At 47.7% G+C, this 57,671-nt stretch carries 49 protein-coding genes, 3 pseudogenes and 1 other annotated feature (2 of these 53 cut by a window edge); of the genes and pseudogenes, 23 read left to right on the plus strand and 29 right to left on the minus strand.

Going from position 1 to position 57,671, the window contains the following annotated elements:
• Positions 1 to 1,972, plus strand: partial view of an SO2930 family diheme c-type cytochrome gene (locus tag SOHN41_RS11930; RefSeq protein ID WP_083820776.1) — the 3' portion only. Its footprint begins 758 nt before the window's first position; 1,972 of the gene's 2,730 nt are visible here — the last part of the coding sequence; its start codon lies beyond the left edge, outside the window; it ends in the stop codon at positions 1,970 to 1,972.
• Positions 1,973 to 2,061: 89 nt separating this feature from the next.
• Complete coding sequence (locus SOHN41_RS11935) at positions 2,062 to 3,234, plus strand: SO2930 family diheme c-type cytochrome (RefSeq protein WP_007649260.1); 1,173 nt, start codon at positions 2,062 to 2,064, stop codon at positions 3,232 to 3,234.
• 6 nt (positions 3,235 to 3,240) lie between these two features.
• On the opposite strand, the gene SOHN41_RS11940 is transcribed toward SOHN41_RS11935, so the two are convergent.
• A complete protein-coding gene (locus SOHN41_RS11940; RefSeq protein WP_007649262.1) occupies positions 3,241 to 4,272 on the minus strand; it encodes an AraC family transcriptional regulator in 1,032 nt (343 codons plus the stop codon).
• Here SOHN41_RS11940 and SOHN41_RS20160 point away from each other — a divergent pair.
• Positions 4,271 to 4,408 (plus strand): hypothetical protein, encoded by a 138-nt coding sequence (locus tag SOHN41_RS20160; RefSeq protein ID WP_007649261.1) that lies wholly within the window; start codon positions 4,271 to 4,273, stop codon positions 4,406 to 4,408. The genes SOHN41_RS11940 and SOHN41_RS20160 overlap by 2 nt on opposite strands.
• Before the next feature lie 155 nt (positions 4,409 to 4,563).
• On the opposite strand, the gene sohB is transcribed toward SOHN41_RS20160, so the two are convergent.
• Positions 4,564 to 5,580, minus strand: a complete 1,017-nt coding sequence (gene sohB, locus SOHN41_RS11945) for a protease SohB (protein ID WP_037458979.1) — start codon at positions 5,578 to 5,580, stop codon at positions 4,564 to 4,566.
• A 123-nt stretch (positions 5,581 to 5,703) separates the two neighbouring features.
• Positions 5,704 to 8,187: a VolA/Pla-1 family phospholipase gene (locus tag SOHN41_RS11950; RefSeq protein WP_007649264.1), complete on the minus strand. Its 2,484-nt coding sequence runs from the start codon at positions 8,185 to 8,187 to the stop codon at positions 5,704 to 5,706.
• Positions 8,188 to 8,447: 260 nt separating this feature from the next.
• Between SOHN41_RS11950 and SOHN41_RS11955 the strand changes: the two genes are divergently transcribed.
• Positions 8,448 to 9,185 (plus strand): YciK family oxidoreductase, encoded by a 738-nt coding sequence (locus SOHN41_RS11955; protein ID WP_037458981.1) that lies wholly within the window; start codon positions 8,448 to 8,450, stop codon positions 9,183 to 9,185.
• A 47-nt stretch (positions 9,186 to 9,232) separates the two neighbouring features.
• Here SOHN41_RS11955 and SOHN41_RS11960 read toward each other — a convergent pair whose 3' ends face one another.
• The 6 genes from SOHN41_RS11960 to rnm all read right to left on the minus strand — a co-directional run bounded on the left by SOHN41_RS11960 (position 9,233) and on the right by rnm (position 14,188).
• Positions 9,233 to 10,192: a hypothetical protein gene (locus tag SOHN41_RS11960; RefSeq protein ID WP_007649267.1), complete on the minus strand. Its 960-nt coding sequence runs from the start codon at positions 10,190 to 10,192 to the stop codon at positions 9,233 to 9,235.
• A gap of 101 nt (positions 10,193 to 10,293) precedes the next feature.
• On the minus strand, positions 10,294 to 11,169 hold the full coding sequence (rluB, locus tag SOHN41_RS11965) for a 23S rRNA pseudouridine(2605) synthase RluB (RefSeq protein WP_007649268.1): 876 nt from the start codon (positions 11,167 to 11,169) through the stop codon (positions 10,294 to 10,296).
• Complete coding sequence (gene scpB / locus SOHN41_RS11970; RefSeq protein WP_007649269.1) at positions 11,162 to 11,758, minus strand: SMC-Scp complex subunit ScpB; 597 nt, start codon at positions 11,756 to 11,758, stop codon at positions 11,162 to 11,164. Before scpB ends, rluB begins: the two co-directional genes overlap by 8 nt.
• Positions 11,759 to 11,761: 3 nt before the next feature.
• The gene (locus SOHN41_RS11975) at positions 11,762 to 12,550 is read right to left on the minus strand and encodes a segregation and condensation protein A (protein ID WP_007649270.1); all 789 of its coding nucleotides are present in this window, start codon (positions 12,548 to 12,550) and stop codon (positions 11,762 to 11,764) included.
• 160 nt (positions 12,551 to 12,710) lie between these two features.
• Complete coding sequence (locus SOHN41_RS11980; protein ID WP_007649271.1) at positions 12,711 to 13,331, minus strand: L-threonylcarbamoyladenylate synthase; 621 nt, start codon at positions 13,329 to 13,331, stop codon at positions 12,711 to 12,713.
• Positions 13,328 to 14,188, minus strand: coding sequence for an RNase RNM (rnm, locus tag SOHN41_RS11985; protein ID WP_007649272.1), 861 nt, complete (start codon positions 14,186 to 14,188; stop codon positions 13,328 to 13,330). The genes SOHN41_RS11980 and rnm overlap by 4 nt, the downstream gene beginning before the upstream one ends.
• Positions 14,189 to 14,399: 211 nt before the next feature.
• Positions 14,400 to 14,507: a sequence feature (Trp leader region), on the plus strand.
• A gap of 98 nt (positions 14,508 to 14,605) precedes the next feature.
• On the opposite strand from rnm, the gene SOHN41_RS11990 reads away from it, so the two are divergent.
• The 8 genes and pseudogenes from SOHN41_RS11990 (at position 14,606) to SOHN41_RS12025 (ending at position 22,537) form a co-directional block, all read left to right on the plus strand.
• A complete protein-coding gene (locus tag SOHN41_RS11990) occupies positions 14,606 to 16,240 on the plus strand; it encodes an anthranilate synthase component 1 (RefSeq protein ID WP_037459002.1) in 1,635 nt (544 codons plus the stop codon).
• A 10-nt stretch (positions 16,241 to 16,250) separates the two neighbouring features.
• Positions 16,251 to 16,854: pseudogene (locus SOHN41_RS11995) on the plus strand (aminodeoxychorismate/anthranilate synthase component II).
• Entirely contained in the window at positions 16,851 to 17,918 is a 1,068-nt protein-coding gene (trpD, locus tag SOHN41_RS12000) for an anthranilate phosphoribosyltransferase (protein WP_007649282.1), read from the plus strand. Before SOHN41_RS11995 ends, trpD begins: the two are co-directional and overlap by 4 nt.
• A gap of 4 nt (positions 17,919 to 17,922) precedes the next feature.
• Complete coding sequence (gene trpCF / locus SOHN41_RS12005) at positions 17,923 to 19,410, plus strand: bifunctional indole-3-glycerol-phosphate synthase TrpC/phosphoribosylanthranilate isomerase TrpF (RefSeq protein WP_007649284.1); 1,488 nt, start codon at positions 17,923 to 17,925, stop codon at positions 19,408 to 19,410.
• Positions 19,411 to 19,602: 192 nt separating this feature from the next.
• Positions 19,603 to 20,793 carry a tryptophan synthase subunit beta gene (trpB, locus tag SOHN41_RS12010; RefSeq protein WP_007649285.1) on the plus strand — a complete coding sequence of 397 codons (1,191 nt, stop codon included), beginning with the start codon at positions 19,603 to 19,605 and terminating at the stop codon, positions 20,791 to 20,793.
• 5 nt (positions 20,794 to 20,798) lie between these two features.
• Positions 20,799 to 21,641: a tryptophan synthase subunit alpha gene (gene trpA / locus SOHN41_RS12015; RefSeq protein ID WP_007649287.1), complete on the plus strand. Its 843-nt coding sequence runs from the start codon at positions 20,799 to 20,801 to the stop codon at positions 21,639 to 21,641.
• Positions 21,642 to 21,711: 70 nt separating this feature from the next.
• On the plus strand, positions 21,712 to 22,143 hold the full coding sequence (locus SOHN41_RS12020) for a hypothetical protein (protein WP_007649296.1): 432 nt from the start codon (positions 21,712 to 21,714) through the stop codon (positions 22,141 to 22,143).
• 109 nt (positions 22,144 to 22,252) lie between these two features.
• Positions 22,253 to 22,537, plus strand: a complete 285-nt coding sequence (locus SOHN41_RS12025) for a DUF2798 domain-containing protein (protein WP_007649306.1) — start codon at positions 22,253 to 22,255, stop codon at positions 22,535 to 22,537.
• 412 nt (positions 22,538 to 22,949) lie between these two features.
• On the opposite strand, the gene SOHN41_RS20105 is transcribed toward SOHN41_RS12025, so the two are convergent.
• Entirely contained in the window at positions 22,950 to 23,165 is a 216-nt protein-coding gene (locus SOHN41_RS20105) for a hypothetical protein (RefSeq protein ID WP_139058376.1), read from the minus strand.
• Between the two features lie 18 nt (positions 23,166 to 23,183).
• Here SOHN41_RS20105 and SOHN41_RS12030 point away from each other — a divergent pair, with 18 nt between their 5' ends.
• The 9 genes and pseudogenes from SOHN41_RS12030 (at position 23,184) to xthA (ending at position 32,677) form a co-directional block, all read left to right on the plus strand.
• Positions 23,184 to 24,689, plus strand: coding sequence for a lysine N(6)-hydroxylase/L-ornithine N(5)-oxygenase family protein (locus tag SOHN41_RS12030; protein WP_007649308.1), 1,506 nt, complete (start codon positions 23,184 to 23,186; stop codon positions 24,687 to 24,689).
• Positions 24,689 to 25,357 carry a GNAT family N-acetyltransferase gene (locus SOHN41_RS12035; protein WP_007649309.1) on the plus strand — a complete coding sequence of 223 codons (669 nt, stop codon included), beginning with the start codon at positions 24,689 to 24,691 and terminating at the stop codon, positions 25,355 to 25,357. Before SOHN41_RS12030 ends, SOHN41_RS12035 begins: the two co-directional genes overlap by 1 nt.
• Positions 25,358 to 25,366: 9 nt before the next feature.
• Positions 25,367 to 27,298, plus strand: a complete 1,932-nt coding sequence (locus SOHN41_RS12040) for an IucA/IucC family protein (protein ID WP_007649310.1) — start codon at positions 25,367 to 25,369, stop codon at positions 27,296 to 27,298.
• A 75-nt stretch (positions 27,299 to 27,373) separates the two neighbouring features.
• Positions 27,374 to 29,599, plus strand: a complete 2,226-nt coding sequence (locus SOHN41_RS12045; RefSeq protein ID WP_007649311.1) for a TonB-dependent siderophore receptor — start codon at positions 27,374 to 27,376, stop codon at positions 29,597 to 29,599.
• Positions 29,600 to 29,740: 141 nt separating this feature from the next.
• Positions 29,741 to 30,637: an IucA/IucC family C-terminal-domain containing protein gene (locus SOHN41_RS12050; RefSeq protein ID WP_007649312.1), complete on the plus strand. Its 897-nt coding sequence runs from the start codon at positions 29,741 to 29,743 to the stop codon at positions 30,635 to 30,637.
• A gap of 10 nt (positions 30,638 to 30,647) precedes the next feature.
• Positions 30,648 to 30,809: a (2Fe-2S)-binding protein gene (locus SOHN41_RS20405; RefSeq protein ID WP_007649314.1), complete on the plus strand. Its 162-nt coding sequence runs from the start codon at positions 30,648 to 30,650 to the stop codon at positions 30,807 to 30,809.
• A gap of 212 nt (positions 30,810 to 31,021) precedes the next feature.
• Positions 31,022 to 31,566 (plus strand): annotated as a pseudogene (locus SOHN41_RS12055) (septation protein A).
• On the plus strand, positions 31,566 to 31,865 hold the full coding sequence (locus tag SOHN41_RS12060) for a YciI family protein (protein WP_007649321.1): 300 nt from the start codon (positions 31,566 to 31,568) through the stop codon (positions 31,863 to 31,865). Before SOHN41_RS12055 ends, SOHN41_RS12060 begins: the two are co-directional and overlap by 1 nt.
• Positions 31,865 to 32,677 (plus strand): exodeoxyribonuclease III, encoded by an 813-nt coding sequence (gene xthA, locus SOHN41_RS12065; RefSeq protein ID WP_007649322.1) that lies wholly within the window; start codon positions 31,865 to 31,867, stop codon positions 32,675 to 32,677. Before SOHN41_RS12060 ends, xthA begins: the two co-directional genes overlap by 1 nt.
• Positions 32,678 to 33,110: 433 nt before the next feature.
• Here the strand turns inward: xthA and SOHN41_RS12070 are convergent, their stop codons facing one another.
• The 13 genes and pseudogenes from SOHN41_RS12070 to SOHN41_RS12130 all read right to left on the minus strand — a co-directional run bounded on the left by SOHN41_RS12070 (position 33,111) and on the right by SOHN41_RS12130 (position 47,313).
• A complete protein-coding gene (locus SOHN41_RS12070; protein WP_007649323.1) occupies positions 33,111 to 33,860 on the minus strand; it encodes a hypothetical protein in 750 nt (249 codons plus the stop codon).
• A 111-nt stretch (positions 33,861 to 33,971) separates the two neighbouring features.
• Positions 33,972 to 34,757, minus strand: a complete 786-nt coding sequence (locus SOHN41_RS12075) for an SAM-dependent methyltransferase (protein ID WP_037459004.1) — start codon at positions 34,755 to 34,757, stop codon at positions 33,972 to 33,974.
• A gap of 283 nt (positions 34,758 to 35,040) precedes the next feature.
• Positions 35,041 to 35,217 (minus strand): annotated as a pseudogene (locus SOHN41_RS12080) (transposase); the annotation flags it as partial.
• A gap of 55 nt (positions 35,218 to 35,272) precedes the next feature.
• Positions 35,273 to 35,755 (minus strand): cupin domain-containing protein, encoded by a 483-nt coding sequence (locus SOHN41_RS12085; RefSeq protein WP_007649328.1) that lies wholly within the window; start codon positions 35,753 to 35,755, stop codon positions 35,273 to 35,275.
• 80 nt (positions 35,756 to 35,835) lie between these two features.
• Positions 35,836 to 36,858 carry a hypothetical protein gene (locus SOHN41_RS12090; RefSeq protein ID WP_007649331.1) on the minus strand — a complete coding sequence of 341 codons (1,023 nt, stop codon included), beginning with the start codon at positions 36,856 to 36,858 and terminating at the stop codon, positions 35,836 to 35,838.
• A gap of 761 nt (positions 36,859 to 37,619) precedes the next feature.
• Complete coding sequence (locus SOHN41_RS12095; protein WP_007649333.1) at positions 37,620 to 39,074, minus strand: methyl-accepting chemotaxis protein; 1,455 nt, start codon at positions 39,072 to 39,074, stop codon at positions 37,620 to 37,622.
• 104 nt (positions 39,075 to 39,178) lie between these two features.
• A complete protein-coding gene (locus SOHN41_RS12100; protein WP_007649335.1) occupies positions 39,179 to 39,670 on the minus strand; it encodes a DUF1097 domain-containing protein in 492 nt (163 codons plus the stop codon).
• Positions 39,671 to 39,879: 209 nt separating this feature from the next.
• On the minus strand, positions 39,880 to 42,126 hold the full coding sequence (locus SOHN41_RS12105; RefSeq protein WP_007649337.1) for a xanthine dehydrogenase family protein molybdopterin-binding subunit: 2,247 nt from the start codon (positions 42,124 to 42,126) through the stop codon (positions 39,880 to 39,882).
• A gap of 1 nt (position 42,127) precedes the next feature.
• The gene (locus SOHN41_RS12110; RefSeq protein WP_007649339.1) at positions 42,128 to 42,631 is read right to left on the minus strand and encodes a (2Fe-2S)-binding protein; all 504 of its coding nucleotides are present in this window, start codon (positions 42,629 to 42,631) and stop codon (positions 42,128 to 42,130) included.
• A 3-nt stretch (positions 42,632 to 42,634) separates the two neighbouring features.
• On the minus strand, positions 42,635 to 43,417 hold the full coding sequence (locus tag SOHN41_RS12115; RefSeq protein ID WP_007649341.1) for a nucleotidyltransferase family protein: 783 nt from the start codon (positions 43,415 to 43,417) through the stop codon (positions 42,635 to 42,637).
• Complete coding sequence (locus tag SOHN41_RS12120; RefSeq protein ID WP_007649343.1) at positions 43,417 to 44,433, minus strand: XdhC family protein; 1,017 nt, start codon at positions 44,431 to 44,433, stop codon at positions 43,417 to 43,419. Before SOHN41_RS12120 ends, SOHN41_RS12115 begins: the two co-directional genes overlap by 1 nt.
• Before the next feature lie 248 nt (positions 44,434 to 44,681).
• Positions 44,682 to 46,421 carry a methyl-accepting chemotaxis protein gene (locus SOHN41_RS12125; protein WP_007649345.1) on the minus strand — a complete coding sequence of 580 codons (1,740 nt, stop codon included), beginning with the start codon at positions 46,419 to 46,421 and terminating at the stop codon, positions 44,682 to 44,684.
• Positions 46,422 to 46,668: 247 nt separating this feature from the next.
• Positions 46,669 to 47,313, minus strand: a complete 645-nt coding sequence (locus SOHN41_RS12130) for an MBL fold metallo-hydrolase (RefSeq protein WP_007649348.1) — start codon at positions 47,311 to 47,313, stop codon at positions 46,669 to 46,671.
• 180 nt (positions 47,314 to 47,493) lie between these two features.
• Here SOHN41_RS12130 and SOHN41_RS12135 point away from each other — a divergent pair, with 180 nt between their 5' ends.
• Complete coding sequence (locus SOHN41_RS12135) at positions 47,494 to 48,783, plus strand: alpha/beta fold hydrolase (RefSeq protein WP_007649353.1); 1,290 nt, start codon at positions 47,494 to 47,496, stop codon at positions 48,781 to 48,783.
• Positions 48,784 to 48,987: 204 nt separating this feature from the next.
• Here SOHN41_RS12135 and SOHN41_RS12140 read toward each other — a convergent pair whose 3' ends face one another.
• A complete protein-coding gene (locus SOHN41_RS12140; RefSeq protein WP_007649355.1) occupies positions 48,988 to 51,105 on the minus strand; it encodes a DNA topoisomerase III in 2,118 nt (705 codons plus the stop codon).
• A 440-nt stretch (positions 51,106 to 51,545) separates the two neighbouring features.
• On the opposite strand from SOHN41_RS12140, the gene SOHN41_RS12150 reads away from it, so the two are divergent.
• Positions 51,546 to 53,039 carry an alanine/glycine:cation symporter family protein gene (locus tag SOHN41_RS12150; protein ID WP_007649358.1) on the plus strand — a complete coding sequence of 498 codons (1,494 nt, stop codon included), beginning with the start codon at positions 51,546 to 51,548 and terminating at the stop codon, positions 53,037 to 53,039.
• Positions 53,040 to 53,117: 78 nt separating this feature from the next.
• Here SOHN41_RS12150 and purF read toward each other — a convergent pair whose 3' ends face one another.
• From purF to truA, 5 genes are all read right to left on the minus strand, one after another.
• Entirely contained in the window at positions 53,118 to 54,632 is a 1,515-nt protein-coding gene (gene purF / locus SOHN41_RS12155) for an amidophosphoribosyltransferase (RefSeq protein ID WP_007649360.1), read from the minus strand.
• Positions 54,633 to 54,849: 217 nt separating this feature from the next.
• A complete protein-coding gene (locus tag SOHN41_RS12160) occupies positions 54,850 to 55,338 on the minus strand; it encodes a CvpA family protein (RefSeq protein ID WP_007649362.1) in 489 nt (162 codons plus the stop codon).
• A 114-nt stretch (positions 55,339 to 55,452) separates the two neighbouring features.
• On the minus strand, positions 55,453 to 56,220 hold the full coding sequence (gene dedD, locus SOHN41_RS12165) for a cell division protein DedD (protein WP_007649364.1): 768 nt from the start codon (positions 56,218 to 56,220) through the stop codon (positions 55,453 to 55,455).
• Positions 56,213 to 57,484 carry a bifunctional tetrahydrofolate synthase/dihydrofolate synthase gene (folC, locus tag SOHN41_RS12170; protein WP_007649366.1) on the minus strand — a complete coding sequence of 424 codons (1,272 nt, stop codon included), beginning with the start codon at positions 57,482 to 57,484 and terminating at the stop codon, positions 56,213 to 56,215. The genes dedD and folC overlap by 8 nt, the downstream gene beginning before the upstream one ends.
• 69 nt (positions 57,485 to 57,553) lie before the next feature.
• Positions 57,554 to 57,671, minus strand: the final stretch of a protein-coding gene (gene truA, locus SOHN41_RS12175; protein ID WP_007649368.1) for a tRNA pseudouridine(38-40) synthase TruA. The gene runs 668 nt beyond the window's last position; 118 of the gene's 786 nt are visible here — the last part of the coding sequence; its start codon lies beyond the right edge, outside the window — the gene reads right to left on this strand; the stop codon is at positions 57,554 to 57,556.

Raw genomic sequence — 57,671 nt, forward strand, 5'->3', positions numbered from 1 at the left:
CGTCGCGGGGATTGAGATTGAAAACTCCAAATACGCCGATGTGTATGACAACGAAGCCATGGGTAACACTGGAGGGATATTAATTTTTGATTTACCCATTAATAACCATAGATATGGCTCAAGTGTGCGAATATTCAATAACAAAGTGTATGACAATAACACGCCAAACTTTGCCAATGCCTCGGCAAACCCTGCTGGAGTGCATATAGTGCCACCGGGCACTGGGGTTATTGTCCTCTCCACCGCCGATGTGGAAATTTTCAATAATGAAATCACCCACCACGATACCTTAGGCGTGACCGTCAGCAGCTTCTTTATTGCGGAGCCTGACATGACCTCCTTTGTTGGAAACTATGGTCAGTCCGGTCAAGCCATTGAGGACGGTTGGCGCCCAGTGCCACGTAATATTTATCTCCATGATAACCTGATCACTGATTATGGCAGCAAGCCAAAAGGTTATTTAATTCAAGATATTATTCGCGCATATATTCTGACCCACGGCACTTTACCCGGCGTACTCTATGATGGTTTAGGAGAAATGCTGTCCAACAATGGCACCGCCGCCTATTTAGGCTTAAAGGAGACGCCCTTTGCCGAAGATGGTAGCGACAATGTTTGCGCCAGTGATAATGGTGATGTGTCCTACGGCAGGCTCTATGCAAACAGCAACACAGATATCAGTATCGCCGATGTGCAATATGAGAAGACCCAGAGCAACTTACTCAAGTGTTCACAGGTGAGTCTGCCCGTGCATACCGTTACCTTTGCAGGTCAAGTATTTGGCTGTGGTGTTGACGATAATACCGCTGGCTGCGATGGCGGCGTACTGGTCGGTGGCGGTGGCACTATCGGCGAGGGTGAAGGCGGTTTAATCGGTGATGGTGATCAAAGCCTTTGCCAAGCCACAGGCTCGAACGTCAGCTGGGATGCACTGCTAAAAGCCAACTGCCCTAAACTGTCGGACTACAATCTGTTTAATGATGCTAAAAATCCAACCGCAGGGCCTAATTCGGGCGGTGTCCCTTACGATCTTAACACTCAGCTCTTTACCGACTATGCCAGTAAGTACCGTTTTGTGTACCTACCCGCGGGTCAAAAAGCCACCTATTCTGAAAACGAGTCCTTCGATTTCCCAGTGGGTAGCGTCATTGTCAAAACCTTTGCCCTACCAAGCGACACCAGTAAACGAGGCATTAGCAACGAAAGCTTGATTGAAACTCGACTGCTGATCCATCGCCCAACGGGCTGGAGCGCCCTGCCCTATGTTTGGAATGCCGATAAAACCGATGCAACTTTGGCCAAAGCAGGGGCTATTAGCAATCAAAGTCTACTGCATAAAGGTGAAAGTTTGACCTTTAATTATACGGTTCCCAGCATGAACCAATGTAAGCAGTGTCACCAGTACAAGGCCGATGACAACACCAATGCCGTGTTTATGCCCATAGGTCCTAAGGCTCGCCACTTAAATCGCAATTACAGCTACCAAGATGGCACCATGAACCAGCTGCTGAAGTGGGAAAGCCTCGGTATTCTGCAAGGATTACCTAACCTCAGCCAAGTGCCACAGGTGCCCGCCTATCAGGATGGCGATGAAGCCACAGTTGCTAGCTTAAGTGATACCGCCCTGATGCAAACGGCTAAGGGCTACTTAGACATCAACTGCGCCCATTGCCACCGCCCCGAAGGGAATGCCTCTAACACAGGCCTTAAACTCGAGTACTGGCGTGGTTACAGCGATGATGCAGGCTTCTCCCACGGCACCTGTAAATCCCCCGTCGCCTATGGCGGTGGTAATCTAGGGTTCGATATAGTCCCGGGTAATGCAGACGAGTCAATTATGCACTTTAGAATGGCAAGTACGACGCCGGGCGATCGCATGCCTGAAATTGGCCGCAGCTTAGCCCATGGCGAAGGCGCGGCCCTGATCAGCGAATGGATCAAACGCTTACCTGCGGCGAGTTGCTCCCACTAACCCAAAGCACGTTTTAAAGCGCACGATGAAAGGCTGGCTATGCCAGCCTTTTTACATAGCAAACCATTCCGATTGTGTGGATGTTTACGATGAAAAAACGTTTAATTTGTAGCTTAATCTTCATTATCAGCAGCCAAATAACCGCCTGTGGTTGCAGTGATAGTCAAGATATCAGCACCGAAACACCCACGGTGCCTACGGTGCCCACCACACCCGAAGGCTTGTGTGAGCAAGGTACTTCCCAGGTAAACTGGCAGGCATTAATGGCCGAAGATTGCCCTCGTTTAAGTCAATATGGACTCTTTACCGAGCCTTTAAACCCAACCACACAGCCAAAAGCCCCCGGTTTTAGTTACCAATTGGCGACACAGTTATTTTCAAACTATGCCAGTAAATACCGTTTTATCTATTTGCCCGAAGGCAAAACCATTCAATATCAACCCCAAGACGCGTTTGACCTACCCGTTGGCACTGTACTCGTCAAAACCTTTACCCTGCCGCTCGACACTGCCATTACAGGTTTTGCGAATGAAACCCTTATCGAGACCAGACTGTTAATCCACAGATCCCTAGGCTGGACGAGCCTTGTTTATCAATGGCAACAGGGAGAAGCCAAACTGATAACCGCAGGAGCCACTGTCCATCATACATTCACCAATCAGGGACAAACTCAAACCTTTGACTATGCCATCCCTAGCCGCGGCGAGTGCAAAATTTGCCACCAGAATAATCAAAACAATAACAGCCAAATCGTCCCTATTGGCCTTAAGGCACACCTACTCAACCTTGATCTGCACGATCAAGGCAAAAATATCAATCAGTTGGAACATTGGGCACAGCAGGGGATTATCACCTCTTTACCGCCCATAGGTGAAATAGGCAAAACCTTTGCCATCAATGAGACCAATAGTGACTTAACGGCCCGGGCTAAGGGCTACCTAGATGTCAATTGTGCCCACTGCCACAGTGCCAATGGCTTTGCCAGTATCTCAGGACTCAGACTTGGGTTTTATGTCGACCACAGCAGTTATCAATATGGGATCTGCAAGCAGCCCCCGGGATGGGATGGGGGTGAAAAAGGACTCGACTACGATATCGTCCCCGGCAATGCGGATCACTCTATCTTGCTGTACCGTCAAACACTGTCTGAGCCTAAGGATAGAATGCCCCCCATAGGCCGTAGCATTGAGCATAGCGAGGGGGTGGAACTGATAAAACAATGGATAGACTCGCTGGCACCAAGTTTAGGTAACTGCGTCTAGGCGTGTTTATTTATGGACATAATGGCAGTTCAAGCGGCTGAAATATCCGGGCGGATGACCAATCCAATGCTTAAAACATTGCCTAAAATGACTGACATCCGCATAGCCCATAGTTTCGGCAATCGCCTCAATACTCAATTGATTAGCTAGAATAAGTTCAATCGCCTTTTGACAACGCACTTGATCCACCAGCCTTTGGTAACTTGAGCCCAACTGAGCCAACTTTCGCCTGAAGCTTCTATCACTCATATGGATCTGAGCGGCCATGGCATCTAAGTTTGGCACACAGGGAAAACGCTCCCGGATAACATCAAGCACAGTGTCGATAAAAGAGACCGCCCGGACCTCACTCGCGGTAATTTGATGATCGGAAAAAGCGTAAATAACCGGTAATGACAGCCAACTTAAATCGATACGCCATTCAAAATATTCACTATCAAAACAAATTTCGGCTCCCGTTGATTGAGCTAAAAATCGGCTATCACGTGCAGGCTCTGCCAAGTTAATCTTGGTTAAAGGGACAATCTGCCCCGTCAACTCACGCGCCAGCCCAAGCAAAGAGCCAATACTATGAAGAAACTGAAAGCTATATTGACTCTTTTCAATGCGTCCCGTGTTCAACCAACGGATGCAAATGCTTTGGTCTTCGAGCCGCATTAAGGTATCGGTAAAGCTACCGACTAATCTAGGGTGATTGACGACAAACTGCAGACAAGCTTGTAATGTGGTTAACTGCGCCAAATGCGGTAACACTACATCTAGGCTACTCACGGTATAACTTAAGCCTAACTTAGTACCAATATCCGGATCTTGGCTCTGTAAACGCAAAAACTCCATGGCATATTCAACTTGCCAAACATAAACAAACTGATAGTGTGCGAGTTCCTGATGACCCAAACCAATATGTAAACAGACTTCCTCTTTTGCAGTCTCCCCCAAGTGTAAAGCAGTAAAGTCCAAAATATTTCGCAGTTCAAATGCAGGATAGGTTTGATCTCCAACCATCATATTCGTTTTATAATCGACGCGTTGTAACATGAAACCTCCTCATCTTAGATTTATCCGTTATCCGTTATCCGTTATCCGTTATCCGTTATCCGTTATCCGTTATCCGTTATCCGTTATCCGTTATCCGTTATCCGTTATCCGTTATCCGTTATCCGTTATCCAATAGTTGTATAAGATTTACCTTATTTTTAACAGCCTTAACTTCAACTTAATGTTAAAAAAATGTATAAATTTATTGCATCGATATTTCTCATAAAAAACGCCTGCAAATAGCAGGCGTTTTGAGTTCAGCATTAAACGGCATGGCCGTGACATTTGCCCTTACATCGGGCGATTCTTCTCAATGAGGCGATTAAAAATCGCATTGACAGATAGCGATACACCATGGGCAATTTTATCGGTGAGCTTTTTCTTAACCTGATAATGCAGCTTATACACAGTGCGCTCACCCGCCAGCGACATGAGAACATCATCACTGGTTGATATCGCATCAATAAGCCCTAAATCAATGGCCTGCTGACCGTACCAATGCTCGCCGGTAGCGACTTTAGCTAAATCTAATTCAGGGCGATACTTACCCACAAAAGCCTTAAACAGCACATGGGTTTCTTCCAGTTCCTGTTGGAATTTCTGTCTGCCTTCATCGGTATTTTCACCAAATACCGTCAGAGTACGTTTAAAATCCCCCGCAGTATGTTGCTCGTAGTCAATCTCATGCTTTTTCAGCAACCGGTTAAAATTAGGCAACTGGGCAACCACACCGATAGACCCCACAATAGCAAAGGGCGCTGCATAAATCTTATTGGCCACACAGGCCATCATATAACCCCCACTGGCCGCCACTTTATCAACGCAGACGGTCAGAGGAATGTCGGCTTGGCGTAAACGGTCTAGCTGGCTGGAAGCTAACCCATAGCCATGAACCATACCGCCACCGCTCTCGACATTGACGATAACTTCATCGCCTTTTTCGGCGATGGCTAAAATGGCACTGATTTCCTCGCGCAGTGAAGCTACCTCGGCCGCATCTATACTGCCTTTGAAATCAACCACAAACACTTTACCCTTGTGAGTTTCATCGGCGGCTTTTTCCTTCGCCTTTTCTTCAGCCTTTAATTGTTTCTCGTAAGCCTTGAACTGTTTCTTTGACAGCAACTCTGCTTTCAAATCGTGTTTAAGCTCGGCTAACTCTTCAGACAGGTTAGTGATCCTAAGTTCCCCCTTGTCTGACTTATGCTTTACAGTAGAAGCCAGCACCACAATAACCACGGCGATAATAGCGACCACAATAGTGACGGCTTTCGCCAAAAACATTCCATACTCGTATAAAAATTCCAAAGCGATCTCCATTGGGACGCATATTTGCGTGTATCTTCACTGAATTTATTGCGAGCTATTCTAACAGCCTAATGGCCCATAAAAAAACCCAGCATTGGCTGGGTTTTCTGGATTAAATAGGAATTAGTTAGGACAAGTTACAATGACACCACTGTCTGAGACTAAAACCGTTGCATCCCCTTTGCCCGCAGATAGGGCATAAGTGGCCACTTGAGTCTGCATTTCAACGGTCGCCGCTGCAGCCATACCATCGGTGGAGTCCTTCTCGCTTGGGTCAACAATAGAGCTGTGGTGTCCCTTCGAGAAACGCACGGCACCAGGACCTTTACTGGTACTGTCTACACAAGGTAAACCAATAGCAGAGATCAGCGGTTCAGTACCCGATAACGGGAAGTTATCCACGCGATTAGGTAACACTTGATCCGGTAAGTTACCGTTGCCATCCCCTGCCACTTCAATTAAATGAACGGGTAAACCCGTCGCTTTTAACATAGCCGCATGGTTCACGGGATCCGCCGAATCCACCGCCGTTTGCACCGCAAAGGCAAAGGTTGGAATAAACTGGGCGTAAACCGCTTGTACTAATGCCGCATATTCTGGGCTACCCGGCTCATAACCTGCGGTATTGGCTTTATCGACTAGGGCTTGGAAGGTTTCTGATGCGGTGATATTGCTAAATAGCACAGGGCCAAAGGTCGCAGAACCAGCAAAGGAGCCCGCTAAACCTCCTGTAGGTGCCACTAATGACGCAGCATTAATAGCATAGGCATTAGGCAAAGTTTCACCCGTCGCAGGATGTTTGAGGCCAGTACTGGCATAGGTCGCAAAGTCAGTTCCAACGATAGCACCTAAGCTCAGACCTTGAGCACTGATTTTAGTCACATCAAATACTTGCGGCTGACCAGCTTGTGCTAAGCCCTGTGCTAATCCAGTAAGAGCAAGACGCACCCCTAAATGGTCCATCGTCGCTTGACGGAAGTTATCTCGCACCGACAAAGTGCTCGAAATATTCACAAACACTAACGGATTACCATTTTTATAAGCATCAGGTTTACCTGGAGGAGCTGGGAACGATGGATCTGTCGCAGAGACTTCATAAATCCCATCGTTGTTAGCATCGAATGAGCGCGCTCCATGGAGTGGCATATCGATGGCAATTGTTGCAACGCCCATTGCCGCATAGGTACCCGCATAGGCCAGTGACATTTCTTTACCACCACCTAAGCCGTGCAGTGCGATTGTGGTTGGCCAACCTGATGTTGGCGGCGTGAAAGTCAAACCTTGCTGTTGATAGAAGGCGGCTAATTTAGCCGCATTAGGCATTGAAATCAGTACAGAAACCGTTTCATAACCTTTGATTGCAGGGATAGGGTTAAACTTAGTTAAATGCTTGGTCTTATCGGCAGCAGTGCCATCATCTAACAACCAAGTTTTACCCGCCATCAACGCCGGATTCGCTAAAGCATCGGCGGGATTAGCAATCCCATTCGCCACGGCTTGCATCCCAAAGTTGGTTTGACTCAAAGTACCCGCTTGCAACGCTAATAACACAGAAACGGGGCTATCACCTTGTGCTTTCCAGTGGCCGTTGATCAAGGGCTGGCCCGTTGAAGATAAACAGCTCACAGATGAACAATCACCGTAAATCGGTAACTTAATTTTTGCGGTATAGACATCGGCTAAACTCGACACAACATAGGCTGCACCGTCAGCCTGTGTTAAACCCGCTGCATCTGCAACTGTATAACCTGCTGGCGTTGGCATTTGCGCAAAACTTGGCGCATAGGGCGCGCCCTGTGCCATCAGCAGTTTTGTGGTTTCATAGACGTTTGCAACCGATTGCGTGGTAAATAGCCCCGCATAACTAATGGTTGAAGTATCCACATTATGTGCGGCTGCGATCCCTTTTTCATAGCTGTTGACTAAGGTTTGCAACATTAATTGATCAGGGGTTTCTAAAGGTAAGGTATTGATATCCATCTTCAACAAACCATAGGTTGTTGAAGGTGCGATTCCGCGGCCTTCAGAGTCTTGAATAAGGTTAGTGGTGGCATAAATATAAGACTGCCCGGCCTTAAGAGGCTTGAGAGGCACTAGGACCACTTTATTACCAGAAGCCGTCGATACAAAGTCAACACCAAACTGTAACTCGGCTCCCACTTTACAGGCTGAAACCGACGGTTTAGTTTTACACTCAGGATCGGAAGACAATGGCCCCCCCACAGTGGCCTCAAACATTCTCACCGCCCCCGGCTGTGCTACCGAGGCCGCCATTAAGGTCAGTTGTGTACCATCGTGGTTTTTCGCTAAATCAATATCAATAGAAATCGGTGATGTTGTCGACCAACCATCTAATGCCCCAAGTGCGATTTGTGGATCGACATAGTTGCCTGAGCTTTCACCCGGAATAGATAATGTGCCATCGGTCGTACCACTGAAGAGTAAATCGTTTGGCAAAGGTACCTTGGAATTAGCAGGGTCGAACACCATATGGGATTCAGGGATGAGCGGCTCCGTCTTATCCTTGAGTTCGTTGTAACTGTCCTCGCCACATCCTGTGAGGCCCAGTGCTGATGCAATCGCAACACACAAAATGAGTCTTTTCATTTTTTTTCCCCAAATCTTGTTGTAATAATTTTGTTTTCCCCAAGAAATTAGTCACAATAGCGCGAACTCTATGACTAATAGGGCTTATGTTAGCCCTAACTCGTTTCAAGTTAACGTAAAAATATTGAGTTAGCCACAAGTTTGTCACAAACATTTTTGCTATTGATAACAAAGTTTCATTCGTTTGTTTGAAACATGCGTTTAGCAATTCGGCGACTCTAGAAGTGGCGGGCATTCTCGCCAAGGGGAAAAAGAGACTCATGTTGGAATATCAAGCAGCGAAAGATTTACTTCAAGGTAAAACTATTCTGGTCACAGGCGCAGGCGCGGGCATAGGTCGCGCGGCCGCCATTGAGTTTGCAAAACATGGTGCCACTGTGATTTTACTCGGTAAAACCGTGAAAAAACTCGAAGCGGTTTACGATCTAATAGAACAGGCTGGTTATCCAATACCCGCCATTGTGCCCTTAGATCTCAAAGGTGCGACCGAACAAAATTACCGTGATATGGCTGAAACCATTAGCGAACAGTTTGGTCATTTGGATGGTTTACTGCATAACGCCAGTTTGCTCGGCGCCTTAGGCCCATTCGAACATATTGATATCCAGTCCCTCGAAGATGTGCTCAAAGTGAATGTGACGGCCCAAGTTATGCTGACTAAAGCCCTGCTACCCATCATGCGCCAAGCACCGAGTGCCTCGATTATTTTCACCTCAAGCGGTGTTGGCCGTCAGGGCCGCGCTTACTGGGGTCCCTACGCTTTCTCCAAATTTGCCACCGAAGGCATGATGCAAGTACTCGCCCACGAATGTGATGGCACATCAGTACGCGTTAACAGCATCAATCCTGGGGCGACCCGCACCGAAATGCGTGCAAAAGCCTATCCAGCTGAAAATCCGTTAGATTTGAAAACAGCGGAAGAAATTATGCCCACCTATTTATATTTAATGGGGCAGGACTCAAGCGCAGTCAACGGTCAGCAATTTAACGCTCAATAAGTGAAAGAGCGATTAAACAAAAGGAGCCCTTATGGCTCCTTTTGCTTTTAGAACTCACCCGCAAGCTTAATTTGAGCAAAATAAATCATGGTTTTAGGCTTATCTTGTTCTTTGGGCCCCTCAGCATGAGATGCAATCGAAGATTCATGGCTAGAATAGTAACTGACCCATAGGGTATCTCCCCAAAGCACCACGCCTGCATAACTCGTATCTCCTTGAGATGGCAGGGTTAACCATTCACGAATAGCGCCTGTATCCCTATTTATCTCGACAAGCGCCGTGCGGATCTGCCCCTCATACAGGCGCACCACAGCCAATAGACGGGACTGATAGATAAACATCACGGGTCCGCCGATACGTTTATCTAATGCTTGCCATTGCCATTGAGTAAAGGGCGGTGAGCTTTGGCCTAATAATCCCACAAACTCTGGGCCCCATACGGGATCGCGTCTCAATAAACAAAAACCGCTATTTTCATGGAACACGAGAGAGCTTTCATTTACATACCCCTGATTATTAAAGATATTCACCCAAGTGTTGAATACTGTTCCATCATCACTTTTATATAACCGTGTATCGCCATCGGGGCCTGCTCGATAACCAATCCCATAGAGTGAACCCTGATGTGCCGTTAAGCGCCATAACCAGTAGCCTTTATCCGCTATCTCAAGTGGTTCAGACCAATTCACTCCATCTTTAGAGCGCCAAAGGTACGACTGTAAACCGGACTTATCGTGGTGAGCGCCGCCGCCCAATAACAGTAGTTTTCCTTGAAACTCGATCAGTTTACCATCGCGTAAATCGGCTTGAGTAGAGCGGAGCAATGCCACACTTTGCCAGGTATCACCAGAATCGACGGAGCGAAGAATACGCAGGGCGCCATCGGGGGATATATGGGCCGAACCTTCACGGAAAACACAGAACAATGCGCCTTGGTATAGGATCAAGTCGGTAAAAGCGTTGTGCTCCCCCAGTTCCCAAATTCGCTTAACTGAAATTAACTCCATTGCTCACCTCCTTTCGCCCAATTCCCTTGTTATAACATAACCATCGGTCACAGAAAGCAAAAAAGGCCGCTAAGCGGCCTTTTTCATTAGGATAAAACAACTTAGCTACGCTGACGCGTTGGTTTGGCTTTTCCCGCCCCAGTGACTTTATGCTTACGCACGGCACGGCGAATTTTGGCGCTTTTGACCTGGGCACGGGCCACACTGTGTTTATCGGCAGCAAGCATAGTGCGGGTTTCGGGCTCAAGACCCGCCAACTGACGCAGGTAGTTGACTTGCTCTATTGGCAATTCAACCCAACCGCCGCGGGGTAAGGATTTTGGCAATTCGACCATACCATAACGGATACGGATCAAACGGCTCACCTGCACTTCCTGGGATTCCCACAGACGGCGCACTTCGCGGTTACGACCTTCGCGTAAACACACATGCCACCACTGGTTCATGCCTTCACCACCAGCGGCTTTGATGCTATCAAATTGTGCTGGGCCATCCTCTAACATCACACCGGTGCGTAGGCGCTGGACCGTCGCTTCAGGTACTTCACCGAAGGTACGTACAGCGTATTCGCGGTCAACCTCGTTAGATGGATGCATTAGGCGATTTGCTAGCTCACCATCGGAGGTAAACAACAATAAACCTGAGGTGTTGATATCTAAACGGCCGACGGCTACCCAGCGTGAATCTCGCACTTTAGGTAAGCGATCGAATACCGTTGGGCGGCCTTCAGGATCTTTACGGCTACAAATCTCGCCTTCGGGTTTATGGTATGCCAGCACACGGCAAATCACATCATCGGCGGATTTAAGCGAAATCGCTCTACCATCGATACGCACTTTTGCGTCGGCTTCGATACGGTCACCAAGGTTAGCGATGACGCCATCAATACTAACTCGACCTGCAGCAATCCATGCCTCCATCTCACGACGGGAGCCATGGCCTGCACGGGCCAAGACTTTCTGCAACTTTTCACTCATTAGTATTTTGCTCTTCTGACTGTTCTGGCGCTGATTTCAGTCCTGAAAAAACCGCCTGCAATGACTCAGCATCCGTAAGCGCGGGAAGATCCGCTAAGGTGTCTAAGCCAAAATATGCTAAAAATTCTAAGGTAGTGGCATACAGTGCGGGTCGCCCCGGGACTTCTTTGTGGCCAACTACTTTAATCCAATGTCTATCCGACAAACTTTTGATGATATGGCTACTAATGGCCACACCGCGCACCTGTTCAATATCCCCGCGGGTCACTGGTTGACGATAGGCAATCACAGCCAAAGTTTCCAATGTCGCGCGCGAATATTTTGGCGCCTTTTCCTGCCACAGGGGCTGCAAAAAAGGACTCAGAACGTCTAAGGTCTGGAAGCGATAACCTCCAGCGACTTTCACAAGTTGAACACCTCTTTCCTGATAATCCAGTTGCAGCTCGTCCAATGCGACTTTGATTTTGTCTCTGGAAACGGAGAAATCCACGAGAACCGTTTCCTTCAACATTTTCACCGACAAGGGTTTCCCCAATACAAACAGGCTCGCTTCAATCAGCTGTTTTAATTGAATTGGATTTATCTGCATCAATTAATAGGCCTTTACGTAAATAATTGAAAACGGTTCTGTTTGGTACAATTCGACCAATAACTCTTTGACTAATTCCATCAAAGCGAGGAAGGTCACCACCACACCTGCGCGGCCTTCTTCAAAGGTAAATAGGCGTTCAAATGCCGTAAAATCTTCTGAGTTCAACATGGCTAAAATCTGGCTCATGCGCTCGCGGGTCGATAACTGTTCACGTTTAACGTGATGATCTTCATTGGCATCAATACGTTTGAGCACATCGCCAAAGGCGCGGGCAATCTCGAATAACGAGACTTCAGGCGGGATCATTAACGGCTTAATATCCGGTGCTGCCACCGCTTTGGCTTGAAATACATCCCGCTCGAGCCGCGGTAAATCATCGAGTTTTTGCGACGCTTCTTTAATCACTTCATAGGCTTTTAACTGACGGATCAGCTGCGCCCGAGGATCCTCCTCAACCTCATCTTCAGCCACCATACGTGGCAGCAGCAAACGGGATTTAATCTCGGCAAGGGTTGCCGCCATCACTAAATAATCGGCGGCAAGCTCGATACGCGCCTGAGTCAGCATCGCGATGTATTCTAAATACTGTGCGGTGATTTGCTGAATGGGTAAATCGACAACGTCTAATTTTTGCTTACGGATCAAATATAAAAGTAAGTCTAAGGGCCCTTCAAAGGACTCAAGAAATACTTCCAATGCCTCGGGCGGGATAAATAAATCCTGCGGCATTTCGGTCATTGCCTGACCGCGAATAACGGCTAAGGGTAAACTCTGTTGCGTGCCCAGCATCCGCTATTTTCCCCGTGTCACACCCACAGATTGAACACAATCACTCTTGGCCTTACGCCAAACGCGCGATTATACCCGTAAATGAGCGGCGATAAAACTGCCAAATGGGCGCTTTATGCCGCTAAGTAAACCGATAACCCGTTTTCTCAGTCTGCCGTTATCACAGGAAAGGGCTGATATCCCCCGCCCCTTCACGCAAAATTTCGGCGCCGTCTTCGGACATATCGATCACTGTGGTCGGCTTTTCGCCTAAATAACCGCCATGGATAATCACATCCACTTGATGCTCAAGGAGATCACGAATATGCTCGGGATCGGACTCGGCAAATTCAGAGTTTGGCATCACTAAGCTGGTCGACATCAGCGGCGCGTCTAAGGCTTCGAGCAACGCCAGAGCGATCACATTGTCGGGCACACGAATACCTATGGTCTTTTTCTTGTCATTTTGCAGACGACGGGGTACTTCTTTGGTCGCTTTAAAAATGAAAGTATAGGGCCCAGGTGTGCAACTTTTTAGAATGCGATAGGCCTGATTATCCACTTTGGCGTAGGTTGCAAGCTCGGATAAATCGCGGCACATCAAGGAAAAATTATGATCGTTCTCAATTTGACGAATACGCGCCATCCGCGTCATCGCGTCTTTCTCACCAATCAAGCAACCTAAGGCATAGCCCGAATCGGTGGGATAAACAATCACCCCGCCGTTTTTCAATACGGCAACGGCCTGGCCGATAAGCCGCGTTTGCGGATTTACTTCATGTACATAAAAAAACTGACTCATGGTCGTTCCATCCAAGATCCCGATTGCCAGACCCAATCAATACCTTGGGGCTGATACAGATTTTTACCTAATTCTATCCAATTACTTGGAAAGTGAAAATCACTCCCTATCGATGCAAGCAACTGATTTTGAACGCTAAGAGCAGCAAGATTTGCCCTATCGTCCACTGTTTGCTGGCCGAGCACCACTTCCATGGCATCTCCACCCGCTTGTTTAAATTCGCGCACTAAACGCTTTAACCACTTAGCGGATAACTTATAACCGCTAGGGTGGGCTAAAACAGCTAGCCCGCCGGCACTGTGGATCACCTCAATCGCGCTTGCCATATCGCCCCAATTATTGGGCACGTAACCCGTTTTCCCCCGGGCAAGGTAGCGTTTAAACACGCTCGGCATATCCACAGCATGGCCATTTTCAGCCATCCAGCGGGCGTAATGACCACGGCTTAAAGCCGCATCGCCCGCCAACGCCTTGGCACCTTCATAGGCCCCTTCAATGCCCGCCTTCGCTAATCTGTGGCCAATCTCTTGGGCGCGTAATTCACGTAATTCACGCTGGTTTTCTAAAAATGCTAATAATGCAGGATTATCCGCATCGAAGTTAAGCGCAACAATATGAATGTCATAACTGTTCCAGCGAGTCGATATCTCCACCCCTGAAATCAATTTAAGCGGATTTGCCTGAGCCTGATTAAAGTGACGGGCCTCAGCCAAACCTGCAACCGTATCGTGATCGGTAATGGCAAATAATTGCACGCCCTTCTCAAGGGCTCTGGCCACCAATTCAGACGGAGTTAACTGACCATCGGACGCGGTCGTGTGGCTGTGTAAATCAGCCAATATGCTTTGAGTATTCATGGGGCCATTGTACGCGAATTTGTTAAGAAATGTGCAGTTATCTCACACTTTATGCCAAGGGTTGCCTATTTAACCTTGGGATTTTTTGGCCACAAATGAGCCAATTTGAAAAATATTCAATTGACATTATTGCTCGGCTCATGTTTTCTATAGGTCCATTGACGAATTAGCGAGACCCTTTTGAATGACCCACATTAACGCTTCATTAAACATCATTTGGTGGTGGCACTTCCCAACGTAGCGGGTGGTGTGAAGCTCTGTGCTCATTTGAAAGTGACCAGAATCAACAAGAAGCCCGCAGAAATGCGGGCTTTTTTGTTAGGTGCGAAAAATGTCGGCAGACTCGGGTAACAAGATTAAGAAAGTGAGATAACTCATGATGTTAAAGACATTTAATAAGGTAGCTGAAGTATGAACATGCCCAAACAGACATTCGCACGCTCGAGCACACTCAAGGCGGCATTAACCTACCACAGCGATCCACTGCGCTTGTATCAGCACATTACCCAAGATGCGCCCCATACTATGCTGCTAGAGTCGGCCGAAATCGACAGTAAAGATCATTTAAAAAGCATGGTAATGACCCATGCCGCCATGATGATCCGCTGCGATGGTTATCAGTTGACCTTCACCGCACTGACCGATAATGGCGCAAGCTTACTCGCTCCCATCGCGCTCTTTTTCAGTACAGCAGTTAATGTGATCCGAGATAATTTGACCTTAGTGGTGACGCTACAAAAAGACACTAAGCTGCAGGATGAAGATGCACGCTTAAAATCCACCTCGCCGCTCGATGGTCTGCGGATGTTTATCCAGCAGATTGATTGTGGCGCTCATACTGACAGCCAGACTAAACCCGCCTTTGAGGATCTGTTTTTAGGTGGTGTGCTAGCCTACGACTTGATTGATACCGTCGAACCGCTGCCTGCCGTGCCAAACCGCGATAACGATTGCCCAGACTACTTATTCTACCTCGCTGAAACCTTAATCCTTATCGACCATAAACTGAAACAAGCGGACATTATTACCCACAATTTCAGTCGTGATTCGGATCAAAGTGCCGCGATCACCACTGCCCTGAGTGAACGGGTAAAGACATTAACCTCAGACTGTAAAAACCTCCCTAATTCACTTGCCGATGTACCGACACTGGTCGCCATCGACGCAACTGAGCGAGTCAATATTTCCGATGAGGTGTTCAAACAAACCGTTATCGATTTGAAAGAACACATTATAGCGGGCGATATTTTCCAAGTGGTGCCATCGCGAAGCTTTAGTTTACCTTGCCCGAATACCTTAGGGGCTTATCGCGCCCTGCGCCTGACTAACCCAAGCCCTTACATGTTTTATTTCAGGGGCCATGACTTCACCCTCTTTGGCGCCTCGCCAGAAAGCGCACTTAAATTTGATGCCAGTAGTAATCAGGTCGAAGTCTACCCAATTGCTGGCACCCGCAAACGCGGCAAAACCGCCACAGGCGAGATTGATTTTGACTTAGACAGCCGCATTGAACTTGAACTGCGCTTAGATAAAAAAGAACTGTCGGAACACTTAATGTTGGTCGATTTAGCGCGTAATGATATCGCCCGCATCAGCCAAAGCGGCAGCCGTAAAGTGGCCGAGTTATTGAAAGTGGACCGTTATTCCCACGTGATGCACCTCGTCAGCCGTGTAACGGGTCAACTGCGCCAAGACTTAGATGCGCTGCATGCCTATCAGGCCTGTATGAATATGGGCACCCTTGTGGGCGCGCCTAAAGTGCGCGCATCACAACTGGTTCGCCAAGCGGAAAAAGCGCGCCGCGGTAGCTACGGCGGCGCCGTGGGTTACCTTAATGCCCTTGGCGATATGGACACTTGTATTGTGATCCGCTCGGCTTTTGTTAAAAATGGCATTGCCCATATCCAAGCCGGTGCAGGCGTCGTGTTCGATTCAGATCCCCAAAGTGAGGCTGACGAAACTCGCCAAAAAGCACAAGCGGTGATTTCAGCTATCAAAATGGGGGCAGGTTTACCGATAAGCCCTCAAGCAACCGCAGTTCAGCAAGGATAAGGAGCCTAATATGAAACTCTATTTACTCGATAACTTTGACTCCTTTACCTACAACTTAGTGGATCAATTTAGAAGCCTAGGTTGTGAAGTGGTGATTTACCGCAACGATGTTGCCGCCGACTTTATCGCCGAAAAACTGCTTAGTGAACAAGAACCCGCAGCCCTAGTGTTATCACCCGGTCCAGGTGCGCCCCATGAGGCGGGATCTATGATGGCGCTTATCGCCAAAGTCGCGGGTAAGGTGCCTATGCTGGGTATTTGCCTTGGCCATCAAGCCATGGTGGAATATTACGGCGGCACAGTGGCGCGCGCACCTTTTGTGGTGCACGGCAAGGCAAGCCCGACTTTCCATGATGGCACTGGCGTATTTGCAGGTTTGCCCCTCTCCCCTGCCCGTTGCCCGCTATCACAGTCTCGTCGCCACTCGAGTGCCTGATTGTTTGCAAGTGATCGCAACCACTGACGCTATGCCGATGGCCGTTTTGCACCCTGAGCACAGAGCCGTTGGCTTTCAGTTCCACCCAGAATCGATTCTCACCACCTTAGGTAGCACACTGCTCATTCAAACCTTGGCCTTTCTTACCCAAGACATGACAACAGGAGTAAGTGCATGAGTACCAACAATATTCAGCCTTTGCTCGACGCTTTATACCAAGGTAAGAGTTTAAGCCGTGAGCAAACCTTTGAGATTTTTAGCGCGTTAATTCGCGGTGAGATGAGTGAAGCCGCGATGGCGGGAATGTTAGTTGCGCTGAAAATGCGCGGTGAGACCATTGATGAGATCAGTGGCGCCGCCGATGCCATGCGCGCCGCCGCCAAGGCTTTTCCCTATTCGAATGGTGATAGCCTTAGCAATGGAATCGTTGACATAGTTGGCACCGGTGGCGATGGCTTTAATACCATTAATATTTCCACCACGGCAGCCTTTGTGGCCGCGGCGGCAGGCGCTAAGGTCGCCAAACACGGCAATCGTAGCGTGTCGAGTAAATCGGGGTCATCGGATCTTTTGGCGCAGTTTGGCATCGACTTAACTATGTTGCCAGAGACTGCCAGTCGTTGCCTCGACGCATTGAATCTGTGCTTTTTGTTTGCGCCCCACTACCATGGCGGGGTAAAACATGCGGTGCCCGTAAGACAAGCATTGAAAACCCGCACCTTATTCAACGTGTTAGGGCCGCTAATCAATCCAGCACGACCTGAGTTTATGTTGCTTGGCGTGTATAGTCCTGAGTTAGTCTTACCGATCGCGAAAGTATTAAAGGCACTTGGCACAAAACGCGCTATGGTAGTGCACGGCAGCGGTTTAGATGAAGTCGCGCTGCACGGCAACACCCAAGTTGCTGAGTTAAAAGACGGCGATATCATAGAGTATCAACTCACGCCCGCCGATTTAGGTGTGCCTTTAGCGCAGATAACCGACTTAGAAGGTGGCGAGCCCGCGCAAAATGCTTTGATCACCGAGGCGATTTTAAAAGGCAATGGCACTGAGGCACATACCAATGCGGTCGCCATCAATGCCGGTTGTGCTTTATATGTCTGTGGGATTGCTGATTCAGTCAAAGCGGGAACCTTACTTGCGCTCGCTACCATTCAAAGCGGCAAAGCCTTTGAATTGTTAAGTCAGCTCGCAAAAGTCAGCGGGGAAGCCCAAGTCAACGGTCAAGAAAGAGGAAGATAAGCGAATGTCCCAAGTAGAAGTGACTCCAACAACGATGACTCAAGACCTGCGCACTCAGCCAGAGGCAGCCACAAACGCTATGCCAAAAAGTAATGTGTTAACCCGTATTGTCGATACCAAAGCGGCCCATATTGCCGCCCTGAAGCTGCGCTTCCCAGAGGCGAGTCTGTCACCCAAAATCTCTGATCGCAGTTTATTTGCGGCACTCAAGGCGCCCAAGGCCGGTTACATTTTAGAATGTAAAAAAGCCAGTCCCTCCAAAGGGCTTATCCGCGATGTGTTTGATGTAGAAGCCATTGCCGATATCTACGGTAAATATGCGGCGGGTATTTCGGTATTAACCGACGAGCAATTTTTCCAAGGGGATATGGACTATATCCCTAAGGTGCGCGCTCGGGTTAAGCAACCGATTCTGTGCAAAGATTTTTTTGTGGACGAATACCAAATCAAACTCGCCGCCCACCAAGGCGCCGATGCGATTCTGTTGATGCTGTCCGTACTCGATGATGAACAATATCAACGTCTAGCGAAAGAAGCCGCTAAGTATCAACTCGATGTGCTGACCGAAGTCAGTAATGAAGAAGAGCTTAAGCGCGCCATCGCATTAGATGCGCCGATTATCGGGATCAACAACCGTAACTTAAGGGATTTGAGTACCGATCTCGCCACCACAGAAGCCTTAGCGCCACACATTGGCAGCGACCGCGTGGTGGTAAGCGAATCTGGCATCTACAACAATGAGCAAGTGCGCCGCCTGAGTCCACTGGTCGATGGCTTCCTCGTCGGCAGCTCGATTATGGCCGAGGCTGATATCGACCTGGCCTGCCGTAAATTGATCTTCGGTCACAATAAAGTCTGCGGCCTCACCCGTGTGGAAGATATTCGCGCCGCAGCAACGTCAGGCGCTGTCTATGGCGGACTGATTTTTGCTGAAAAATCCCCGCGTGCATTAACCCTTGATGCAGCAGAACAACTGCTCAGGGAGTACCGCGCATCCGATGCCTCCGCCATCGAATTTGTCGGCGTGTTTGTTAATGCCGCGCCAGAAACCATTTGTGATATCGCCGCCCGTTTGCAGTTATCTGCCGTACAGCTGCACGGCACTGAAACAGAACTTGAAATTGCACAGCTCGCAGAGCGACTTGAGCAAGCGGGACTCACCACCCAAATTTGGAAAGCCGTCAGCGTCGATGCGCAAACGGGTGAAATGGGCAACATACCTCAGGGAGCATCGCGATATCTCTTTGATAGTAAAACGGCAGGTCAATTTGGCGGCTCGGGCCAAGCCTTTAATTGGCAAAATATTGATGTGAAGTCCTTAGGCCCGCAAAAGGCCCATGCCATGTTGGCGGGCGGACTCAATCCAGGCAATGCGATGAGTGCCAATGCCCAAGGATTTTACGGTTTAGATTTTAATTCTGGCCTAGAAACCGCCGCAGGGATTAAATCTGCGCTGCTGATCCAGACGGCTTTTACTAATTTACGCCTCTAGCCTATCGCGCTAAGCAAGAAGCCCTAGATGCAGTTGGTGCTCGATAAGCGTGATGCTCAAAAAATATGAACCTATTAATGCCAGTGGCCAAATAGATAACGACTCAGTTAACACTATAAAACGGTTAACACTAAGACGTTGCTAGCACCATCAAGCCACTGACAAACTGATTGATAAGATAAGGAAAAAGGTATGTCAACGTTAAAGCTTAACCCTTATTTCGGCGAATACGGCGGCATGTATGTGCCACAGATTTTAGTGCCAGCCCTTAAGCAATTAGAAACTGCCTTTGTGGAAGCGCAGGAAGATGACGACTTTAAAGCCGAATTTACCGATTTACTGAAAAACTACGCGGGGCGCCCAACAGCACTCACCTTAACCCGCAATTTAAGCCCCAATCCACAGGTTAAAATCTACCTCAAACGGGAAGATTTACTCCACGGCGGCGCCCATAAAACTAACCAAGTGTTAGGCCAAGCTCTGCTTGCTAAGCGCATGGGTAAAAAGGAAATTATTGCAGAAACGGGCGCAGGGCAACACGGCGTTGCCACCGCCCTTGCCTGCGCGCTGTTAGGCTTAAAATGTAAAGTCTATATGGGCGCAAAAGACGTTGCGCGCCAATCACCTAACGTATTTAGAATGCGGTTGATGGGCGCAGAAGTCATTCCTGTCACCTCAGGTTCTGCCACCTTAAAAGATGCCTGTAACGAAGCCATGCGCGACTGGTCTGGTAGCTACGAAAAGGCCCACTATTTACTCGGCACAGCCGCGGGGCCACATCCGTTCCCAACCATAGTGCGTGAATTCCAACGGATGATAGGTGAAGAAACTAAGAAACAAATGCTGGAACGTGAAGGTCGCCTACCCGATGCGGTTATCGCCTGTGTGGGCGGCGGTTCCAACGCCATCGGCATGTTTGCTGACTTTATCGACGAGCCAAGTGTCGAACTGATTGGTGTCGAACCTGCGGGTAAAGGCATAGATACGCCGATGCACGGCGCGCCGCTTAAACACGGTAAAACAGGGATTTTCTTCGGCATGAAAGCACCTCTGATGCAAGATAGCGAAGGTCAAATCGAAGAATCCTACTCGATTTCAGCCGGATTGGACTTTCCCTCCGTTGGCCCGCAGCACGCGTATCTTAATGCCACTGGCCGCGCCCGTTATGAATCCGCCACCGACGATGAAGCCTTAGAAGCCTTCCAACAACTGGCTCGCTGTGAAGGGATTATCCCCGCATTGGAATCGGCACATGCTATCGCCTATGCCGTGAAAATGGCGCGCGAGTGCACTAAGGAAACCATTTTAGTGGTCAATCTTTCCGGTCGTGGCGACAAAGATATTTTCACCGTTTCTGACATTTTGAATGGTAAAGAGGAATAATAAACATGAGTGACACGTCTACAGCTCACGCTACAACTCAATCGCATGCAGGCCGTTACCAAGCCACCTTTGCCAAACTCAACGCCGAAGGCCGTGGCGCTTTTGTGCCCTTCGTCACCCTTGGCGATCCTAGCCCTGAGTTATCGCTGAAAATCATCGATACCTTAGTGCAAAACGGTGCCGATGCCTTAGAACTGGGCTTTCCGTTTTCCGATCCCTTGGCCGATGGCCCTGTGATCCAAGGGGCAAACCTGCGTTCTCTCGCCGCGGGCACAACCCCAACGGCATGTTTTGAATTACTGGCGCAAGTGCGCGCAAAATACCCAGAACTGCCAATAGGTTTGCTGCTGTATGCGAACTTAGTTTTTGCTAACGGCATAGATGCGTTTTACGCCAAAGCGCAGCAAGCGGGTGTGGATTCAGTGCTTATCGCCGATGTGCCAGTGGAAGAATCGGCGCCATTTAGTGCCGCCGCTAAAGCCCATGGTATTGCACCGATTTTTATCGCGCCGCCTAATGCCGACAGTGAAACCCTGGAGCAAGTGAGTAAAAGTGGTGAAGGTTACACTTACCTCTTATCCCGCGCAGGGGTGACAGGCACCGACACTAAAGCGGGCGTTCCGGTGGAAGAGATTCTATCTAAGTTAAAAACCTTTAACGCGCCGCCACCGCTACTCGGCTTTGGCATTGCCGAACCTTTACAGGTGAGCGCCGCCATCAAAGCGGGCGCCGCTGGGGCGATTTCTGGCTCTGCCGTCGTGAAAATCATCGAAACTCACCAACACGATGAAGCTAAGCTACTTGCAACGCTGGGGGAATTTACGCGCGCCATGAAAGCTGCAACCTAAACTAACTGCGTATTCATTTAGTCACAGTTCCTCGGTAGCATGGATGCCTCGAAAATAAAACGGACTTTTTATGCTGTATCGAATTCATATTCTCGAACTAACACCATGGGGCTGTGGATTTGAAGGGGAAGTGGCCGCAAAATGCGACAATGGCGCGCCAATTTGGTTTTACTACCAAGGCTGCGATCAGCAGGCAAAAGCGCGTTTTCCCCTTAACCAATGGGTGACGGTTGAATTATTGGGTCGGTTGGCGAGTGCGAACCCTCAAGTTAATATCATTGAGCAAGCACCACGCCAGCATCTGCAGTTTCCGCTGCATAACTGTCACTTTGATGCTTCAGGGCAAATCGTCGACATCAGCCAAACGCCTGAAGATAGGGTTTATCTGTTGCAATCAAGTTTCCCATTGCTGTTTGATAATGAACTGGGAAAATCCCCTATCTCCCTCGGCCACTGGGTCAATGTGACGGGCGAGCTTTGGGTTACTAATTGGCTTGATTAAGTTTTAATTGATGCCCTTGTTGACAAAGTGCCGCTTGATTCTAATGATTGCATAGCCGCGAATAGTCATTCACCCGCCATTCGCCTAATAAATTACCAAAGAGGATACCATGTCAGCTTCTAACCCTTTGTCCGATGCTAAGTCTCGTACTTTCCTGGGGACACCTAAATTACCCGCTAAGTATGTTACGGTTGTAATGCCATTTTTTCTATCTATTTTAATGAGTTGTATCGTTTCTGCGATCAGCACTTTTAATGGTGTAGGCGCTGCACCACAGTTTATCGAGCTCTGGCTGAGCGCTTGGCTGATCTCTTGGGTTGTTGCCTTCCCGACACTGCTGCTGGTGTTGCCTTTAGTACGAAAACTCACGGCAGCTTTTGTTGATTTACCCTAATCAATGGATCCTAAGCATGCTCCATCATAGGGTATTGCTATCCTATGCAAATCTTAGCGTAAATACCCTTATCATTCGTTCAATGGCTTAGTTCAATCTCTTGGTCAACTACTTAGCATAATCGCTGCTCGGTGGCGATTTACACTGGATTTACATTAACATCCTCACAACCCCCTTTACCGATTGAATTCGGTATTATCTAAGCTCACATTTATCCCAAACCGCATTGTCAATAAAACACCCAATACTTTGATATAAATCAATAAATTTGAGTTTTTTCAAACTCACGCTTCTCATTTTTCAGCCGTCATGAGCGATGTTGTCAGCCCTCGCTAAATCGACCACTATGCATGCCATTAACCGCACAAACACCGCTTATTTATAGGGGAAAAGTATTAACCTACGCCATTACTTAAATGAGAATGATTTGCATTTGAATATTTTCACGTGCTAATTTACTCGCCGTTGTCGGGACAGAGACAGCAGGAAAATCGCCTAGGGACTGAGTTAAAACTAGCGAGTTAATCGCCGCAAGATAGATAGCCAAACAGGCTATTTTGATCGTCGCATTCACTTTGATTTGCGTCCTTAGGCAACGGATTACTGGATCGGCAACACGCAACGGCATGTTGCCAAGGAGGCGTAAGTGACTACTCAACAAAGGGAAATGGATCGCGAAATCTTTGATCTACTCGGCATCGGTATTGGCCCATTCAATCTTGGCCTCGCCGCCTTATCAGAACCTATCGACGGCTTTAACTGCTTATTTTTAGATGCTAAAACCCGCTTTGACTGGCATCCAGGCATGCTACTCAAATCCTCAAGACTACAAACCCCCTTTATGTCGGATCTGGTGACTATGGCCGATCCCACCAGCCGTTACAGTTACCTTAATTTTGCCAAACAGACGGGCAGACTCTATCCCTTTTATATTCGCGAGAATTTCTTTTTACCCCGCCACGAATACAACTTGTACTGCCAATGGGTGAGCCAACAACTCAGCAATCTCAAATTTGGTTTTAAGGTCACTCAAGTGGATTACAACGCGGGTGAAGGGATTTATCGAGTCACAGGTTTTGATAGACGCAGTGGTAAAACCCATACCTATCAATGCCGAAAGCTAGTGTTAGGCACAGGGACAGAGCCTTATCTGCCAAAGGATTGCCCCATTCAAGATCCGCGGGTCATGCATACCGCCAGTTATATGCAGCAAAAAACCTACCTGCAAAGCCAACATGCCATCACTGTGATTGGCAGTGGCCAGAGCGCGGCGGAAGTGTTTTACGATCTACTGCAAGATATTGATACCTATGGCTATCAACTCAATTGGATGACGCGGTCTGCACGTTTCTATCCCTTGGAATACACTAAGCTAACGTTGGAGATGACCTCGCCAGATTATGTCGATTACTTCCACGAATTAGCACCGGAAAAACGCTGTGCGTTGATCGCCAGTCAAAAATCGCTCTACAAGGGCATTAATGCAGAGCTTATCAACGACATCTATGACTTGTTATATCAAAAGCGCTTGATTGCGAATTTCCAGTGCCAATTGATGACCAATGTGGCGTTAACCCGTATCCAAACTGACTCAGATGCACTCAAGTTACATTTCCAGCATCAAGAACAAGATATTCCTTTGAGTCAAACCACGGGAGCAGTGGTTTTAGGCACTGGCTATCACTACCGTTTACCTCAATTTATCAAAAATATAAAGCAACAGCTCGAGTTCGATGAGGCGGGACAACTTGCGGTGCAGCGCGACTACAGCATAGATATTCGCGGTGATATTTTTGTCCAGAATGTCGGTTTGCATACCCATGGGGTAAGCTCGCCGGATCTTGGTATGGGCTGTTATCGCAACGGCACAATCTTAAAAGCCGTGCTCGGCTATGCGCCCTACCACATTGAAGAGCACATCGCCTTTCAAACCTTCGACCCCGCTAAATTTGCCAATCATCTGCCCTGTGGCGCCAATGCGGTTAACCCACTGAATCTTAACCCTAAACATTTCCCTCAGGCGTCGCCGCACAGCAATACCGTTGATGCGCCGCCGCATCGCTATCCAACCCAAACGCCGACTCCAAACGTGAGTTCAGGCGCGGGAAGCAAGATGTCGGTCTTGATGGCGCCAAACAAGGAGGCGCAATAATGGCGAGTCAATTTAGCAGCCATTGTTTAACGCAGCTATCGGCTATTACAAACATCAATGGTTTCCAACTCAGAACGTTAGATCTAAAGCAAGACATACCAACACTGCAGTCTTGGTTTAACCAAGAATACGCCAAGTTTTGGGGCATGCAGGGCTTGAGTCTCGCCGCCATAGAGAATCTTATGGCAGCCACAGAGCACAAGTTTGCCTTGATGGGCGAATGGCAGGCCAAATCACTCTTTATGGTGGAGCTCTACGATCCCGCCCACGATGAAGTCGGCCACCACTATCCTGTTGCGCAGGGGGACTGCGGAATGCATTTGATTATCGCGCCGCCCGATGGCAATCCCGTCAGCGGCTTATCCTTCAAAGTGATGGATGCGATAGCGCAGCTCGTACTTGAAAGACTGGCCTTTAACCGCCTCGTGGTTGAACCCGATCAACTCAATAGCAAAATTCATCGCTTAAATAGCCGAGTGGGCATTCGCTATGAAAAGGCGATTCAATTAAGCACTAAAGCCGCGTTCCTCGGATTTTGCACTGCGGCCCAGCGCCAGCTGGCATCGAGCACGCCCTCTTCGACGCGCTTAGCTGCAGAACAAACCTTAGCTCAGCCAAGCTCGTTCAAAGCCCCCCTAACCTCTCCCATGACATTATCGACTCTTTAGGTGAACGAGATGAACTTACCCACAAAAGCCTTACACATTAATCCATTACCAACACTGGATCATCCAACTCACGCAGCGGCAACTCAACTTAACCCTGCGCTGTCGACAACCTCGACGACTTCTATGCCGGAGCATTTAACCCCCGCCTATTGGCAAGCGGCTAATCGGCATTTAGTGAAGAAAATTCTCTGTGAATTCACCCATGAGAAGATCATCACGCCGACCCTATACGGGCAACAAGCGGGGCTCAACCACTATGAACTCAGGCTCAAAGACAGCACTTACTATTTTAGTGCGCGGCATTATCAGTTAGATCATCTGGCTATCGATGCTAATTCCATCCGCGTTTCTAACACGGGCAAGGAACAAACCCTCGATGCGATGTCGCTGATCATTTCACTTAAAAATGACTTAGGGATCAGCGAAGCCCTACTGCCCACGTATTTAGAGGAAATCACCAGCACCCTCTACAGCAAGGCGTACAAGTTAGCGCATCAGGCGATCCCCGCCGCCACACTGGCGCGAGCCGATTATCAGAGCATAGAAGCGGGTATGACAGAAGGCCATCCGGTGTTTATTGCCAATAACGGTCGGATTGGCTTCGATATGCAGGATTACCGTCAATTTGCCCCAGAAAGTGCGGCGCCGATGCAGTTAGTCTGGCTAGGCGTGCGCAGGAGTAAGACCACGTTTGCCGCCCTCGAAAACTTGAGTCACGACGCGTTACTAAAGGAAGAGCTTGGCCAGCAGTTCACTGACTTCCAACAACGTCTTAAAACCCAGCAGCATGATCCACAGGACTTCTACTTTATGCCAGTGCACCCTTGGCAGTGGCGTGAAAAAATCGCCCGCGTCTTTGCCGGCGACATAGCCCGTGGCGATCTGGTTTATCTTGGCGAAGGCTGCGAACAGTACCAAGTACAGCAATCGATACGCACTTTCTTCAATCTGTCATCGCCACAAAAGTGCTATGTCAAAACCGCGCTTTCCATCTTAAATATGGGCTTTATGCGCGGCCTGTCGCCCCTTTACATGAGCTGCACACCGCAAATTAATGCGTGGGTGGCGAACTTGATTGAGAGCGACCCTTACTTTACTCAGCAAGGGTTTGTGATCCTTAAAGAAATTGCCGCCATAGGTTATCACCACCATTATTACGAGCAGGCGCTCACCCAAGACAGCGCCTACAAGAAAATGCTCTCAGCCCTGTGGCGCGAAAGCCCACTGCCGCACATTGAGCCTAAGCAGAATCTGATGACCATGGCTGCCCTGCTGCACACGGATCATGAAGATAAAGCGCTGATTGCAGCCTTAATAGCCGCCTCTGGCTTACCAGCAAAGGATTGGGTCAGTCGTTACCTCAACCTGTATCTGTCGCCCTTATTACACGCGTTTTTTGCCTACGATCTGGTCTTTATGCCCCACGGTGAAAACCTGATCTTAGTGCTGGATGAATATGTGCCGGTCAAGATTTTGATGAAAGACATAGGCGAAGAAGTCGCGGTACTCAATGGCGCGAAGCCGCTACCTGATGATGTAAAACGCCTTGCGGTGAGCCTTGAGGAAGAGATGAAGCTGAACTACATCTTACTGGATATTTTTGACTGTATTTTCCGCTATTTAGCACCGCTGCTCGATGAGCAAACCAGTGTCAGTGAAAACCAATTCTGGGAGTTAGTGGCGGACAATGTACGTGATTACCAAGCTCAGCATCCGCATTTGGCTGCCAAGTTTGCCCAATACGATCTGTTTAAGGACAGCTTTGTCCGCACCTGCCTCAATCGTATCCAATTGAATAATAACCAACAAATGATAGACCTCGCAGACAGGGAGAAAAACCTGCGCTTCGCTGGCGGCATCGACAATCCCTTGGCGGCCTTTAGGCAAAGCCATGCCTTTAAGCGCCCAAAGCTTGGCAGCGCTGAGCAAAGGACACGTTAACGCGTAACCAAGTGGATAAACCCGAAACTTTAGCCTAGGCCAATGTTGACCCAGCTTGTTTAACCCCCAACCTAAATGGAATTAAAGATCACCATTATGAAGACTTTTCCTCTCTCCAGCATCGCACTCGTCTGCAGACAAGCCATCGTTAACCCGAAGCTATTGCTGTGCTCAGCCATGTTAGCCAGTGTCCCCCATGCCGTAGCAGACACTGTGGATGCGGATGGTAAAACCAAGAAGCACCAAAAAGAGATTGAAATCATCAATGTCATTGGCGCTAAGGATTTACACGACAATCGCTATAAAACCCAAGCGATGAACACGGCAACTGGGCTCGATTTATCCTATTTAGAAACGCCGCAGTCGGTCACGTCCATCACCCGTCAAATGATGAACGATCAACAGCTTAATAGCGTGATTGATGCCATGACCAGCGTCGCCGGGATCAATGCCCGCCCTATGGATAACGACAGATACAGCATTAGTGCCCGCGGCATTGCCGTGACCAGCATACTGTACGATGGCGTGCCCACCACCTACGACACCCGCTTCAACTATGGCGATAATCTCATCGACACCGCCATCTACGAGCGCGTTGAGGTGGTACGCGGTGCGACTGGCCTTATGACGGGGGCCGGTAATCCCTCGGCGGCCATTAACCTTATCCGTAAACGCCCAACCCAAGAGTTTATGGGCAGCACATCGTTAAGTGTGGGCTCATGGAATAATGTGCGCGGTATGGTCGATCTTTCCAGCGGTTTAAATGACTCGGGTTCGGTGCGCGGCCGCATAGTGGCCGCCTATCAGGATAAAGATTCGTTCCAAGACAGATACGAGCAGCAGCGCACCACGTTATACGGCATAGTCGAAACCGATATTGGCGATAGCACCTTATTCACCCTTGGTGTCGATTACCAAGATGCCACGCCGAGCGGCACTATGTCGGGCGGCTTACCACTATTTTACAGTGACGGCAGCCGTACTAACTATGATCGCGCCACTTCAACGGCGCCCGATTGGGGCTCGGCGCATACCCAAGGCCTCAACACCTTTGCGAGTCTCGAACACAGATTTGATAATGGCTGGAACCTAAAAGGGACTTACACCTATGGCGACAACTCACTTGAGTTCGATGTGCTATGGGCCACGGGCTATCCCGATCCTATGACCAATATCGGCGCAACCGCAGGCTCTATCGCCTATGTCGACGGCAGTCGCACCCAACACAATGTGGATTTACGCGCCGAAGGGCAATACCAACTCTTTGGTCAGGAACATCAATTGATGTTTGGCTGGAATGGTCAGCGACAAGAGTTCGCCAATCCCTATTATTACCCCACAGCTGCTGTGCCACCACTGGGGGATTTTCGCGATCCAAACTTCCAATACCCTAAACCTCAATGGAAGGAAACCTATACCACGGGTTCATTTGGCGAAACCGAACAGAGTGCCGCCTATGTGGCGACTCAGCTTAATCTCAGCGATGCCTTAGCTGTCCTCGTTGGATTGCGCCTCAATGAGTGGGAAACCGACCAAGATAACTTTGGCAGCCTGTACGATTTCAACATCAGTAACGAACTCACCACTTACTTAGGCCTCACCTATGCCCTGACCGAGCAATATTCGCTCTACGCCAACTATACGGACATTTTTGCGCCGCAAACTAAGCAAAGAATCGATAAAAGCTACCTAGATCCGGTCAAAGGAAAAAACTACGAAGGCGGGATTAAGGCGAGCCTGTTCGATGAGGCCTTAGATATGTCGCTGTCGGTGTTTGAGATCAGGCAAGACAATGTCGGAGTCAGCACTGGCGATGTGATCCCAGGTACCACAACGCAAGTGTATGAGGGCGTAAACGGCACAAAAACACGGGGATTCGAATTTGAATCGACGGGTAAAATCACTGATGACTGGAATATTTACTTAGGCTACACCCAGTTCACCACCGAAGATCCTGATGGCAAACGCATCAATACCACTTCACCACGTCAGCAATTAAAACTCTTCACCACTTATACCTTTGGCGGTGATTGGCATAAATTGCAACTGGGTGCCGGGGTTAACTGGCAGAGCCGCGTCTACCAAACGGTCAATTCACCACTTGGCAAAATCGAAGTAGAACAAGACTCCTATGCACTGGCGAGTCTGATGGCAAGCTATGCCTTCACCGAGCAACTAAAGCTTAGCGCCAACCTGCACAACGCCTTAGATAAAAGCTACTACAGCCAAGTTGGTCAATATAGTCAGTTCCAATACGGTACGCCGCGAAGTGCCAGCTTAACCTTGGACTATCGCTTCTAAGTCAGACTTTTATTGAGATAGTTCGAAAACCCTTGTGAGCCCAAATCTTGGGCTCACAAGGTCCTCATCTATTGGACTTATCAATAATAGCGGGGCTTATCAATCACAGCGGCAATCAATCACGGCCATTAAGGAGTCACTATGGCAAGCCAACGAGGAGACAGCAGACTGCCAATATTGCGCGATACCTCGCCAAACCACGACGCGTTGAATCACACCATTTTGACACTCAATCAGCTGTTACATGAGCGAGCCCCCTTCTATGGCGAACACCTTAGCGCAACGCAGTCACCCACGGGACTCAATTTCGATGAATGGAGCTGCGCCGATACTTATCAAAAACTCATTGCACGTTTTGCGATAGCGCACCCTAGCGCAAAAACTCAGACTGAAACCGAGACAGATAAAACACCGACAACCAATCGAGCGCCCGCTTTCGCCAGTAAAAGCGCTTTGGTCGGTACAAACGCTGTGGCCAGTAGAAAAGACACCCGCAAAGCGCTGCATTCACTTTGGGGCCAATGGTATTTCGGCCTATTAGTCCCGCCTATGATGGAGTGGATTTTTAATGCTCCCCAAGCCGTATTTGAGCATTGCCTCTGGCAGCCACAGTCCGTTTTTATGCAGCTACACACCAGTGGTCGAGTGGAAAAATTTGAATTTAAGATCGCAAAGCCCGAGCCAGCCTCAGCTTTGACCTTTAAAAAACCAAGCTGTATCGAGCCTCTTTCCCAAACCAACACTAAGCCAAATACCAAGACGGACACGGAGGTACACTCCCCATTAAGCCCATATGAGCCGCCACTTGATAAAGAACTCGCCCTACAAGATTTTATCTTAAACTTACTGCAACCGAGTGTTGAACGCCTGCTTACTCTGAGCCCTGTGCCCGCCAAACTATATTGGAGTCACTTAGGCTATCTCATCCACTGGTATCTTGGGGAGCTGGGGCTCACAGAGCATCAAAACCAACGGCTAAAGCACACCCTGTTTCGTCGGCCAAACTTTTTTAGATGGCAGCACAAACCCGCTGTATAACAGCATTAACTTGCCTATCGAAGCGGAGCAAGGCAGCGCAAACTCGAGCATAAAACCAAGCCAATGCATTCGTCGTACTTGCTGTTTAAGGTATCAACTCGCCAATACGGGCCAATGCCACGATTGCCCTCTTATGCAACACTCCAAAGCAAAAATGCGAGCATCGGGATAACGGCGGTACTTCACCCAATTCCACGTTTACGGCCAGTTGGTCTGTTTAACCAAAAGCGACTAAGCCTACGCGGGCTTTGCAATTTTGCACCGCGATTTAGCATCAAGATTAGACGGTTTCACGGGCAAGATCGCAATCGGTGCCTATGATGGCTTTTTCCCTCTAGCCTCGCGTGCTACACTCAAGTCCATGTCTCTTTATCACGATTATTTATGAAACAACTGCTTGATTTTCTGCCACTCGTTATCTTTTTGCTGTCTATAAATTTTTCGATATTTATATTGCCAGTGGTGCCTTGATCGCCGCCACGGCACTGCAATTGATCGTGACCTATGCCCTGTACAAAAAGCTGGAGAAGATGCACCTGATCACCTTTGCGATGGTGACTGTATTTGGCACTCTCACCTTAGTATTCCACGACGATGCCTTTATTAAGTGGAAAGTCACAATTATTTATGCTTTATTTGCCATAGCCTTAGCCGTGAGCCAAATACTGAATAAGTCGATATTAAAGTCGATGTTAGGTAAAGAAATGCAAGTGGCAGATAATATTTGGGCCCATGTGACCTGGTATTGGGTGAGCTTTTTTGCCATCTGCGGCCTAGTGAATGTCTATGTCGCCTTTAGCTTACCGTTAGAAACTTGGGTGAATTTTAAGGTGTTTGGCCTCACCGCCTTAACCTTACTCAATACTGTAATAACTGTATTCTACCTTTATAAACACCTTCCCGAAGATCAACGCAAGGAACTCAAATAATGTGGTATATGATTTCAGCTCAAGATGTTGAAAACAGTTTAGAAAAACGTTTAGCCGCACGCCCAGCCCACCTCGCTCGCTTACAAGAATTGGCCGATGAAGGCCGTTTACTGATCGCTGGTCCACACCCAGCTATCGACAGTGAAAATCCTGGCGATGCTGGTTTCAGTGGCTCCTTAGTGGTGGCGGATTTTGATTCTCTAGCGACGGCACAAGCCTGGGCCGATGCGGATCCTTACTTTGCGGCGGGTGTTTATCACAGTGTTGTGGTTAAACCTTTCAAACGAGTTCTGCCTTAATGAAAATAGTTTCTTTTAATATCAATGGACTACGCTCTCGCTTGCATCAACTGCAAGCTTTAATCGACAGCCATCAACCCGATATTATTGGCCTGCAAGAGACTAAAGTGCACGATGAGGCATTCCCATTAGCCGAAGTCGAAGCCATGGGATATCAGGTGCATTACCACGGTGGCAAAGCCCACTATGGCGTGGCCATGCTCTCCAAAGTCGCACCAGAAAAACTGCAAAAAGGTTTTCCAAACGATGGTGAAGATGCCCAGCGTCGGATGATTATCGGCACATTTGCCCAAGCGAATGGTCGCCCATTGACTGTGTTCAACGGCTATTTCCCCCAGGGCGAAAGCATAGATCACCCAACAAAATATCCTGCTAAACGTAAGTTTTATCAGGATTTAATGCACTACTTGCAGACAAACCACAGCAACGACGAAGATATCGCCATCATAGGTGATATCAATATCTCGCCGACCGATTTAGATATAGGTATCGGTGAAGTGAATCGTAAACGTTGGCTGAAAACCGGCAAATGTAGCTTCCAACCGGAAGAACGCGAATGGCTCAAAACCTTGCAGGATTGGGGGTTAGTCGACACTTTCCGCCAATTACACCCAGAGCGTACCGAGCGCTATTCATGGTTTGATTACCGCAGCAAAGGTTTCGATGACAACCGCGGCCTGCGCATCGATGTGATCTTAGCCACGCCTTCACTGGCAGCGCGTTTAGTCGAGTCCGACGTCGATTACGATCTGCGCGGCATAGATAAACCCTCAGATCACGCGCCCATCTGGAGCACGTTTAAAGAAGCTTAATTCGCTAGAATTAACTATCTTGTAGACATAAAAAACATCGGCCTAGGCCGATGTTTTTGTTTGGTTCTTAAGCTAAATAAGATGCATTTTGGACAAAAGCTAAATAGTCGTTTTTCTATTCATGGAATTTATTGTCATTGTTTCCCCAGTGATTCGCCGTGAATATATCCCTATAGGCTCGACGACGACATCTGCAGCACACGGAAGTGTAAATGCCGCGTTCACATAGATGTGAAAGAACGACCATGTCGCCAACGGTCACTGGTGCCCCAATGCCAATCTTAACAACCGCTGATTCTGTTTGTGCCACTAAAGGAATAAGGGACAAAAGTGAGTTAGTTTTTTACTCAGTGGGTTTCGGATTAAGATTTCTATGAATTAACGCTCTAATCAGCCGACGCGCTAGTGGTCGGCTGCATTGATTTGTTATAACTTATCCTTTTTCAGGCTTAACTCCTGCCTTATCAAGCATATTTGTTTCATTCAGCGCGACGGCCATAATTCTCGGCTGAACACTGGTCGCTGGGTCATGGATTTTGGTTTTAACAGCGGCCATAGCTTCTAAAGCTCGCTGTATGGAAGACTCATCAAGATTAGGGAGTGAACCCGGCAGCAAGTCTTGAATCTCTTTTGAAGTGACGCCTATCGCTCTAACCTCTAGTTCACCTGATAACTCACTCTTATTTGCCGCAAACCCTATCTTGAGGATACTACCCAGATCAATGCCCTTCTTATTGGTTTGAATGCGTGCAACCAGCCTGAGGCCAACCCCTACTCGCGCTCTTCCAATAACAGTTGAACCATCAGACAGGTCATCTATGAAAAAGTTTGCGTAATCCATAAAGGCAACATATTTTCCTTTCTCACCCGTAACTTTTCCTGTTAAATATGAAAGCTCTCCGGAAGCTGTTTCTTTAGCTAAAGTTACGACTACCCTAGTATCTCCTAAGTATCCCAACTTTTGAGCATTGCTAAGAGTTCTAATATCTTTTTCAACCATTTGCCCATTTTCCGAAATTTCTACTTGGCTCTTGGCAATAAGTGGCTCTATCGGAAAATATTCATTTTTTAAACTATCAGCGTTACCACCAAGAACAACAGATACTGGTACAAGCGTCTGAGTAGCACAAGCAGCTAATAGTGAAATTAACAACAAAACTGTCGAGATTTTTATAACTTTCATGGTTTCATTCCTTAAAACCTCAGGAGTTTAACATCCAACACAAGAGCCTGAGTTTCTCTCATGCCGACAGCAGTTATAACACCCACAACAGGGACCAAATTCACTATACCACTACAATACGCCAATTTTTTTGTAAGCAACTACATGAGAGAGAAATAACAACGAATACCTTTCGTTAAATCTTACTTTGTACTCATTTTCATCTTCTGATAACTGCACCCAACCGTCGCCAAAATAGTCGTTTATATCATCAACAGCTTCACTATCTACTTTTAAGTGCTTTTTACTCCACTGATAAGTACATGATAAAATTAATACCCCATTTAAAGCTGTCGCATTCTTTAAAGCCTCGACCAAGCCTTTAGGTGACTCGCACTGATCCAAGACATTTAAGCAAATAGTTAAATCAAAATGGTCATCAACTACACCGTGAGAAAAAGGAGCTTCTATCAACGTGAAATCCACATGAGCACATATTTCTGCAATTGACGAACTGTCAAATTCAAAATTACCCAACTCGTCCAAACTCTTAATATAGGGAAAGTTACATTTAGCCCCATCTATAAGTATTTTTTTAAAGTTTGAAAGTAATCGTTGAGATGGCTCGACTACAGTTACCGAGTTTATACTCGGGACATTACTTATTAACTCATAACTATTTCTTCCAAGAGCTGGCCCTATTTCTATTACTGTTTTAGGGGATATATTTTCACAACCGAGAGCATTAATAATAAATCGGGCTACATTTTGTGAATGCGCTGAAGATATAAACGAATCAGGAACACGCTTAGACTTACTATCTAATTGTTCAGTTACGCCATTTTCACGAAGTTTATCAAGCCATTGCATTTCGAAATATGCTGCCAATCCTTTTTGATTGATATAAAAATCATCCACAATTATACCTTTTAAACCTTCGTTTTTCGGTGCGCATAACGCCCGCCACAGACGCGAGCAAAATAAATCTGGCCACCCATTATAAACCAACAACATAATGCACTTTCGATTTGCCGACAACACACTCTGGCTAAAATGACTTGAATAAGAGGTATCAAAAGTAGCTGGACTGCATTTGAGGTAAAAAATCGAGCTAATTTCTTAAAAAACGGCGTATTTCAGACATACCAACCTCCCAATAAAACAAATGGGCAGTGATTGGTTTGGTTAAGCAGGATTACCGTTAATTGCTGTGAAAGTGCTGGCAGTTTGCCGCAAAGTGTCGTCGCTTTTCTAAGTGTTCGCAGTAATCGGTCAGTTCTTGCAGCGTACCCACTGGGCCATGAAATAGCTTACCAAACTCAGTAGTGAGCTTAAGCCAATTGTCATGGGGGATATTTAATCTTGTCAGTAACTTGGCACGTAATTGCGCAGCAATTTGAGTGATAGGTTGACAAGTCCGTTGCTGCCGCTTGTTATGACTTACCTCCAGCGTTAGGGTGCTGAACATTATTAATATCAACCAAATCCCAAATTTCGCCTTTGTTACGATAAAGTCTTTTATTTAATTTTGGATAATCTGCAACATCGTGGGCTAACCGCTCACCAACTACAATGCAGCGTAACACTTCATTGCCTGTATTTAAAATCGTATGAGCTAAACCATTTGCTCGATAACCAATAAAGTCCCCTTCGGATATTTCGAACTCTTCAAAACCAATCTGTGCTGTGGCGCTACCACTTAATACGTAAACACATTCATCTTCAAACTTATGAGAATGAAACTCTGTTGATTCTCTATTTGGTGGAACTTCGATAATATGGAAGCCAAAACCTTTAAGACCTGTTAAATCTCCAAGAGATTTGTTCACTCGAACAGCATTGTCATTGAGGTAATGTGTCTTACTTAAGCCTTCCATTTCTTCAATTTCAGATTTCTTAACAATGTATCTATCCATGTGATCTCTCATTGTCTTAACGCCCGCATTTGTGGCTGGTTTGGAGCGCAGCGGAAAACCAGTCCGGCAACATGCGCTTGTTAAGAGGCATTGGCACGCTCAGCCTCATCAATTTTCCTTAAGGCAAAATCACCCCGTTCAGATACGGGGTGTGAGTTATCTGAAGCAAAGCGTTCAGCAAAAACTCTGGCCTTCATCCCTAGATTGTCCATTTCTCGTATTAGAATTTCTGCTGAAACACGCCTAACGATGGATGAACGATCTTCAGATGACCTCTTTAGTAAGTCTATTAGCGGAGTGTCAATTTCTAACTTCCGCTCGCCAACGATAGGCTTTAGCCTGCCTTCGCAGTACCTTATATCGGTCCACACCCATTTTCGTCCTTCGATCCATACAATCCGCCCTTCAAATAAGCTGCGGTATGCCTTAGCTCGAACCGAAGGCTGAATAGCGGATCTAGCTATTTCTTCAATTTGCCCATCAAGTATCGTAGTACGCCCAAGCTGAGAAAAGAGTGATGGCATAGGCCCTGAAGCAGACATAATTAACTTAGACCGAAGGGACTTTGCTATATCCTTTTCACAGATAATTTTCAGAAGTACCTCTTTATCTACTTCTTCTACCCTACCCCACGAATTCCAATTGGAAAGCGCGACGCATAATGCCTCAACTACATATTCAGGATCAGTAGACCTTGCTAGCTCAGGGAGCTTTTCCCTCGCTGCTTTACGAACCTGTGGCACCCAATCATTGAGTCTACGAACTGTAAGAGAAAAAAAGAAAGTATTCGGAGCAGCCCCAGATAAGGCCCGAAGTGCTTTTTCACGTTTGTAGCCATCCCGGCTAATAAGATCAATCCAAGTTACTAATTCCTTAGGCTTTGACCACACCTTCCACTTAGGGGGAATAGATTCCCTTATAGCTGAAGAAAATTCCGAACGAATGATTCGTTCCCAGTAGTCAAAACTAGAAAGAGGCAACTGAGACGTAACTTCAATTAGTTCAGACATATCAGCAACTACTTTGCTGCCTGAGCTTATCGAGCTAGAAAATGTTCTCACTGCTGAAATAATCTTATCTTCCATAATCTGAGATTGTTGCACCTACTATTCTTGCCTCTTAACATTTTATTAGTGCGTATGCGCGTTTACCTCATTAGACCAGCAAAAACGCGCATAGTTAACTATCTGTATGCAAAGAACTTATCAGCTTTTCATCAAATACACCATCTGGGAAAACGCGCATGCACGTTTTTCAAATCTATTAACTAAGATTAAGTTTTTGTAATTAATTGATTTTATGTGTTTTTACTTATTGTCAGTTGAGTTAATGCGCACTAATGTTGTCTCAAAAAACACTTAAAAGCCTCTAAATTTAAATACGACTGGATAGCCATACATCGTTAGCCGCTTTGCAGTAGGGCCAAACATTGGGTAAATCGATGAGGGTTTGTAGGGCAACTCATGCGGAAATTTTCGATTAAGCTAACAAGCAAAAACACGGAACAGGGCAATAGCTTTTTAGCTAAACGAACAGCGAAAGGATAGTTAGGGTTGGCATTGTTGTACTGGTAATCTTCTAAAACAAGGGGGTTTGAATAGAGCAGTCAGGGATACTTCTTTAAAAGAAATAAACAGCGAATCACAGGGAAAACAATGACAGCTAATACTGCACAACTGGCAATTAATGCTATGCAACTCAGTTATCTGCTCCGGGATATTCGAGAATGAAATGGCGGAAATCTACAATTTCCGCCATTTTCAGATGATACGCTAATGCTCAATGTGAGACTCAGTATCGGGCTTATTGTTCAACTACCCACGCTGGAAACTGGCCATGTTGGCAACTCACATTGAAGGTGAGGTTAGCTAGTGCGATACTGCTTTAAGATCCCTTCTAGCTCAACTGATGCCTGATGCAAATCGTGCGCTAACGTCACACTGCGCTGGGCCGTTTGTTTGATGGTTTCCGACTGATGGCGGATTTCATTCAATTGTCCGGCAATGTCACGCGCGGCGACACTCTGCTCCTCCGCCGAGGCGGCAATTTGGCTGCTCATATCAAATACCGCATTGACCGATTGCGCCATACCTTGGACATCGTCACCGACGGCGATAATCGCGCTGCGGCCTTCATCGGCCTGATCGACTATCTCCATGGTAATGCTAGATAAACGACTCGTGCCAGACTGTAAGCCTTCAATCATGGCCTGAATTTCGACCGTGGCCTGTTGAGTTCGGCCCGCTAGGGTTCGCACTTCATCGGCGACCACGGCAAAGCCGCGACCCTGCTCACCAGCACGGGCCGCTTCAATGGCCGCATTTAAGGCTAACAAGTTGGTTTGCTGCGAAATACTGTTAATCGTCGTCACCACAGCATCGATACTCGCCGCATCCTTAGACAATTGTTCCACCGATGAAAACGCCGCGCCAATCTTAGTCGAAAGTAAGCCAATACTGTCTACCGTATGGCTAATACGCCCTTGGCTAGCCGACATTTGGCTGGAGTTTTCCTTGGTGTGCAGTGAAGTGTTACTGGCATTAACTGAGACTTCTTCAATCGCTGAGGTCATTTGCGCCATAGCAACGGCAACCGAGTCGAGGAATTGATGCTGGAAACCGATCAGTTCGTCACTGGTGCTCGCCTGTTGATTAAACTCATCGGATGCAAGCGACAAGGTTTGTGCATTTTTGCCAATGGCTGACACCATTTCGCTCATATTGTCGGCACAGCGATCGATTTCCCGAGCTATCAAACTGAAATCGTCGGTACCGAAGAAGTTTAATCTAAAGCTCAAGTCGCCATCGGCGAGACGTTTAATCGCCATATACATATCCCACAGGCCACCACCGAGGGAGGTCGAAATCCAATAGCTTAGTTGAAATAATGGCAATAGACCGGCGAGGGCAAGCCAAAACATCAAATTAGCATCGCTACGCCCCTCGCTTTCCCACTGCTTAGCATTCAGTGAAAGCTGCAAAGCCTGACCACCGACCACAGCTGCGCTAGCGGTTACACTATCGCCTTTACGCTGTGCTTCTGTTTGGCGTGGCATTAATGTCAGCCCGTTATCGCGGGCGAATTGGGTCAGAGTGTCACCTTCAAGCCGCTGCGAACTGGCCACTTGAGCAAAGGCATCGACCGTCGCCTGTACCTGAGCGAGGGAGGCGGCTTCGAGATTACGGTGGGCATGTTGGTAATTTACAAGTGCCACGGCAGCCGTGATCAGCGCCACCATAGAGCAAACAACCCAAAATTTTCCGTTAAGGCTGAGTTTGATCAATATGGCATCAATGGTGCGAAACTGGATTTGTTTCATCTTGATAATTCCTAAGAGCAAAATGCTATTTGGCACTAAATCAACATTATAGCTCAGATCGCCGCGACAAAGATGTCAGCAATAAGATCCAAGCAGAGATATTGCTAATCCGCGCTAGCCACTTGGTTACGGGTAGCTGTCGACCACCTTTGTGTCAAGGTAACTAATTGCCCCGTTAATAGGCTCATACTAAAACCTAATAAGCCACCAATGACCAAGGGTGGCACTATATTGGCAACATCACCCGCCATGGCGAAGGTAATGCAGCAGCCAATAAAGGCGCCGGGGATAAAACTCAGCTTTTGATAACTCGCCTGTAAGCACATGGCCGAGGTGGCTATGCCGGTAAAAATATACCCAAATACGGGCGAAACAAAAAAACTGCTGCCAGTGATGATGAGCCAAGCCCAAAATACACCGGACAAATTTGTACACCACGCCATCATCACGCCTTGAAAACCAGCCTTGGGTTGAGCAAAAAAAGTACTGCAACCTAAAAAGCCAATCCAAGTGACCAGATGAAAAGCATCTGCGACGCCACACCAAATTGCCGCCAATAGGCCGGCAGAAATAGCGACTTGCCAACGATTTTCCATGGATGACCCCTTTATATTTCTATTCACGGAAGTTTATCTGTTGGTTAAATTACCTCTATTTTGGTAACAAAAACCTGATCTATTGCTAATTTTCGGCATTAATGCCCGTAAAATCGCTAACAAGCAATTTTTTTGTGGTAAAAAACGAAAAAAGCGCTTATTAGGCGCTTTTTTGTTCAAACCGATTTCAGTTAACCCTGTTGCAGTACTTACACTCGCAATAGTTTATTCACGGGAAGATCGCGGATCCTCAGCCCCGTCGCCGCAAAAATTGCATTGGTTAAGCTCGGGGCGACGGGCGGCACACCCGGCTCACCTACGCCTGCAGGCGCAGCATTAGACTCGATAATGACTACCTCAATAGCGGGGGTTTGGGGGAGCCGCAGCAAAGGATAATCGTGGAAATTCGATTGCTGCACTTTGCCCTCTTTGTAAGTGATTTCCCCCATCAAGGCTAAACTCAGACCAAACACAATTGCGCCTTCAGTCTGCGCTTTTACCCTATCGGGGTTAACTATCGTGCCCGCATCGATAGCAGCGATGGCATTCAGCACTTTAAGCTGTTTATCTTCGCTCACCTCCACCAGCATGGCCACGGCGACATAACTGACAAAACTGCGGTGTACGGCAAAACCCCAGCCCTGATTTTTACCTGCCTTGGGTGCCTTAGCTTGGGCTTTTTCGACCGCGTCGATTACCCCAAAATAGCGGCTCACGTCCACGGGGTGACGATTAAGATCTTCGCCATAGTTGCCGTATTTAAATTGTTGGTCGGTAAAGGTCTCACGCCTTGCTTCACCTAACAGGCTACGCCACATTGCTGGGCAAGAAACCTGAGAACGATGAGCCATTTCATCGACAAAACTGCCGACACTAAAACCGTGCTGAATGTTACACACAGAGCGCATCCAACCAATACGGCTATGCGCCTGCGCTTTTACCGCTTCGTATCTTAAATTCGGCAAAGCAAAGGGTACATCCACAAAGCCTAAATCCAACTCACCACCAGAGGGATATTCCACCCCTTCGGCAAAGGTTGAACTGATCGATGGAAACCCCGTACGGGCTAAAAGCGCGGTCGGTTTGTTGTTGGCATCGAACAGTGCCTGATAGGACTGGGCGCTGATAGCATGGTAATAACCGTTTTGGATCTCATCCTCGCGGCTCCAACTCACCTTAATTGGACGCTTGAATTGCTTCGATAACAGCGCGGCTTCGACACTAAAATCAGGTTTAGATTTACGCCCAAAACCGCCACCCAATAGGGTGACATTCACTTTAACCGCCTCTTCTTCCATACCCAGCGCAGCGGCCACATTTTGTTGTGTGCTTTGGGGAGTTTGGGTCGACGCCCAGATTTCACAGCTCTTTTCAGTCACATGGGCGGTGGCAACAGGCGGCTCGATAGAGGAATGGATTAAATAAGGCACGGTATAAACCGCCTTTAACGTATTCGCCTCGGGCCAGTTTGTGATCTCATCACCAGCTTGGCGCACGACGTTACCGCTTTGCTGAACTCGCTCGACAAGCTCCTTCAAATAAAGACTTGAATCATGCTGACTGTTGCCGGCCTGAGTCCAAGTGACCTTTAATGCTTTGCGCCCTTCAAGGGCACTCCAAGTATTTGTGGCGATAACAGCAACGCCGCCCAAAGCCTGAAACGCGGGTGCGCCCTGAGGGGTTGGCAAACGATATACATCCACTACGCCGGCCACTTTGCGCGTCGCGGTATCGTCCAAGCTTGCCACATCACTCCCAAGCACAGGCGGGCGCATGATGCTGGCGTAGAGCATACCATCGACTTTAATATCGTAACCATAAATTGCACTGCCGCTTAACATGGCATCCATATCAACGATTTGGCGCGATGCACCTATCTGCTTGAAATCTTTAACCTCTTTAAAGGTTAACGACTCAAGCGCGGGTACGGGTTGCTCTGATGCGGCTAACGCTAACTCACCGAACTTGGCCGAGCGGCCCGATTTAGCATGCAGCACTCTATGGCTGGCGGTATGCACCTCGCTCAGGGGGACTTTCCAGCGCGCGGCGGCGGCTTGCTCTAGCATGGTTCTTGCCATCGCCCCCATCTGACGCATGCGGTCGTAATTTTCACGAATACTGCGGCTACCATCGGTATTCTGGCTGCCGTAGCGCTTATCGGCTAAGCCTTGAATAGGGACAATTTTATCCCAATCCGCTTCTAACTCTTCGGCTAATACTTGCAGGATGCCGGTTCTGATCCCCTGTCCCATCTCGGAACGGTGGCAAGTGAGATACACTTTGTCGTCTTCACCAATGGCAATAAACAGATTCAGCCGCGCTTCTTTATCCTGAGCCAGCGCCATGGGGCTCCAGGTTAATCCACTCGCCCCTAAGGCGAGTCCGCCCCCCACTGCACCAAACAGTTTTAACACATCGCGGCGGCTTAAATTTTCTACGGCAGTAAAAGTACTCATATTAGCCCTCCTGTTTGGCATAGTCTTGCAGTGCCGCTTTAATCCGTGGGTAGGTGCCGCAGCGGCAGATATTCCCCGACATGGCCGAGTTGATTTGCTCCTCTGTGGGCTTAGGATGCTGCGCCACTAACGCCGCAGCCGACATCAGTTGGCCCGCCTGACAATAGCCACACTGGGGCACGTTATGTTCGGCCCAAGCATTTTTAAGCTTTTGATTATCAAGCCCTTCAATCGTTGTCAGTCGTTTTCCCTGTGCCTGCCCCAAACTGGTTAAGCAAGCGCGTACGGGTTGGCCGTCTAAATGCACAGTGCAAGCACCGCATAGCCCTGCACCGCAGCCATATTTAGTGCCTGTGAGGCCTAACATATCCCGTAGTGCCCACAGGATTGGCATCTTAGGATCGGCATCTAAGGTAAATGATTTACCGTTGATGGAAAGTGTTTGGGTGGAAGCTATGGTACTGGCTTCCTTGACGACGGCTTGGGTGGATAATACTTCTGCCATAACTCACTCCTTAAGTGCCAACCACGACGCAAGATCGGCTTGGGTATCAATATCAATTGCGGCGCGGGGTAGTGTTATAGCGACTAACGCTCCCTGCTCTGCTTGTTGTTTTAAAATAGATTTCGCTCCGCGATCACCACTCAAGTGAGTGAGCAGAGGCAATGTTGCGGCATTAAAAATAGCAGGTACGCCCACATCACCCAAATAATGGGCGGCAACCTCTTTACCCGTTTCATACCATGTCAAAATCAGTTGTCGATAATCATCGGTGCTCAGGGCCACTTGGTCAGCGAGCGTCAGCAGCATGGCATCAAAGCCTTGCTCCTTCGCATAAGTTGCCGCCAAACTCACAGAGGAGGCCAACCCCATATGCCACTGTGGATTGACTAAAATATCAAAGGGCTGACGGGAATGAAGTTCGGCTAATAATGGCTGCAATATGTGCTGGTGAGCACCGAGTATGACTAACAGAGGCATATGCTGGGGAGAATGAGTGCCTTGGCACTCCAAATCTAGATCTTGGCAATAAAGCTGTTGTAAACGCTCAACATGGGTGCTGATGATGGCTTGTTCACTGATTCCAATCGCACTATGTGATGGTACACGTTGCGCTAACTTAATTCCCTCAAAGCGCCGGCTCTCACCCGCCGCGAGTACCACAATCAGCAGTCGTTTGGATAAAAGTGGCGCTTGCTCTGTCAACGTTAGCGCGGCCGACTTTGGCACTGTCGAACCGGGCAGTGTCGACGCTAGTGCAGCAGACTTTTGCACTGGCGGCAATGTCATCAACGCATTATCTCATCGAGATGTTTTAAGGTCGCGCCATGGAGCACGCCGTGGCATTGGGCCAAAATACTTAAGGCCACTGCACTCGGTAACTCGCCGCCAAGGGCAAGCCCTGCGGGGGCTGAAAACACCCCAGAAAAAGATTCAGCACTGAGCCCCGCCATCCCTAGTACTTTGTCCCGCCTGTGAGCAGGACCAAGCAAGGCGACATAGGCGAGTGGATGGGCTTGAATGACCTTCAATGCCGCAGCATCTAAGCCCACGTTATGATTCATCACCACGGCGCAATCCAATTGGGCGATATGATTGGCGGTTAATTCCTCCGCACTAAGTTTCACTATATGGGCATGGGGGAAATCCGCCGTTCTGGCATAGGCGGTGCGGCTATCGAAAACGGTCACTTGCCAGCCTAAGGTATGGGCTATGTTGGCCATGGGCTTAGCGTCGATACCACCGCCAAAAATCCCGAGGTGGAATCTTGGCCTTAGTGGGATCACGAGCGACTGTTCCTCCCCTTGGGTAAAGACGCCCGTTCGCACAAAATCACTGGTGGGGAACGGCGCCGCAGTTTCAGGATAGAAGGTGGCATGATACAGGCGCGCATCCGCACTAGATTTCACTAACGGCAGCTGGTAGAACCCCGATTGACCATGGCGAAATGCCTGCACGAGTTCAATTAGGCCGAGATCGTGATTCTCTTTTAACAATGGGATCAACATGATATCTACGATACCGCCACAACCGAGTCGATAACTCGCATCGGACTCATCGCTGGCGTCATAGGTCACGCACATGACTTGCTTAGCCTGCATAGCATGTTGAGCATGGCGGCGTAGGTCGGCTTCTAAGCAGCCACCGCTTAATATTCCCGCCTCCTGACCAAATTCGTGAAACAACATCATGGCGCCGGGTTTACGGTAAGCTGAGCCTTGAATCGCCGTGATCACCGCCAACACCCAAGCGTCATCTGCCAGCGGTAACCAATGCTCTAGTAAATCTTCGATTTGGTGATCCATCCGCAGGGCTCCGCTGGGTGATAAATGTTTAAGAAGGGGTAAATCATCTTTAAATTAAACCTCGTATCGCTTAGGCACAATAATGAGGCTGTTGCAGTAACACGTTAGCAAAGACGTTTCTATTTTGATAGGGGCAATAGTTTACAAAAAGTGTCGCATTAGAAATTGCTGAATGAATTGGACGGGAATTGACATCCGTGTCGTATTAGAGGGCTGTTAGGTTTATCTTCGCACTGGGTAAAGGCAAATTAGAACTGATATTCCCCCGCCTTAGTGCGCAACATTTGGGATTGATTGTCGAGGCTAATGGAAGTCGATTCAATCTGTTCGATGATTTGTGATACCTCACGGGAGTTATCGCGGATCACCACCAGACTCGTCGCAATTTCTTTGGATACTAATGATTGCTCCTCGGTTGACGTCGCCACTTGAGAATTGATCCCATGGATAGCGGCCGTGCTATGGCGAATATCCTCAAATACTGTCACTATGCGTTGTAACTCTGTGCTGGCCTTTTGCATTAACGTCGCAGCTTGAGTCACCGATGTGCCCACTTGATTGGTGCGACTTTGCAGACTGGCGACGATATCATCGATTTCCTTAGTGGAATCTTGGGTACGCTGGGCTAACGAACGCACTTCATCTGCCACCACCGCGAAGCCTCGCCCTTGTTCCCCCGCTCTCGCAGCCTCAATCGCCGCATTCAGTGCCAGTAAATTGGTTTGTTCTGCAATGGCCTTAATGACACCGAGTACATTACTGACTTGCGTACTTTGACTGACCAGATGCTGCATAGACTCCTGAGTATTAGTGAACTCAGTTTCTAGCACTGTCATAGCACTCAGTGCCTCGGCAACGGTTTGCTGACCAACACCCACGTGGGTCTCATTCTCCGCAGCGCGCATTTCAGCATTAGAGGTACTCTCGCTCACATGCACTAAGGTGGTGGTCATTTCCTCCATTGCACTGGCGCTGGCATCGAGTTCTTTCGCCACCCGATTTGAGCTTTCCCGTGAAACTTGAATTGATGTTTTTGTCTGTTTTGCTAATTCGGCGACCTCCTTCGCAATGCCATCTGTCGTGGAGAGAGAACTGGCAAGTGAGGCAATAAACAAATTGATTTGACTAACAATTTCGCCTATTTCACCTTGGGTCGAGACCGAAATCCGCCGAGCAAGATTTTTTGAATGCTGGATATCGAGCAACTCCCTACAGGTTTGTACTATCGGTGTAACAATCCGGCTTTTAACGATAAAAAATCCACCAACAGCGACTAAAATCACAATGAACAATACCAGTTGTGACCAATTCAACGCGGCATGGAGCAAGTCTAGCCTATTGTTCACTTCGCTCTCGGTACGTTTATCCAGCGCCGTAAAAAATTCATCTATGGGCTGCATGATCTTGGCTTTTTCTCTATGGTATTGATCGCTATGTAGTAGTTCCCTCGCCATGGCGAGATCAGGTTCTCCTTTTATACTGTAGGTTTGGGTATTAGGGTCCATAAAAATGCCTTTAACGGCATTCATGGCTTTCACTTCGAGGGCGACTAACGCATCTGAATTTTGTTGGGCTTGTTCGAGGTAACGAAATTCTTCATCTGAGAAACCAAGGGATTGCATTTGGGTCTTTATCGCAACTCTGGAACCATCGTGCTTTGGCTTATCACCATAATTAAGCACTAAGTCCCAGTAAATCTGGTGATATTTTTCAGGCCTGGGTTTTTCACCATTTCGAATGGCTAAAATATCCATATACATTTTTTCGTACTTCTCATCACCCGTAACAGCGTAGGTTCGTGCGAACCGGGTGAGGTCATCGGAGCTTTGCCTTAATTCATCGGCGATTTGATAGGACTGATAACGAATACTGGCTGCATCATTAAAGAGTTCAATTCTAGACTTTACATTAAAACTCAGTAATGCCGTTATCAGCGCACTAGCGACTATGGTTGTAAATACCATAGTCATCATTGTTTTTGTTTTCATACTTTCCTCAATTAAGAGACGGAAGGACAACTTTAAGTCTAGGTGGAAAGTATTAAAACCGAGGGAAAAATACAGGAATATTCTTTTAATCTATGTAGTTGCGAGCAATTCTCACTCGCAAAACCATGATAACTTAACGAAATGCTTAGGACATATACCTATCGAGATGCAATGGTATTCTCGTTAACAAGGCTATGAGTGTGACACAAAAATCGCCGTCACCGCCAAAGGTGTCTGCACGCTTTGATTAGAGCAGTAGCTGATCGGCCACAAAAGGATTGTGCTCGCGCTCTTCCCCAAAGGTCGACATAGGACCATGACCCGGAATAAATTCGACATCAGTACCTAAGGGCCACAGTTTTTCGGTGATCGAATGAATTAAATCCTGATGATTTGATTGGGGAAAATCGGTACGACCAATGGAGCTTCTGAAGAGAATATCTCCCACCCAAGCCAATTTTGATGGCGCAGAGTAAAAGGCAATATGCCCAGGTGTATGCCCAGGACAGTGGAGCACTGACAGGGTTTGTTCTCCTAGGGTAACAAGATCACCTTCCTCGAGGTATTGGTCCGGTTCAAATGCCTCGCAATGGGGAAAACCAAAGTTTTGACTCTGTTTAGGTAAATTATCGATCCAATATTTATCAGCAATATGGGGGCCAATAATGGGAATATTCTCCGCTTGGGCAAGGGATTTTGCCCCCCCTATATGGTCGATATGCCCGTGGGTCAGAAGGATTTTTTTCAGCGTCAACCCTAGTTTAGCCACCTCTGCTTGAATGCGATCTATGTTCCCTCCCGGATCGACGACCGCCGCGCATTTGGTTTTCTCACACCAGATCAAACTGCAATTTTGCTGAAAAGGTGTCACTGGAATAATTTGATACTTCATTGCTTCAATCTCGTGTTATCCATAGGCGATAGATTACGCTAAGAGGCTCATCATGGCTCAATTTTTTCAAATTAAAATTGATCTTAACCAAAGCCTAATCAAAAAGTTCCAACTTGCAGGAACAGGGCTTTTGTATACAATCTGCCAATATCCCCAAAGCCATCCCTTAGAGGTTGATTGATGAAACCCGATATTGTTCTTGCTGGTGTGCTTGCCAAAAAACATACCTTTACCCTACCCCTCGATTATCAGCATCCGATCGCCACCCAAATTAAAGTTTTTGCCAGAGAACTCTGTAGCACTGAAAATAAAGATAAAAAGCTTCCCTACTTAGTGTTCTTCCAAGGCGGCCCAGGGTTTGCCGCCATGCGTCCCGCCAGTAATAGTGGTTGGATCCGCCGCGCACTAAAAGAATATCGAGTACTACTGCTCGATCAGCGCGGCACAGGATTATCGACACCGATTAATTACCAGAGCCTTAAACATTTAACCCCCATAGAACAGGCGCAATACCTCGGCCACTTTAGAGCCGACAATATCATTCGTGATGCAGAAGCCATTCGAGCCCAGCTTTGCCCCGCCGATAAATGGGCGATTCTCGGCCAAAGTTTTGGGGGATTTTGCGTTTTGCATTATCTGAGTGCTGTCCCTAAAGGCGTGAGTGAAGCCTATATCACAGGGGGGATTCCATCTTTAACCCGTCACAGTGATGAGGTGTATCAAGCTACCTATCAACGTGTGCTCGCAAAAAACAACGCTTTCTTCCAGCGGTTTCACGATGCCCAACATTTAGTCACACGCTTAGCGAAGCACTTAATTGACAATGAAGTGTATTTAGCCACGGGGGAACGTCTCACCGTTGAAATGTTGCAACTGCTTGGCATTAACTTAGGCATGGAGCAAGGTCCCGAGTCTGTCTATTATCTGCTAGAGCAAGCCCTGATCAATACCCCCTCTGGTATAGAAGTTAATCCATTATTTTTAAATCATTTTTGCCAACTACTCGACTATAACACTAACCCGATTTTTGCCCTGCTACACGAGGCCATCTATTGCCAGCAGAGCGCATCCCAGTGGGCGGCGCACAGGGTAAGACAAGCATTTCCCGCCTTTAACTACCAAGTCGGTAAGCCTTTCCTTTTCACTGGCGAAATGATTTACCCTTGGATGTTCGACCAATTTAGCCACCTCAGGCCACTCAAAGCCGCGGCAGAAATTCTGGCCAGCAAATCCGACTGGCCAGCGCTGTATAATCTTGAGCAACTGAGCCATAACCGTGTGCCCGTTGCTGCCGCCATTTACAGCGAGGATATGTTTGTCGAAATGCAATACAGCCTGGAGTCCGCCCAGCAAATCGGCCAGCTAAAATATTGGCTCACATCGGAATATGAACATAATGGGATCCGCATGGATGGCGAGCGGATTTTAGATAAACTGATCAGTTTGAATCGGGGTGAACTCTTAAGATAAATGTTAATTTTAAGGGTTAATTAAGTTAACGCTGACATTATAAACCTGCTCCTCATCTATTGAGTGATTTTGGCTAGTTTCAACGACCTATTTCCGTATGAGTAAACCGTTTTGGTTTACTCTTTTTTTACCAAAATTTATGGCTATTTCCAGCTATTGTTTAATGGCCGGAAATTCCCCTAAAACCAATGACACTCGTGCCTATCAAACCTCAGCAGCCACTTTGCGTGTTCGACTCCGAGTCCCTGAACTCGCACTCGACTTTTTCGCACTGCTACTTGTCGTTGTACTTGTTTTAGCGGTACTTGCCGTGCCAGTGCGTTTTGCAGAGCTAGAGGCTTTACGGTAAGGCGACTTGCGATAACCAGATTTATTCCCAGCCGTTTTACGATAACCTTGGCCTTTTAAACCATTCAGCGCTGTTGGCAGTTGTTCCCCCGCATTCTGGATAAGTGTCGATAATGTGCCGAGCAGTGGCTGCATAAAGGCTTGATAGGAGGTTTCTTTATGGCAAATGCCATTCAAGCTTGCCTCCCAAAGCGCCGTCATATCTGGCGTAGTCGCGCTCGCCGGCAGACTGTTGATTAACCCCTTACCCACATCTGTCGAGACGATGGATTTACCTAAGCGTTGTAAAAAACCACGTTTAAACAACAGTTCAATGATACCCGCACGGGTAGCTTCAGTGCCTAATCCATCGGTTTCTTTGAGAATTTTACGGATCTCAGGGTCGGTCACATAACGGCTGATCCCCGTCATGGCACTGAGTAAGGTGGCATCGGTAAAGGCTTTCGGTGGCTGGGTATTTTTCTCCAGCAATTCGCCTCGAGTACAATGCAAAGCCTGCCCCAATTTCAGAGGCGGTAACTGGCCGATAAACTCATCACTATCCTCATCGTCCTTGCCAGTACTTCCCTGCGTTGACTCGTTGCCACTCGTCTTACTGCCATTAGGCTCTTGGCGGGCAAAGAGTTGTTTCCAGCCTAGGGACTGATCCTGGCGTGCCTTAGTATTAAATAAGCCACCCTCGATAGTCACTTGCACTGTGGTTTCACTGTAACAATAGGCCGGATAAAACTGGGCTAAGTACTGGCGGACAATATGCAGGTAAAGTTGCTTTTCTCGCAGGCTTAAGCTCGATAGATTAGCGGTTTTCTCGGTGGGGACTATGGCATGGTGGGCATCCACTTTCTTATCATCCCACGCCTTAGATTTAAGCTGGGGATCGGGCACATCAGCACCTTGCAATAACTCGCCAGCACCCAGACTCACCGCCCTGAGCACCGCTGGTGCGAGCTTATGTTGCTCTAAGGGTAAATAACGGCTGTCGGAGCGCGGATAGGTAATAAGTTTATGGCGTTCGTATAAGCTCTGGCAGGTATCGAGCACGTCTTTAGCGCTCATGCCAAAACGTTTCGCCGCATCAATTTGTAATGCAGATAAACTGTAGGGTAAAGGCGGATGTTGTTTCTTATCCTTAGAGGCCAATTGCGTCACTAAGGCGGGTTTATTACTGATGCGACTCACCACATTTTGCGCTAACCCTCTGGCTAACACTCGTCCTTCTTCATCCATGTACGGCAGGCAGGCTTCGCTGGGTTGCCACTTGGCACTGAAGGTTTCCTGCTTTTCTGTTGCCAAATGGGCCAACACTTCATAGAAAGGTTTAGATTGAAAATTAGCAATCTCTTCATCACGGCGGACCACTAGCCCGAGTAAAGGAGTTTGCACTCGGCCGACGGACAACACGCCTTGATAGCCGACCTTTTTACCTTGAATGGTATAAGCGCGGGTCATATTCATGCCGTAGAGCCAATCGGCGCGGCTACGGGCTAAGGCCGAGGTAGACAAAGGAATAAACTCACGATTACTACGAAGTTGGGTTAATGCCCGTTTTACAGCCTGTGGGTTTAAGTCGCTGATCAATAAACGCTGGGTTTGATGTAATTTATCGCCAGTCACCCCAAGATAGGCTATCACTTCATCGACCAACAGCTGGCCTTCGCGGTCTGGATCGCCCGCATTAACGAGTGTATTGGCTTGTTTTACTAGCTTTTTTAACACTGAGAGTTGACTGCGGGTCGCCGCCTTTGGTTTTAGTTGCCATTTGTCCGGCACTATTGGTAAATGTTCAAATTTCCAAGACTTATATTCTGGGTTGTAGGCATCGGGCTGCGCCTGTTCGAGCAAATGACCGACACACCAAGACACACAATCGCCATTGGCAGCTTCGATAAATCCATCGCCTTTTTTATGGGGTTTAGGCAATACATCGGCAATGGCCCGCCCTAGGCTAGGTTTTTCTGCGATATAGAGGATCATACAAACACCAAACACTGGATATAATTACAGTGTAATTTAGCCCAAAGCTCCTTAGAGTGCAAATACCAATATGGCTTCCTTCATCTATGCTCACGGCGATGTACAGATCCAATGGCTAACAATGCTCAACAACTCGAACATAGCATGGCAAGCTATCGCTTAATCGGGTTAGTTGGACTCTGGATGCGGCTCTGGTTTATCGGACAAATAAGCTGGATTGTAGAAAATGATTCTGCTCAGAGCACAAATCAATTCCCAAACACAGAATTATCAAATATTTAACACTTTTGACTATGAAGCAACTCAAAAAATAGTTATGTTGAGTACCTTGAACGTTGGCAAAAGCGTTAATCGTCAATCAATGCCACTTCTTCCAATAAATTTTAAACCCGTAAATCTAAAAACTCTGCCAAAACAACAGAATAAAGGAGTTGGTGTATATGAATGAGATTGTCAATGCGATCAATAGTGTCGTTTGGAGCCCTGCGCTCGTGTTTCTTTGTCTAGGTGTTGGGCTCTATTTCTCCCTTCGCTCCCGATTTCTCCAGTTACGTCATCTCCCCGAAATGATCCGTCTGATGTTTGATGGCAAAAGCACCGATGCTGGGGTGTCCTCCTTTCAGGCATTAGCGATGACACTAGCGGGTCGAGTCGGTACAGGGAACATTGCAGGGGTTGCAACTGCGATCACTTTTGGTGGTCCCGGGGCCCTATTCTGGATGTGGATGGTGGCATTTCTCGGCGCCAGCTCGGCCTTCGTCGAATCCACCTTAGGCCAAGTCTACAAAGAAAAAATTAATGGCGAATACCGTGGCGGACCGGCTTTTTATATCGAAAAAGGCTTAGGCATGCAATGGTATGCTTGGGTCTTTGCCATTGCGACCATTTTTGCCTGCGGGATCCTATTACCCGGAGTGCAAGCCAACTCCATTGGCTCGAGCTTGAAAACCGCTTTCGATATCGATCCTAATGTCACCGCGGCAATATTGGCTATGCTGCTCGGGTTTATCATTTTTGGTGGTGTAAAGCGTATAGCCCACTTTGCTAGTACCGTCGTCCCCTTTATGGCGCTGGGTTATATCATTGTTGCCTGCGTGATCATTGCACTGAACATCGGCCAACTCCCCAACATTCTCTGGTTAATTATCAAAAGTGCTTTTGGCTTTGATGCGGGCTTTGGTGCCATTTTAGGGCTAGCCATTATGTGGGGGGTAAAGCGCGGTATTTATTCTAACGAAGCTGGCCAAGGTACAGCACCACACGCCTCCTCTGCAGCGGCGGTAAGCCACCCCGCAAAACAAGGGTTAGTACAGGCATTCTCAGTGTACATTGACACTCTATTTGTGTGCTCTGCCACAGGTTTTATGCTGCTTATCACTGGCCTTTACAATGTACAAGGGCCTGACGGTGTGGCGCTCTACACTGGTATTGCCGGCGTTGCTGCGGGTCCTGGCTATGTACAAACGGCAATGGAAAGTATGATGCCAGGGTTTGGTAATATGTTTGTAGCAGTTGCCCTGTTCTTCTTTGCCTTTACCACTATTGTGGCTTACTACTATATTGCCGAGACTAACATTGTCTATATCAATCGTAAGGTGAATCGTCCTTGGCTAACGGTTGTGCTCAAGGTCGCCTTAATGAGTTCAACCGTATACGGCACAGTAAAAACAGCGGATCTGGCTTGGGGATTAGGTGATATAGGTGTCGGCCTGATGGCTTGGCTCAACATTGTCGCCATTATCCTATTGCAAAAAACCGCTTTTACTTGCCTTAAGGATTATGAATCACAACAGAGCCAAGGGATTGAGCCCCTGTTTGATCCAGAAAAGCTCGGTATTAAGAATGCAGATTACTGGGTCGAACGTAAAAATGCGGCTGAAATTCTGCCAGTGCAAACACCCCAAACGACAGAGACCAATCGCCACATCTCATAGCGATTTAGGACGGGTCAAAAGCCAAATAAAAAGGCCAGTGATTTCTCACTGGCCTTTTTATTTATAGCCCGCGGACCATTATGGATGACAGACGTTGTGCAGTTCTAGGTTAGTGCCTATATCTTTGTTACGGTCTGCTTTGGCATCGTCGTTACGCAATTGCGTTAAATGATCCAAATACGCTTGATCTACGTCGTTAGTGATGTAATGACCATCGAACACTGAGGTTTCAAAACGTTTAATCTCAGGATTTTCCATTCTAACCGCTTCAATTAAGTCGGTTAAATTTTGGAAAATAATACCATCGGCACCAATTAACTTGGCGATTTCATCGGCATCACGGCCATGGGCGATCAACTCGTTTGACGTTGGCATATCGATACCATACACGTTCGGGAAACGAATTTCCGGCGCGGCAGAGGCAAAGTACACTTTCTTGGCACCGGCTTCACGGGCCATCTCGATGATCTGCTCAGACGTCGTACCACGCACGATTGAGTCATCCACCAGCAACACATTTTTGCCTTTAAATTCAGTGTTAATTGCATTCAACTTGCGACGTACTGACTTCTTACGTTCCTGTTGACCGGGCATGATAAAGGTACGGCCAATATAACGGTTTTTCACGAAACCTTGGCGATACGGTAAGTCCATACAACGGGCAATTTCTAGCGCGATATCGCAAGAAGTTTCAGGAATAGGGATCACCACGTCGATGTCGTGGTCGTACCATTCTTTCTTAATCTTCTCGCCAAGCTTAGCGCCCATGTTGACGCGACTGGCATAAACAGACACTTTATCGATCGTCGAATCTGGACGGGCAAAATAAACGAATTCGAAGATACAAGGTGCATAGCTAGGTTCTGCCGCGCATTGACGGGTATACAGCTGGCCATCAATTGACACATAAATGGCTTCACCTGGTGCCACATCACGCATCACTTCAAAACCGACGGCATCGAGTGCCACGCTTTCAGAAGCGACCATGTATTCAGTGCCCGTTGGCGTTTCGTGCTTACCTAACACCAGGGGGCGAATACCGAAGGGGTCACGGAACGCGACTAGGCCTTGGCCAATAATCATAGCAACAACCGCGTAGGCACCACGAGCTTGCTGGTGTACGTTAGCGACCGCATCGAACACTTCTTCCGACGACAAGGTCAAGCTAGTGGTTTTTTGCAGTTCGTCCGCCAGCAGGTTAAGCAAGACTTCAGAATCCGAAGTGGTGTTCACATGGCGACGTTTTTTGATCAGCCCTTCGGCTAATTCAACTGTGTTGGTTAAGTTGCCGTTATGGGCTAACGAAATCCCAAATGGCGAGTTAACATAGAAAGGCTGCGCTTCTGACGCGCTTGAACTGCCCGCAGTTGGATAACGTACATGGCCAATACCCGCATTGCCCTGTAGGCGCTGCATATGTTTGACTTCAAATACGTCTTTTACCAAACCGTTAGCTTTACGTAGTCTGAAAGCACCACGATCAACGGTCACAATACCTGCCGCATCCTGACCTCTGTGCTGGAGCACTGTCAGTGCATCATAAATGGTCTGATTAACCGATGATTGGCCAACTATTCCGACGATACCACACATGGGTAAGCTTCCTCATTGTAAGATGTTCTATGCCCTTTCATGTTGAAATATAAGTAAAAAATGAAATAACTTCCCAGATCTTACCCTGGTCAGATTTCACCTTATTTGAGTACTGTTCAGACCTTGTTGTCCACTCACCTTAACAAGGCGAGCGATGTCGAAGAAACCTAAACAAACACACTTCTATTTCATCACTTAGGATAAATGTATTTTCTTTTTATAGTTTGGGTACAAAGCTGGAGGTGTTTTCCAAATAGTTAAAAAACCATTGAATGACAACGCCAAATTCAGGCACTAATACAGAATCCTTCCACCACTGAGCATTGGGAGAACCCGTAAAAGCATCCATAAAAAATAACAAGGCACTGACAATGAGCGCCCCTCTAATAGCACCGAAGCACAGACCTAAGAGTCTATCAGTGCCTGATAATCCCGTTTTAACCACGAGTTGCCCTAGGATGTAATTGACCAAGGCGCCGAGTATCAAGGTAGTAATGAAAAGAATGGCAATGGAAACCCCATTGCGCAGCATCTCGTCGTTCATCTGTGTTAAGTGAACGGCAAGATCTTGATAAAATTGGCTGGCAACAAAGAAAGCCGCAAACCATACCACTAACGACATGGCTTCTTTGGCAAATCCGCGGATCAGACTGATGAGAGTCGATAATCCGATGACGAATATGATAGCGTAATCAATCCAAACCATTGAGATGGCTTTCCGACATAGGCTTTAAGACGGCGCGATTCTACCAGAGACTGAAACGATTCTCACCCCTAGAGAGGTAAATAAATTATTTTCAGTCCCGGGTTTTCATCGCCATTAAGATTCCAACGGGTTAAAGGGGACAATCCTTCCCTTAAGGCGCGTAAGGCTTTCAATATCTTCCTGCATCTTCTTCAGCTTGGCCTCTGAGACATCGGGACCGACAAAGACTTTCGTCAGCACACCATCCTTAGGATTGTCTGGAATTGTGTACGCTTTAAAACCATTTTTACGCAGCTGGGCGACCAAGGCTTTAACGTTGGCAGCATTACTAAAGGCACCTAATTGCAGCGTCAGCCCCGGCTTTAGCGATTCACGGCTAACGACTTTAATTTCATCTTTGCTCGGTTTTGCACTGTCAGTCTTAGGCTTTTCCGTTTTTGCTACTGTGGTCGGTTTCGGCTCAGGCTTCTTCACTGACTCAGTTTTGGTGGTAGCCTTCGCAGGCTCTTTCTTCGGCTCAGATTTGCTTTCAACCTTCGCCGTTTGTGGTTTGCTTGCTTCTTTTACTGGATCGGGTTTAACAGATTCGGCCTTCGGCGGGGTAGATTTCACCGCTTGTGCAAGGGCGGCTTCATCATTTGGCTGAGACTCGACTAATTCGACCTGCGCCCCGCTCAATTCCCCCACATCCTGTGCCGAGAGGACTTCAAACATATCATCGGCATTTTTCTGCTGTTCGATCAGATTAGGACGTAATGGAATTTCCGCAAACTGCTCTTCTTGACGATCTTTTTTACCATCCAAAATATCCGGCAGAAAAATCACCCCAAGGGCAACCAGCACCACAGTGCCGACTAAACGATTATGAAACTGGCTAGACAAAACTGACATCCTGCTTAAAGAGAGACTTAAATCCTGCCACAGTGTAAAAGGAGCCAAACACAATTACCACATCATCGGGTCGAATTTGCGCTTTTAATGCCATCCATGCCGCATCTATCTGCTCAAATTCAACCACATTGGCCTCTGGTGCTAAGGTTTGGTGCAACTGGCTGGCACTGGCACCACGCTCTGTGTGTAGACTCACTAAATACCAAGCGTTAACCAGAGGATCAATCACGGGCAACACACCCGCAATATCTTTATCTTTTAACATACCGCACAGGGCAAAAACCCGCTTGCCCGCAACAGTGGGCTTGAGCTGCTGCACTAAAAAACGGGCCGCGTGGGGATTATGGGCCACATCGAGTAAGATTAATGGCTGTTCATTCACTCGCTCTAATCGTCCCGTTAAGCGAGCCGTGCTAATGCCCTTGGCAATAATATCAGGCGCAATATCCGGCCAGCCCTGTTCGATGATCGCAAGCACTGTCGCCGCATTTGGTAATGGTAAGCTTGGTAAAACTAAATCGCGCAACTTAAGCACTTGGCCTTGAAAATCCCACAAATTACCATGGGCTTGGTAACTGAACTCGTTGCCGACTCGATACAATATTGCGCCAACGTCATTGGCAACATCATTGACTGTATTGGGCAAGTTGGGCTCACCGACAATGGCCGGTTTACCACGGCGGAAAATGCCCGCTTTTTCACGGCCCACTAGCTCACGGGTGTTACCAAGATAACTTTCATGGTCTAAATCCACAGAGGTCACCACACTGATATCGGCATCGATCATATTGGTGGCATCTAGCCGGCCACCTAATCCAACTTCAAGGATAATGACATCGAGTTTGGCGGCTTTAAACAACATTAATCCCGCCAGTGTGGCGTATTCAAAAAAGGTTAAGGAAATATCGTCCCTTACAGCTTCTATTTGTTCAAAGGCGGCAACCAAGGCACTATCACTGGCATCATTGCCATTAATACGCACCCGTTCATTATAGTTGAGCATATGTGGCGAGCTATATACGCCAACGGTCAAGCCCGATAAACGCAGGATATTTTCCAGCATAGCGCAGGTCGTGCCTTTACCATTAGTACCACCAACTGTCACGACAGTCGAAGGCCCTAAGTCTAACAGTCCAAGCCTTTGTGCTACCCTAGAGACACGCGTGAGCCCCATGTCAATTTCACTGGGATGAATGGACAGCAAATATTCCAACCACGGTTCTAATGCTGCATTTGCCGTCGGTACTGTTAGCATCTGTTATTTCCTTCCTTCGATAACGGGCGATAATCATCTTCAGACGTTGGACGAATAGTCCCAACGGCATTAATCCACCATAAATAATGGCCCAAGGGCCAACTTAGGCAACTGATATTGTTCTGGATAGGTGACGTCAACAAGATAAAGTCCATGGGGTTTCGCCGTGGCCGCCGCTTGATTTCTA

This window comes from Shewanella sp. HN-41, assembly GCF_000217915.1.
Lineage (GTDB): Bacteria > Pseudomonadota > Gammaproteobacteria > Enterobacterales > Shewanellaceae > Shewanella.

Bases quoted from the DNA above. Each gene is read 5' to 3' on its own strand.
- SOHN41_RS11935 (WP_007649260.1), top strand. From the start codon at position 2,062: ATGAAAAAACGTTTAATTTGTAGCTTAATCTTCATTATCAGCAGCCAA.
- SOHN41_RS20160 (WP_007649261.1), top strand. From the start codon at position 4,271: ATGAAACCTCCTCATCTTAGATTTATCCGTTATCCGTTATCCGTTATC.
- SOHN41_RS11940 (WP_007649262.1), bottom strand. From the start codon at position 4,272: ATGTTACAACGCGTCGATTATAAAACGAATATGATGGTTGGAGATCAA.
- SOHN41_RS11950 (WP_007649264.1), bottom strand. From the start codon at position 8,187: ATGAAAAGACTCATTTTGTGTGTTGCGATTGCATCAGCACTGGGCCTC.
- SOHN41_RS11955 (WP_037458981.1), top strand. From the start codon at position 8,448: ATGTTGGAATATCAAGCAGCGAAAGATTTACTTCAAGGTAAAACTATT.
- SOHN41_RS11960 (WP_007649267.1), bottom strand. From the start codon at position 10,192: ATGGAGTTAATTTCAGTTAAGCGAATTTGGGAACTGGGGGAGCACAAC.
- rluB (WP_007649268.1), bottom strand. From the start codon at position 11,169: ATGAGTGAAAAGTTGCAGAAAGTCTTGGCCCGTGCAGGCCATGGCTCC.
- scpB (WP_007649269.1), bottom strand. From the start codon at position 11,758: ATGCAGATAAATCCAATTCAATTAAAACAGCTGATTGAAGCGAGCCTG.
- SOHN41_RS11975 (WP_007649270.1), bottom strand. From the start codon at position 12,550: ATGCTGGGCACGCAACAGAGTTTACCCTTAGCCGTTATTCGCGGTCAG.
- SOHN41_RS11980 (WP_007649271.1), bottom strand. From the start codon at position 13,331: ATGAGTCAGTTTTTTTATGTACATGAAGTAAATCCGCAAACGCGGCTT.
- rnm (WP_007649272.1), bottom strand. From the start codon at position 14,188: ATGAATACTCAAAGCATATTGGCTGATTTACACAGCCACACGACCGCG.
- SOHN41_RS11990 (WP_037459002.1), top strand. From the start codon at position 14,606: ATGCCCAAACAGACATTCGCACGCTCGAGCACACTCAAGGCGGCATTA.
- trpD (WP_007649282.1), top strand. From the start codon at position 16,851: ATGAGTACCAACAATATTCAGCCTTTGCTCGACGCTTTATACCAAGGT.
- trpCF (WP_007649284.1), top strand. From the start codon at position 17,923: ATGTCCCAAGTAGAAGTGACTCCAACAACGATGACTCAAGACCTGCGC.
- trpB (WP_007649285.1), top strand. From the start codon at position 19,603: ATGTCAACGTTAAAGCTTAACCCTTATTTCGGCGAATACGGCGGCATG.
- trpA (WP_007649287.1), top strand. From the start codon at position 20,799: ATGAGTGACACGTCTACAGCTCACGCTACAACTCAATCGCATGCAGGC.
- SOHN41_RS12020 (WP_007649296.1), top strand. From the start codon at position 21,712: ATGCTGTATCGAATTCATATTCTCGAACTAACACCATGGGGCTGTGGA.
- SOHN41_RS12025 (WP_007649306.1), top strand. From the start codon at position 22,253: ATGTCAGCTTCTAACCCTTTGTCCGATGCTAAGTCTCGTACTTTCCTG.
- SOHN41_RS20105 (WP_139058376.1), bottom strand. From the start codon at position 23,165: ATGCCGTTGCGTGTTGCCGATCCAGTAATCCGTTGCCTAAGGACGCAA.
- SOHN41_RS12035 (WP_007649309.1), top strand. From the start codon at position 24,689: ATGGCGAGTCAATTTAGCAGCCATTGTTTAACGCAGCTATCGGCTATT.
- SOHN41_RS12040 (WP_007649310.1), top strand. From the start codon at position 25,367: ATGAACTTACCCACAAAAGCCTTACACATTAATCCATTACCAACACTG.
- SOHN41_RS12045 (WP_007649311.1), top strand. From the start codon at position 27,374: ATGGAATTAAAGATCACCATTATGAAGACTTTTCCTCTCTCCAGCATC.
- SOHN41_RS12050 (WP_007649312.1), top strand. From the start codon at position 29,741: ATGGCAAGCCAACGAGGAGACAGCAGACTGCCAATATTGCGCGATACC.
- SOHN41_RS12060 (WP_007649321.1), top strand. From the start codon at position 31,566: ATGTGGTATATGATTTCAGCTCAAGATGTTGAAAACAGTTTAGAAAAA.
- xthA (WP_007649322.1), top strand. From the start codon at position 31,865: ATGAAAATAGTTTCTTTTAATATCAATGGACTACGCTCTCGCTTGCAT.
- SOHN41_RS12070 (WP_007649323.1), bottom strand. From the start codon at position 33,860: ATGAAAGTTATAAAAATCTCGACAGTTTTGTTGTTAATTTCACTATTA.
- SOHN41_RS12085 (WP_007649328.1), bottom strand. From the start codon at position 35,755: ATGGATAGATACATTGTTAAGAAATCTGAAATTGAAGAAATGGAAGGC.
- SOHN41_RS12095 (WP_007649333.1), bottom strand. From the start codon at position 39,074: ATGAAACAAATCCAGTTTCGCACCATTGATGCCATATTGATCAAACTC.
- SOHN41_RS12100 (WP_007649335.1), bottom strand. From the start codon at position 39,670: ATGGAAAATCGTTGGCAAGTCGCTATTTCTGCCGGCCTATTGGCGGCA.
- SOHN41_RS12105 (WP_007649337.1), bottom strand. From the start codon at position 42,126: ATGAGTACTTTTACTGCCGTAGAAAATTTAAGCCGCCGCGATGTGTTA.
- SOHN41_RS12110 (WP_007649339.1), bottom strand. From the start codon at position 42,631: ATGGCAGAAGTATTATCCACCCAAGCCGTCGTCAAGGAAGCCAGTACC.
- SOHN41_RS12115 (WP_007649341.1), bottom strand. From the start codon at position 43,417: ATGACATTGCCGCCAGTGCAAAAGTCTGCTGCACTAGCGTCGACACTG.
- SOHN41_RS12120 (WP_007649343.1), bottom strand. From the start codon at position 44,433: ATGGATCACCAAATCGAAGATTTACTAGAGCATTGGTTACCGCTGGCA.
- SOHN41_RS12125 (WP_007649345.1), bottom strand. From the start codon at position 46,421: ATGAAAACAAAAACAATGATGACTATGGTATTTACAACCATAGTCGCT.
- SOHN41_RS12130 (WP_007649348.1), bottom strand. From the start codon at position 47,313: ATGAAGTATCAAATTATTCCAGTGACACCTTTTCAGCAAAATTGCAGT.
- SOHN41_RS12135 (WP_007649353.1), top strand. From the start codon at position 47,494: ATGAAACCCGATATTGTTCTTGCTGGTGTGCTTGCCAAAAAACATACC.
- SOHN41_RS12140 (WP_007649355.1), bottom strand. From the start codon at position 51,105: ATGATCCTCTATATCGCAGAAAAACCTAGCCTAGGGCGGGCCATTGCC.
- SOHN41_RS12150 (WP_007649358.1), top strand. From the start codon at position 51,546: ATGAATGAGATTGTCAATGCGATCAATAGTGTCGTTTGGAGCCCTGCG.
- purF (WP_007649360.1), bottom strand. From the start codon at position 54,632: ATGTGTGGTATCGTCGGAATAGTTGGCCAATCATCGGTTAATCAGACC.
- SOHN41_RS12160 (WP_007649362.1), bottom strand. From the start codon at position 55,338: ATGGTTTGGATTGATTACGCTATCATATTCGTCATCGGATTATCGACT.
- folC (WP_007649366.1), bottom strand. From the start codon at position 57,484: ATGCTAACAGTACCGACGGCAAATGCAGCATTAGAACCGTGGTTGGAA.